At 62.7% G+C, this 55,939-nt stretch carries 55 protein-coding genes (1 of these 55 cut by a window edge); 29 read left to right on the forward strand and 26 right to left on the reverse strand.

The genetic code is table 11. The features are described 5' to 3' along the window. Nucleotides 1-180 precede the first annotated feature (180 nt). Nucleotides 181-822: an orotate phosphoribosyltransferase gene (pyrE, locus tag L6D80_RS20275; RefSeq protein WP_054901311.1), complete on the reverse strand. Its 642-nt coding sequence runs from the start codon at nt 820-822 to the stop codon at nt 181-183. Nucleotides 823-902: 80 nt separating this feature from the next. On the opposite strand from pyrE, the gene L6D80_RS20280 reads away from it, so the two are divergent. Next, nucleotides 903-1,682 carry an exodeoxyribonuclease III gene (locus L6D80_RS20280; RefSeq protein ID WP_008091582.1) on the forward strand — a complete coding sequence of 260 codons (780 nt, stop codon included), beginning with the start codon at nt 903-905 and terminating at the stop codon, nt 1,680-1,682. 40 nt (nt 1,683-1,722) lie between these two features. Here L6D80_RS20280 and rph read toward each other — a convergent pair whose 3' ends face one another. Then, a complete protein-coding gene (gene rph / locus L6D80_RS20285) occupies nt 1,723-2,445 on the reverse strand; it encodes a ribonuclease PH (RefSeq protein ID WP_046613695.1) in 723 nt (240 codons plus the stop codon). A 228-nt stretch (nt 2,446-2,673) separates the two neighbouring features. Between rph and L6D80_RS20290 the strand changes: the two genes are divergently transcribed. Together L6D80_RS20290 and gmk are read left to right on the forward strand one after the other, a co-directional pair. Beyond that, on the forward strand, nt 2,674-3,537 hold the full coding sequence (locus L6D80_RS20290; RefSeq protein ID WP_054901310.1) for a YicC/YloC family endoribonuclease: 864 nt from the start codon (nt 2,674-2,676) through the stop codon (nt 3,535-3,537). A 13-nt stretch (nt 3,538-3,550) separates the two neighbouring features. Further along, the gene (gmk, locus tag L6D80_RS20295; protein ID WP_054901309.1) at nt 3,551-4,171 is read left to right on the forward strand and encodes a guanylate kinase; all 621 of its coding nucleotides are present in this window, start codon (nt 3,551-3,553) and stop codon (nt 4,169-4,171) included. A gap of 106 nt (nt 4,172-4,277) precedes the next feature. Here the strand turns inward: gmk and L6D80_RS20300 are convergent, their stop codons facing one another. The 3 genes from L6D80_RS20300 to L6D80_RS20310 form a co-directional block, all read right to left on the reverse strand. Beyond that, complete coding sequence (locus tag L6D80_RS20300; RefSeq protein WP_054901308.1) at nt 4,278-5,816, reverse strand: APC family permease; 1,539 nt, start codon at nt 5,814-5,816, stop codon at nt 4,278-4,280. Nucleotides 5,817-5,929: 113 nt separating this feature from the next. Then, a complete protein-coding gene (locus L6D80_RS20305; RefSeq protein WP_176515843.1) occupies nt 5,930-6,703 on the reverse strand; it encodes a gamma-glutamyl-gamma-aminobutyrate hydrolase family protein in 774 nt (257 codons plus the stop codon). A gap of 4 nt (nt 6,704-6,707) precedes the next feature. Then, nucleotides 6,708-8,051 (reverse strand): glutamine synthetase family protein, encoded by a 1,344-nt coding sequence (locus tag L6D80_RS20310; protein ID WP_371263304.1) that lies wholly within the window; start codon nt 8,049-8,051, stop codon nt 6,708-6,710. 244 nt (nt 8,052-8,295) lie between these two features. Here L6D80_RS20310 and L6D80_RS20315 point away from each other — a divergent pair, with 244 nt between their 5' ends. From L6D80_RS20315 to L6D80_RS20335, 5 genes are all read left to right on the forward strand, one after another. Continuing rightward, complete coding sequence (locus L6D80_RS20315; RefSeq protein WP_054901305.1) at nt 8,296-9,168, forward strand: LysR family transcriptional regulator; 873 nt, start codon at nt 8,296-8,298, stop codon at nt 9,166-9,168. Between the two features lie 249 nt (nt 9,169-9,417). Then, nucleotides 9,418-9,681 (forward strand): DNA-directed RNA polymerase subunit omega, encoded by a 264-nt coding sequence (gene rpoZ, locus L6D80_RS20320; protein WP_016394025.1) that lies wholly within the window; start codon nt 9,418-9,420, stop codon nt 9,679-9,681. A gap of 59 nt (nt 9,682-9,740) precedes the next feature. Beyond that, nucleotides 9,741-11,849: a bifunctional GTP diphosphokinase/guanosine-3',5'-bis pyrophosphate 3'-pyrophosphohydrolase gene (gene spoT / locus L6D80_RS20325; protein WP_054901304.1), complete on the forward strand. Its 2,109-nt coding sequence runs from the start codon at nt 9,741-9,743 to the stop codon at nt 11,847-11,849. Nucleotides 11,850-11,872: 23 nt separating this feature from the next. Beyond that, nucleotides 11,873-12,253 (forward strand): RidA family protein, encoded by a 381-nt coding sequence (locus L6D80_RS20330; protein ID WP_043199829.1) that lies wholly within the window; start codon nt 11,873-11,875, stop codon nt 12,251-12,253. 55 nt (nt 12,254-12,308) lie between these two features. After that, entirely contained in the window at nt 12,309-13,034 is a 726-nt protein-coding gene (locus L6D80_RS20335) for a hypothetical protein (protein WP_176515841.1), read from the forward strand. A gap of 78 nt (nt 13,035-13,112) precedes the next feature. Here L6D80_RS20335 and L6D80_RS20340 read toward each other — a convergent pair whose 3' ends face one another. Further along, nucleotides 13,113-13,970 (reverse strand): SDR family oxidoreductase, encoded by an 858-nt coding sequence (locus L6D80_RS20340; protein WP_054901302.1) that lies wholly within the window; start codon nt 13,968-13,970, stop codon nt 13,113-13,115. A gap of 191 nt (nt 13,971-14,161) precedes the next feature. Here L6D80_RS20340 and exbB point away from each other — a divergent pair, with 191 nt between their 5' ends. The 6 genes from exbB (at nt 14,162) to L6D80_RS20370 (ending at nt 20,881) form a co-directional block, all read left to right on the forward strand. After that, nucleotides 14,162-15,133 carry a tonB-system energizer ExbB gene (gene exbB, locus L6D80_RS20345; protein WP_054901301.1) on the forward strand — a complete coding sequence of 324 codons (972 nt, stop codon included), beginning with the start codon at nt 14,162-14,164 and terminating at the stop codon, nt 15,131-15,133. 3 nt (nt 15,134-15,136) lie between these two features. Next, nucleotides 15,137-15,565 carry a TonB system transport protein ExbD gene (exbD, locus tag L6D80_RS20350; RefSeq protein WP_054901300.1) on the forward strand — a complete coding sequence of 143 codons (429 nt, stop codon included), beginning with the start codon at nt 15,137-15,139 and terminating at the stop codon, nt 15,563-15,565. Beyond that, on the forward strand, nt 15,562-16,296 hold the full coding sequence (locus tag L6D80_RS20355) for an energy transducer TonB (protein WP_054901299.1): 735 nt from the start codon (nt 15,562-15,564) through the stop codon (nt 16,294-16,296). Before exbD ends, L6D80_RS20355 begins: the two co-directional genes overlap by 4 nt. Before the next feature lie 94 nt (nt 16,297-16,390). Further along, nucleotides 16,391-17,317, forward strand: a complete 927-nt coding sequence (locus L6D80_RS20360; RefSeq protein WP_054901298.1) for a hydrogen peroxide-inducible genes activator — start codon at nt 16,391-16,393, stop codon at nt 17,315-17,317. A gap of 3 nt (nt 17,318-17,320) precedes the next feature. Then, nucleotides 17,321-19,399: an ATP-dependent DNA helicase RecG gene (gene recG / locus L6D80_RS20365; RefSeq protein WP_054901297.1), complete on the forward strand. Its 2,079-nt coding sequence runs from the start codon at nt 17,321-17,323 to the stop codon at nt 19,397-19,399. A 78-nt stretch (nt 19,400-19,477) separates the two neighbouring features. Continuing rightward, nucleotides 19,478-20,881, forward strand: a complete 1,404-nt coding sequence (locus L6D80_RS20370; protein ID WP_054901296.1) for an aminoacyl-tRNA deacylase and HDOD domain-containing protein — start codon at nt 19,478-19,480, stop codon at nt 20,879-20,881. A gap of 102 nt (nt 20,882-20,983) precedes the next feature. Here L6D80_RS20370 and L6D80_RS20375 read toward each other — a convergent pair whose 3' ends face one another. The 4 genes from L6D80_RS20375 to L6D80_RS20390 form a co-directional block, all read right to left on the reverse strand. Beyond that, nucleotides 20,984-21,361, reverse strand: a complete 378-nt coding sequence (locus L6D80_RS20375) for a helicase (protein WP_176515839.1) — start codon at nt 21,359-21,361, stop codon at nt 20,984-20,986. A 149-nt stretch (nt 21,362-21,510) separates the two neighbouring features. Next, the gene (locus tag L6D80_RS20380) at nt 21,511-21,810 is read right to left on the reverse strand and encodes an HU family DNA-binding protein (protein ID WP_054901294.1); all 300 of its coding nucleotides are present in this window, start codon (nt 21,808-21,810) and stop codon (nt 21,511-21,513) included. 188 nt (nt 21,811-21,998) lie between these two features. Then, a complete protein-coding gene (locus tag L6D80_RS20385) occupies nt 21,999-23,144 on the reverse strand; it encodes an NAD(P)/FAD-dependent oxidoreductase (protein WP_054901293.1) in 1,146 nt (381 codons plus the stop codon). A 34-nt stretch (nt 23,145-23,178) separates the two neighbouring features. Continuing rightward, nucleotides 23,179-23,346, reverse strand: a complete 168-nt coding sequence (locus L6D80_RS20390) for a rubredoxin (protein WP_054901292.1) — start codon at nt 23,344-23,346, stop codon at nt 23,179-23,181. 131 nt (nt 23,347-23,477) lie between these two features. Here L6D80_RS20390 and L6D80_RS20395 point away from each other — a divergent pair, with 131 nt between their 5' ends. Together L6D80_RS20395 and ubiA are read left to right on the forward strand one after the other, a co-directional pair. Further along, a complete protein-coding gene (locus L6D80_RS20395) occupies nt 23,478-24,035 on the forward strand; it encodes a chorismate--pyruvate lyase family protein (protein ID WP_176515837.1) in 558 nt (185 codons plus the stop codon). Then, nucleotides 24,035-24,925, forward strand: coding sequence for a 4-hydroxybenzoate octaprenyltransferase (gene ubiA, locus L6D80_RS20400; protein WP_054901290.1), 891 nt, complete (start codon nt 24,035-24,037; stop codon nt 24,923-24,925). The genes L6D80_RS20395 and ubiA overlap by 1 nt, the downstream gene beginning before the upstream one ends. A gap of 84 nt (nt 24,926-25,009) precedes the next feature. Here ubiA and L6D80_RS20405 read toward each other — a convergent pair whose 3' ends face one another. Next, nucleotides 25,010-25,378 carry a COG4315 family predicted lipoprotein gene (locus tag L6D80_RS20405; protein ID WP_054901289.1) on the reverse strand — a complete coding sequence of 123 codons (369 nt, stop codon included), beginning with the start codon at nt 25,376-25,378 and terminating at the stop codon, nt 25,010-25,012. Between the two features lie 173 nt (nt 25,379-25,551). Between L6D80_RS20405 and phoB the strand changes: the two genes are divergently transcribed. From phoB to L6D80_RS20420, 3 genes are all read left to right on the forward strand, one after another. Continuing rightward, nucleotides 25,552-26,241, forward strand: a complete 690-nt coding sequence (phoB, locus tag L6D80_RS20410; protein WP_003253341.1) for a phosphate regulon transcriptional regulator PhoB — start codon at nt 25,552-25,554, stop codon at nt 26,239-26,241. Nucleotides 26,242-26,378: 137 nt separating this feature from the next. Continuing rightward, nucleotides 26,379-27,686, forward strand: coding sequence for a phosphate regulon sensor histidine kinase PhoR (phoR, locus tag L6D80_RS20415; protein ID WP_054901288.1), 1,308 nt, complete (start codon nt 26,379-26,381; stop codon nt 27,684-27,686). A 141-nt stretch (nt 27,687-27,827) separates the two neighbouring features. After that, nucleotides 27,828-29,168, forward strand: coding sequence for a hemolysin family protein (locus L6D80_RS20420; RefSeq protein ID WP_054901287.1), 1,341 nt, complete (start codon nt 27,828-27,830; stop codon nt 29,166-29,168). A 110-nt stretch (nt 29,169-29,278) separates the two neighbouring features. Here the strand turns inward: L6D80_RS20420 and L6D80_RS20425 are convergent, their stop codons facing one another. The 8 genes from L6D80_RS20425 to L6D80_RS20460 all read right to left on the reverse strand — a co-directional run bounded on the left by L6D80_RS20425 (nt 29,279) and on the right by L6D80_RS20460 (nt 39,762). Further along, nucleotides 29,279-30,181 carry a M23 family metallopeptidase gene (locus L6D80_RS20425; RefSeq protein WP_176515835.1) on the reverse strand — a complete coding sequence of 301 codons (903 nt, stop codon included), beginning with the start codon at nt 30,179-30,181 and terminating at the stop codon, nt 29,279-29,281. Nucleotides 30,182-30,313: 132 nt separating this feature from the next. Next, complete coding sequence (locus L6D80_RS20430) at nt 30,314-31,216, reverse strand: response regulator (RefSeq protein ID WP_176515833.1); 903 nt, start codon at nt 31,214-31,216, stop codon at nt 30,314-30,316. A gap of 165 nt (nt 31,217-31,381) precedes the next feature. Next, nucleotides 31,382-32,152, reverse strand: coding sequence for a phosphate signaling complex protein PhoU (gene phoU, locus L6D80_RS20435; RefSeq protein ID WP_054901284.1), 771 nt, complete (start codon nt 32,150-32,152; stop codon nt 31,382-31,384). 78 nt (nt 32,153-32,230) lie between these two features. Then, nucleotides 32,231-33,064 (reverse strand): phosphate ABC transporter ATP-binding protein PstB, encoded by an 834-nt coding sequence (gene pstB, locus L6D80_RS20440; protein ID WP_054901283.1) that lies wholly within the window; start codon nt 33,062-33,064, stop codon nt 32,231-32,233. Between the two features lie 103 nt (nt 33,065-33,167). Then, on the reverse strand, nt 33,168-34,838 hold the full coding sequence (gene pstA / locus L6D80_RS20445) for a phosphate ABC transporter permease PstA (RefSeq protein WP_054901282.1): 1,671 nt from the start codon (nt 34,836-34,838) through the stop codon (nt 33,168-33,170). A 17-nt stretch (nt 34,839-34,855) separates the two neighbouring features. After that, entirely contained in the window at nt 34,856-37,144 is a 2,289-nt protein-coding gene (locus tag L6D80_RS20450) for an ABC transporter permease subunit (RefSeq protein ID WP_054901281.1), read from the reverse strand. A 139-nt stretch (nt 37,145-37,283) separates the two neighbouring features. Further along, nucleotides 37,284-38,282, reverse strand: coding sequence for a phosphate ABC transporter substrate-binding protein PstS (locus L6D80_RS20455; protein ID WP_054901280.1), 999 nt, complete (start codon nt 38,280-38,282; stop codon nt 37,284-37,286). 190 nt (nt 38,283-38,472) lie between these two features. Continuing rightward, a complete protein-coding gene (locus L6D80_RS20460) occupies nt 38,473-39,762 on the reverse strand; it encodes an MFS transporter (RefSeq protein ID WP_176515831.1) in 1,290 nt (429 codons plus the stop codon). Between the two features lie 358 nt (nt 39,763-40,120). On the opposite strand from L6D80_RS20460, the gene L6D80_RS20465 reads away from it, so the two are divergent. After that, nucleotides 40,121-40,519 carry an acyl-CoA thioesterase gene (locus tag L6D80_RS20465; RefSeq protein WP_012274860.1) on the forward strand — a complete coding sequence of 133 codons (399 nt, stop codon included), beginning with the start codon at nt 40,121-40,123 and terminating at the stop codon, nt 40,517-40,519. Between the two features lie 71 nt (nt 40,520-40,590). After that, nucleotides 40,591-41,487, forward strand: coding sequence for a D-hexose-6-phosphate mutarotase (locus tag L6D80_RS20470; protein ID WP_176515829.1), 897 nt, complete (start codon nt 40,591-40,593; stop codon nt 41,485-41,487). A 41-nt stretch (nt 41,488-41,528) separates the two neighbouring features. Here the strand turns inward: L6D80_RS20470 and L6D80_RS20475 are convergent, their stop codons facing one another. From L6D80_RS20475 to purE, 4 genes are all read right to left on the reverse strand, one after another. After that, nucleotides 41,529-42,062 (reverse strand): DUF3299 domain-containing protein, encoded by a 534-nt coding sequence (locus L6D80_RS20475; RefSeq protein WP_176515827.1) that lies wholly within the window; start codon nt 42,060-42,062, stop codon nt 41,529-41,531. A gap of 46 nt (nt 42,063-42,108) precedes the next feature. Then, entirely contained in the window at nt 42,109-42,354 is a 246-nt protein-coding gene (locus tag L6D80_RS20480; protein ID WP_010955824.1) for a GlsB/YeaQ/YmgE family stress response membrane protein, read from the reverse strand. A 97-nt stretch (nt 42,355-42,451) separates the two neighbouring features. Next, complete coding sequence (locus L6D80_RS20485) at nt 42,452-43,534, reverse strand: 5-(carboxyamino)imidazole ribonucleotide synthase (RefSeq protein WP_054901276.1); 1,083 nt, start codon at nt 43,532-43,534, stop codon at nt 42,452-42,454. A gap of 10 nt (nt 43,535-43,544) precedes the next feature. After that, the gene (gene purE / locus L6D80_RS20490; protein WP_003253304.1) at nt 43,545-44,036 is read right to left on the reverse strand and encodes a 5-(carboxyamino)imidazole ribonucleotide mutase; all 492 of its coding nucleotides are present in this window, start codon (nt 44,034-44,036) and stop codon (nt 43,545-43,547) included. Between purE and L6D80_RS20495 the strand changes: the two genes are divergently transcribed. After that, nucleotides 44,011-44,934: a hypothetical protein gene (locus tag L6D80_RS20495; protein ID WP_223849199.1), complete on the forward strand. Its 924-nt coding sequence runs from the start codon at nt 44,011-44,013 to the stop codon at nt 44,932-44,934. The two genes, purE and L6D80_RS20495, sit on opposite strands and share 26 nt — an antisense overlap. On the opposite strand, the gene L6D80_RS20500 is transcribed toward L6D80_RS20495, so the two are convergent. Beyond that, entirely contained in the window at nt 44,926-45,843 is a 918-nt protein-coding gene (locus tag L6D80_RS20500; protein WP_054901274.1) for a LysR substrate-binding domain-containing protein, read from the reverse strand. The two genes, L6D80_RS20495 and L6D80_RS20500, sit on opposite strands and share 9 nt — an antisense overlap. Nucleotides 45,844-46,024: 181 nt before the next feature. On the opposite strand from L6D80_RS20500, the gene aspA reads away from it, so the two are divergent. From aspA to L6D80_RS20520, 4 genes are all read left to right on the forward strand, one after another. Beyond that, nucleotides 46,025-47,449 carry an aspartate ammonia-lyase gene (gene aspA, locus L6D80_RS20505; protein ID WP_054901349.1) on the forward strand — a complete coding sequence of 475 codons (1,425 nt, stop codon included), beginning with the start codon at nt 46,025-46,027 and terminating at the stop codon, nt 47,447-47,449. 181 nt (nt 47,450-47,630) lie between these two features. Beyond that, entirely contained in the window at nt 47,631-48,623 is a 993-nt protein-coding gene (locus tag L6D80_RS20510; protein ID WP_176515825.1) for an AraC family transcriptional regulator, read from the forward strand. A gap of 103 nt (nt 48,624-48,726) precedes the next feature. Next, the gene (locus L6D80_RS20515; RefSeq protein WP_176515823.1) at nt 48,727-49,767 is read left to right on the forward strand and encodes a histone deacetylase family protein; all 1,041 of its coding nucleotides are present in this window, start codon (nt 48,727-48,729) and stop codon (nt 49,765-49,767) included. A gap of 2 nt (nt 49,768-49,769) precedes the next feature. Beyond that, nucleotides 49,770-50,873: a polyamine ABC transporter substrate-binding protein gene (locus L6D80_RS20520; RefSeq protein WP_176515822.1), complete on the forward strand. Its 1,104-nt coding sequence runs from the start codon at nt 49,770-49,772 to the stop codon at nt 50,871-50,873. Between the two features lie 28 nt (nt 50,874-50,901). On the opposite strand, the gene pdxR is transcribed toward L6D80_RS20520, so the two are convergent. Continuing rightward, on the reverse strand, nt 50,902-52,431 hold the full coding sequence (gene pdxR / locus L6D80_RS20525; protein ID WP_176515819.1) for a MocR-like pyridoxine biosynthesis transcription factor PdxR: 1,530 nt from the start codon (nt 52,429-52,431) through the stop codon (nt 50,902-50,904). 90 nt (nt 52,432-52,521) lie between these two features. Here pdxR and L6D80_RS20530 point away from each other — a divergent pair, with 90 nt between their 5' ends. From L6D80_RS20530 to L6D80_RS20540, 3 genes are read left to right on the forward strand one after another with little or no spacing between them, the layout of a single operon-like run. Beyond that, the gene (locus tag L6D80_RS20530; RefSeq protein ID WP_054901269.1) at nt 52,522-53,151 is read left to right on the forward strand and encodes an FMN-binding negative transcriptional regulator; all 630 of its coding nucleotides are present in this window, start codon (nt 52,522-52,524) and stop codon (nt 53,149-53,151) included. A gap of 11 nt (nt 53,152-53,162) precedes the next feature. Beyond that, nucleotides 53,163-53,609 carry a GNAT family N-acetyltransferase gene (locus L6D80_RS20535; RefSeq protein ID WP_054901268.1) on the forward strand — a complete coding sequence of 149 codons (447 nt, stop codon included), beginning with the start codon at nt 53,163-53,165 and terminating at the stop codon, nt 53,607-53,609. Nucleotides 53,610-53,616: 7 nt separating this feature from the next. Then, entirely contained in the window at nt 53,617-54,288 is a 672-nt protein-coding gene (locus L6D80_RS20540) for a GNAT family N-acetyltransferase (RefSeq protein ID WP_176515817.1), read from the forward strand. Between the two features lie 193 nt (nt 54,289-54,481). On the opposite strand, the gene oadA is transcribed toward L6D80_RS20540, so the two are convergent. After that, nucleotides 54,482-55,939: the 3' portion of a sodium-extruding oxaloacetate decarboxylase subunit alpha gene (gene oadA / locus L6D80_RS20545; RefSeq protein ID WP_054901266.1), read on the reverse strand. Its footprint extends 351 nt past the window's final position; only the last 1,458 of its 1,809 coding nucleotides appear in the window; the start codon falls outside the window, past its right edge; the stop codon is at nt 54,482-54,484.

Below are 55,939 nucleotides of genomic sequence, written 5' to 3' on the forward strand. Positions count from 1 at the left end.
CAATCTGATCAACCACCGCCAATTTAAAAGACAGTGAGTAATCTCGCTGTGTGCGCTTTACACCTTGCTCCATCTGACTCTCCGGAAATTCGGGATGGGAGGTGTAAACCTTATTCAGGACGGGACAGCACAAACAAAAAGGCGACCCGCAAAGGTCGCCTTTTTGTTACCGCGCAGGCATCAGATCCCGTATTGCGCTCGGTACGCCTCTACCGCCGGCAGATGCTGTTTGAGCTGCGGGTCATCCGCCAGGAACTCCAGCACCTGGGTCAGCGAAACGATGCTGACCACCGGAATACCGAAGTCACGCTCCACTTCCTGGATCGCCGACAGCTCACCATTGCCGCGCTCTTCGCGGTTCAGCGCGATCAGCACGCCTGCGGCCTTGGCCTGCTGGGCATTGATGATCTGCATGACCTCGCGGATAGCAGTGCCGGCGGTAATCACGTCGTCGATGATCAGCACCTCACCGGCCAGCGGCGCGCCGACCAGGCTGCCGCCTTCGCCATGATCCTTGGCTTCTTTGCGGTTGAAGCACCACGGCACGTCGAGTTGATGCTGCTCGGCCAGGGCCACTGCGGTGGCCGCTGCCAGGGGGATACCCTTGTAGGCGGGGCCGAACAGGACGTCGAACGGGATCTTGCTGTCGACGATGGCCGCCGCGTAGCAACGCCCCAGCTGAGCCAGGGCAGAACCTGTGTTGAACAGGCCCGCATTGAAGAAGTACGGGCTGGTACGCCCCGATTTCAGGGTGAACTCACCGAAGCGCAGAACCCCGCGATCGATGGCAAAACGAATGAAGTCGCGCTGATACGGCTGCATGGAAAGTCCCGGACACCACGGATTTAGCTAAATGAGTTGAGCTCGGGTATCATACACGCACGAGATTTTTGGGGCCATTTATGCGGATCATCAGTGTGAACGTGAATGGCATTCAGGCTGCGGCCGAGCGTGGATTGCTCAGCTGGCTGCAAGCCCAGAATGCCGACGTCATCTGCCTTCAGGATACCCGCGCCTCGGCCTTTGAACTCGACGACCCAGCTTTCCAGCTCGATGGCTATTTCCTTTATGCCTGCGATGCGGAGGTACCCGCCCAAGGTGGCGTGGCACTTTACTCGCGCATGCAGCCCAAGGCAGTCATCACCGGCCTGGGCTTCGAGACAGCCGACCGCTACGGGCGTTATCTGCAAGCAGATTTCGACAAAGTCAGTATTGCCAGCCTGCTGCTGCCTTCGGGCATGAACGGCGACGAAGACTTGAACCAGAAGTTCAAGTTGATGGACGACTTCGCCAAATACCTGGACAAGCAGCGCCGCAAGCGCCGCGAGTACATCTATTGCGGCTCGTTCTACGTGGCGCAGCAGAAGCTCGACATCAAAAACTGGCGTGACAGCCAGCAGTCGCCTGGCTTCCTGCCGCCGGAGCGTGCGTGGATGGATGCGATCACCGGCGATATGGGTTACGTGGACGCCTTGCGCGAGGTCAGCCGTGAGGGCGACCAGTACAGCTGGTGGCCGGACAACGAGCAGGCCGAAATGCTCAACCTGGGCTACCGGTTCGACTACCAGATCCTCACCCCGGGTTTGCGCCGCTTTGTGCGTAACGCTCGCCTGCCGCGTCAGCCGCGCTTCTCGCAGCATGCGCCGCTGATCGTCGACTACGACTGGACGTTGACCATCTAAAAAACAATCGGGGCCGCAAAGCGGCCCCAATGGTTATTGCTCAGTCAGCCAGTGCGGCCTGCTGCAGCTCGAAGATCTCGTTCATGCCTTTTTGCGCCAGCGCCAGCATGGCGTTGAAGTCTTCAGGCTGGAACGGCGCACCCTCGGCGGTGCCCTGCACTTCGATGAACCCACCCGCGCTGGTCATGACCACGTTCAGGTCGGTCTCGGCGGCGGAGTCTTCCAGGTAATCCAGGTCCAGGACCGCTTCACCCTGGTACATACCAACCGATACCGCGGCGATCATGTGCTTGAGCGGGTTGCCTGCCTTGAGGCCGCCACGCTTCTTGATCACTGCCAGGGCGTCGCACAGGGCAACCATGGCACCGGTGATCGATGCGGTGCGGGTGCCGCCATCGGCCTGGATCACGTCGCAGTCGACGTACAGGGTGATGTCACCGAGCTTGCTCATGTCCAGTGCGGCACGCAGCGAGCGGCCGATCAGGCGCTGGATTTCCAGGGTGCGGCCACCCTGCTTGCCACGGCTGGCTTCGCGCTGGTTACGCTCGCCCGTGGAGCGCGGCAGCATGCCGTATTCGGCCGTCAGCCAGCCTTGGCCCTGGCCTTTGAGGAAGCGCGGCACGCCGTTCTCGACGCTGACCGTGCAGATGACCTTGGTGTCACCGAACTCGACCAGTACCGACCCTTCGGCGTGCTTGGTGTAGTTGCGGGTAATGCGGATCGAGCGGAGCTGATCGGCGGCGCGACCACTTGGACGTTTCATCTGGGATACCTGTACTGGGACTTTGAATCTGCCCAGCATTATAGAGCCCGCCGCCCGGCGAGGACATGCTTATTGTCGCGTCGCGGACAGCCTGTCGCCTTTTCCCGCCGCCATTAACCGCGCTCGGTAACATGGACGGATTGGGCTGCAAGGTCGCACTGCGCTACAATCCTGCGCCTTGCAGCCGAAAGGTTGCCCTGTTCAACTTATCAACGCGAGGTACTCTCCATGGTGCACAGCATGACCGCTTTTGCTCGTGTCGAGCGCGCAGGCAGCCAAGGCACCCTGGTCTGGGAACTGCGCTCGGTCAACCACCGTTATCTCGAGCCCCACCTGCGCCTGCCCGACGCCCTGCGCGACCTGGAAGGCGCGGTGCGCGAGGGCCTGCGCCAGGGCCTGTCACGCGGCAAGGTCGAATGCACCTTGCGCCTGCACGAAGACAACAGCGGCAAGCCACTGAACGTCGACCGCGAGCGCGCCGCGCAACTGGTCGCCGCCGCCGAAGAGGTGGCAGGCCTGATCAAGCAGCCAGCGCCGCTCAACCCGCTCGAGGTGCTGTCCTGGCCGGGCGTGCTGGTGGCCGACGCCAGCGACCCGCAGGCACTGAATGCCGAAGCCGTGGCGCTGTTCGACGACGCCCTGGCCGAACTCAAGGCCGGCCGCCTGCGCGAAGGCCAGGAACTGGCGCGCTTGATCAACGAGCGGCTCGACAGCATGGGCGCCGAGGTCACTACCCTGCGCGCCCTGGTACCACAGATGCTGGCCGCCCAACGGCAGAAGATCATCGACCGCTTCGGCGACCTCAAGGCCGAACTCGACCCACAGCGCCTGGAGCAGGAGATGGTGCTGCTGGCGCAAAAGAGCGACGTTGCCGAGGAACTGGACCGCCTCAGCACCCATGTCAATGAAGTACGCCGGGTGCTCAAGTCCGGCGGTGCCGCCGGCCGGCGTCTGGACTTCCTGATGCAGGAGCTCAACCGCGAAGCCAATACCCTGGGCTCCAAGGCCTTCGACCCGCGTAGCACGCAAGCGGCGGTCAACCTGAAGGTACTGATCGAACAGATGCGTGAACAAGTACAGAACATCGAGTAAGGCCACCCCGACCATGAACCACAGCAGCGGCACCCTTTATATCGTTTCGGCCCCGTCCGGTGCCGGCAAGACCAGCCTGGTCAACGCCCTGATCAAAGACGACAAACGCGTCAGCGTGTCTGTCTCGCACACTACCCGCGGCAAACGCCCGGGCGAGGAGCACGGCGTCAACTATCACTTCGTCAGCCATGAAGCGTTCAAGGCACTGATCGACAAGAACGATTTCCTTGAACACGCTGAAGTGTTCGGCAACTTCTACGGCACCTCGCGCAGCACGTTGCAGCAAGTGCTGGACCGGGGCGATGACCTGATTCTGGAAATCGACTGGCAAGGCGCCCGCCAGGTGCGCGAGCTGATGCCCGAAGCGCGTTCGATCTTCATCCTGCCGCCGAGCCTGGAGGCCCTGCGCCATCGTCTGGACGGCCGGGGCCAGGACAGCGATGAGATCATTGCCGGGCGCATGAAAGAAGCGGTCAGCGAGATGGTGCACTACGACGAGTATGAGTACGTCATCATCAATGACAACTTCGACGCGGCACTGGAAGAGTTGAAGGCGGTGTTCCGCTCGAACCGTTTGCTGTTGCAGAAGCAGCAGGCACGGCACGAGACGCTGCTAAAGCAACTGATCGGCTGAAGATTCACGGGTAACCCCGCCCCAGAGGCCCTGCGCCGTTGCCATGAACGACGTTGTACCCCTGGGGTGGGGTTACCCGCGAAGGGCTGCGAGGCAGCCCATTGTTTTACTCTTGCAGCTGCAGGGTCGCCTGCTGGCGCAGGGTAGCCCCCAGGAAATACGCCGGCGCTCGCATCCGCGACAGCATCATCAGCACAATCCCGAGTGCCGAGATGATCGCCGCAATCACGAACACCAGCCCCAGCCCACCCACGTGCGAGCCACTGCCAAAGTCTGGCGAGGCGCTGTCGATCGCGGTACGTACGAAAATCACCGACAGAATCACACCCCCTACCAGCGGGCACAGGCCACGCATGAAGAAGTGACGCAGGCTGTCGAACAGGCTGTGGCGGAAGTACCAGACGCAGGCAAATGCGGTCAGCGAATAGTAGAAGCAGATCATCATGCCCAGGGCGGTGATGGTGTCTGCCAGCACGTTCTCGCTCAAGGTACGCATGGTCACGTAGAACAGGCCCGCGGCAATACCCGCGCAGATGGTCGCATAACGCGGCGTTTGCGAGCGCGGGCAGACACTGGCAAAGCGCTGCGGTACGGCGCCGTAATACCCCATGGCGAGCAAAGTGCGCGCTGGCGAAACAAAAGTGGACTGCAACGACGCCGCCGTGCTGGCCAGTACGGCAATGGACATCAGGATCGCCAGCGGCCCCATGACCGGGCCGGCCAGGTGGGCGAAGACGTTCTCCTGAATACGTGGGTTGTTCAGGCCGAGGCCGACATCGCTGATACCGGCAAACTGCAGGGTGGCAATGGCGGTCAGCAGGTACAGACCAAGGATCAGCAGCACCGTCCAGGTGGCCGCCTTGCCAGGCACCTCGTCACTGCCAACCGACTCCTCGCTGACAGTCAGGCACACGTCCCAACCCCAGAAGATGAAGATCGACAGCGACAGCCCCGCAGCAAACGCCGAGAACGACTCGACGCCAAACGGGTTGAACCAGGCGAAGTCGAATTCCAGAGGTGGCGGCGCCGTGGTACCGCCGAATGCTGCAAAGGCAAAGCCGATCAGCACCATCAGTTGCAGGGCCACCAGGCCATACTGCACCGTCATGGTGGTGGCCATGCCACGGCAACAGATCCACACCGCCAAGGCGATAAACACGCAACAGGTGGTGATGTTGATCAAAAGGTTATCTGCCAACGCAGCCAAGGCATGGTGGCCGGTGATCTGCCCAAGGAACAGGTAGAAGAAGTCCACTGCAACGCCTGCCAGGTTCGACAGCACGATGGTCGTGGCAACCACCAGCCCCCAGCCACCAATCCAGCCAATCATCGGGCCGAAGGCACGCGCAGACCAGGTAAACGAGGTGCCGCTGTCCGGTTCCGCCGAGTTCAGCTCGCGATAGCCGAGGGCGACCAGCAGCATGGGGAGGAAACCAACGATGAACACGGCGGGAAGGTGAGCGCCGACCTCACGTACGGTCGGGCCGAGGGCGCCGGTCAGGGTGTAGACCGGGGCAATGGTAGAAATGCCCAGCACCACGCTGGCCAACAGGCCAAGACGGCCCTTGGCCAGGCCTTTGCTGCGCTGAGTGCTGCCCGAGTCGGCCGCATCGGGTGGGCGGCCGGCTTCTGTGTAATTGCTCATGAGTATTTGCCGTCGATATTGGTATTGTTTTCACAGGCCATGCGAACACGGCCTGCTTTCACTCATTGAAAGCGTGCAGCGAAAGGTGCGTCATCCAAGACTTTCGGCTGACATCAGCCGGCCTTGCGGCGAGATACCTCCCGTGCAGCATGGGCAATGCAGGCTTCGCGGAACGCCTGGAAAAGGCGCCGGGAAACCGGGTTGTCGGCGAAACGCCATTCCGGGTGCCACTGCACGCCGAGCACGAAGCCCGGCGCGTCAGGCATGGACACCGCTTCGATCAGGCCATCCGGGGCCCGTGCTTCGACACGCAGCCCAGGGGCCAGGCGGTCGATGCCCTGGCTGTGCAGCGAGTTGACCTCGAACTGCGCAGCCAGGCCCAGGCGCTCGAACATCCCACCCGGCTCGATGCCGACGGGGTGACGAGGGCCGTATTGCACCTCAAGGGGTGCGTCCTCAGGTTCACGGTGGTCCAGGTAACCAGGCAGTTCCTGCACCCGCTGGTGCAAGCTCCCACCCAGGGCCACATTCAGCTCCTGGAAACCACGACAGATGCAGAACACCGGTACACCGGCGGCAATGGCCGCCTGCAGCAGCGGCAAGGTCAGGCGGTCACGTGCAAGATCGTGCCGGGTTCCTTCCGCGCTGGGGGCGCCATTGTAATGATGCGGCTCGACATTTGAAGGCGAACCGGTAAAAAGAATGCCATCGAGTTGGGCCAGCAGCGCCTGCGTGTCGCTGCCCCCGTCGCGCGCTGGCAGAATCAGCGGAAGTCCGGCAAAGCCGGCCGCCTCGACATACTTGTCGCCCACCGTGTGCGACGAGTTCTTCCCCACCTGCTGGCGGCAGGCGCTGACACCGATCAAGGGGACCGCATTTGCGCTCATGGGCTTACACCGTGTGCAGGTACCAGTTGTACTCGAGGTCGGAGATCGACACTTCGAATTCGGCCAGCTCGCTTTCCTTGCAGGCCACGAAGATATCGATGTAGTCCGGGCTGATGTATTGGTTCAGGACCTCGCTGTCATCCAGTGCACGCAGGGCGTCGCGCAGGTTGTTCGGCAGGCTCTGCTCCAGCTGCTCGTACGAATTGCCTTCGATCGGTGCGCCCGGTTCGACCTTGCTGGTCAGCCCGTGGTGGATACCGGCGAGGATCGCGGCGAGCATCAGGTACGGGTTGGCGTCGGCGCCGGCCACACGGTGCTCGATGCGCACGTTGTCGCTGCTGTCGGTTGGCACGCGAACCGCTACGGTGCGGTTATCCAAGCCCCAGCTCGGTGCGTTGGGCACATAGAACTGTGCGCCAAAACGACGGTACGAGTTGATGTTCGGGCAGAGGAAGGCCATCGATGCAGGCATGGTTTCCAGCACGCCACCGATGGCGTGGCGCAGCGTGTCGCTTTGCAGCGGGTCATCGCTGGCGAAAATGTTCTTGCCGGTCTTCTTGTCCAGCAGCGAGATGTGCACATGCAGGCCATTGCCCGCCTGGCCCGGATAGGGCTTGGCCATGAAGGTGGTGTCCATTTCATGGTCGTAGGCGACGTTCTTGATCAGGCGCTTGAGCAGGATCGCGTAGTCGCAGGCCTTGAGCGGGTCGGCAACGTGGTGCAGGTTGACCTCGAACTGCGCAGGGGCGCTTTCCTTGACGATCGCGTCGGCCGGAAGTCCCTGCTCCTTGGCGGCTTCGAGCATGTCCTGCAGACAGTCGGCGTACTCGTCGAGGTCGTCGATCAGGTAGACCTGGGTCGACTGCGGGCGCTTGCCAGAGATGGGCGAGCGTGGCGGCTGCGGGCGACCGTTGAGGTTGTCCTGGTCGATCAGGTAGAACTCCAGCTCGAACGCGGCGCAGATAGCCAGGCCCATGGCGTCGAACTTGCTCACCACCTGGCGCAGCACTTCACGCGGGTCGGCAAAGAACGGCTCGCCTTCGAGCTCGTGCATGGTCATCAACAACTGGGCGGTGGGGCGCTTCTGCCAGGGCTCGTTGCAGAGCGTGCCAGGGATGGGGAAGCAAATACGGTCGGCATCGCCAATGTCCAGCCCAAGGCCCGTGCTTTCAACGGTCGAGCCGTTGATATCGAGGGCGAACAGCGACGCTGGCAGGTTGATCCCCTTCTCGTACACCTTGTGCAGGCTGGCCCGCTCGATGCGCTTGCCACGTACCACGCCATTCATGTCGGAGATCAGCAGATCGACGTACTGCGTGTCCGGATGGGCCTGGAGGAAGTCTTTCATCTCGCTGGAAGAACTGGCGCACGGGGTGACCGACGTCATGGTGTACATCCTTTGATGTGCTGCGGCGATGTGGGGGTACGGCTGGCGCCTCACGGGCGACGATGGTTGCAGCTGTTGTTTTTTTCACTTTCCCATCGTGGGGATTGGTTGCCCGACCGGGCGCATTGATTCCCAGGGGCGGTTCCACTATAAAATGGCCTCAATGCAACAGACATTGGCAATTCGGCAAGCAGAGCGTGCACCAATGCAATATCAGATTACCCATGCCGACCTTTCCCTGGTCCTGGCGCTGGAACGCGGTCGCTCGCTGGCCAAGGCCGCCGAACTGCTCAAGGTCGACGTTTCCACCGTATTCCGCTCGATCCGCCGGCTGGAATCGGCGCTCGGTACCGCGCTGTTCGTCAAGAGCCGCAAAGGCTACCTGCCAACCGACACTGCCCAGGCCCTGGCTGAACAGGCCGAACGGGCTGAGCAGGCACTGGAGGCGGCGCGCATCGCCATGACCAGTGGCGAACAGGTGGTCAGTGGCACCGTTCGCCTGACCTGCACCGAAGCGGTGATGCACAGCTTGCTGCTGCCCGCGCTGGCAGCCTTCATGCCCAACTACCCGGCGCTGTCATTGGAAATGGGCACCTCCAACACCTTCGCCAACCTCAGCCGCCGCGACGCCGACATCGCCTTGCGGCTGACCAATACGCCGCCGGAACACCTGGTGGGGCGCTGCCTGGGCTCCACGTCCTACGTGATCTGTGGCCAGCCACAGTGGCGCGAGCGCCTGGCCGAGTCGCACAACAGCGTGCCCTGGATAGCCCCCGACGATTCGATGCAGGATCACCCTACCGTGGTCTGGCGCAATCAGCACAACCCAGGGCTGAGCCCGCGCTACCAGTGCAGCAGCATGTCGACCATCGCGCAGCTGGTAAGCACCGGCCTTGGCGTCGCAGCGCTGCCCGACTACATGGTGGATGCCCTGCCCGGTGTCGATGCCCTGAGCGGGCCGCTGCCGGGCTGTGATACCCAGCTATGGCTGCTGACCCGACCGGATTGCCGGGCGCTGCGATCGGTGCAGACCTTGTTCGAGGAGCTGACCCCGCGGTTGCGTGACGCGATGCTCTGAGGTTATCGTCAGGCTCACGGGTGAGGGTGTCTGTTGCGGCACTTTCGCGGGCAAGCCCGCGCCTGGTAAGTGAGCGGTGCGGGTGAGAAAAGTACAGATCCGGTGGGAACGGGCTTGCCCGCGAAGAAGTCTGCACAGTGCCGTCCGGCAAAACAGCGCTTCCCTATTGGCTGGTGAATTTTTATACTATCGAGTCCGCCTGCCCACTATTGGGCTGCACGCCCATCGCATTTGCTACTGAGGAAGACCATGGCCCGCGTAACTGTTGAAGACTGCCTGGAACACGTGGATAACCGTTTTGAGCTGGTCATGCTCTCGACCAAGCGCGCCCGTCAGCTGGCTACCGGCGGCAAAGAGCCGCGCGTAGCATGGGAAAACGACAAACCGACCGTGGTCGCCCTGCGCGAAATCGCCGAAGGTATCGTCACCCCTGAGTTCATCGCCGCCGAAGAGATCGTCACCGAGGATCCGGTCTTCGCCGCGTTCGAGGACGAGTCCAACGAGGCTGTCTGATCCATGCCTGGTCGACGTCGCGCGGCACAAGGCCCTCTTCCTCGGCAAGAGGTGAAACCATGCCGGGCATAGAAGCCTTAGCCGAACGGCTGTCGACCTACCTGGGCCCCGAACAGGTCAACCTGGTTCGCCGGGCCTACTTCTACGCCGAACAGGCGCACGATGGGCAACGCCGCCGCAGCGGCGAACCCTACGTGACCCATCCGCTGGCCGTGGCCAGCATCCTCGCCGACATGCACATGGACCATCAGAGCCTGATGGCGGCCATGCTGCACGACGTGATCGAAGATACCGGCATCGCCAAGGAAGCCCTCAGCCAGCAATTTGGCGAGACGGTTGCCGAGCTGGTCGACGGGGTCAGCAAACTGACCCAGATGAACTTCGAGACCAAGGCCGAGGCGCAGGCCGAGAACTTCCAGAAGATGGCCATGGCCATGGCGCGCGACATCCGCGTGATCCTGGTCAAACTGGCCGACCGCCTGCACAACATGCGTACCCTGGAAGTGCTGTCCGGCGAGAAACGCCGGCGTATCGCCAAGGAAACCCTGGAAATCTACGCCCCCATCGCCAACCGGCTGGGCATGCACACCGTGCGCGTGGAATTCGAGGACCTCGGCTTCAAGGCCATGCACCCGATGCGTTCGTCGCTGATCCACCGGGCAGTCAAGAGCGCACGCGGCAACCGCAAGGAGATCGTCGCCAAGATCGAGCAATCGCTGGCCAACTGCCTTGCTGCCGACGGTATCCAGGGCGAGGTCAGCGGCCGGCAGAAACACCTCTATGGCATCTACAAGAAGATGCGCGGCAAACGCCGCGCCTTCAACGAGATCATGGACGTGTATGCCTTCCGCATCATCGTCGACAAGGTCGACACCTGCTACCGCGTGCTCGGTGCCGTGCACAACCTGTACAAGCCGCTGCCCGGGCGCTTCAAGGATTACATCGCGATTCCCAAGGCCAACGGCTATCAGTCGTTGCACACCACGCTGTTCGGCATGCACGGCGTGCCCATCGAAATCCAGATCCGCACCCGCGAGATGGAAGAGATGGCCAACAACGGCATCGCCGCGCACTGGCTGTACAAGTCCAACGACGACGAGCAGCCCAAGGGCAGCCACGCCCGCGCACGCCAATGGGTCAAGGGCATCCTCGAGCTGCAGCAGCGCGCAGGCAACTCGCTGGAATTCATCGAGAGCGTGAAGATCGACCTGTTCCCGGACGAGGTCTACGTCTTTACCCCCAAAGGCCGGATCATGGAGCTGCCAAAAGGCTCCACCGCCGTCGACTTCGCCTATGCGGTGCACACCGACGTGGGCAACAGTTGCATCGCCTGCCGCATCAACCGACGCCTGGCGCCGCTGTCCGAACCGCTGCAAAGCGGCTCGACGGTAGAAATCGTCAGTGCCCCAGGTGCCCGGCCCAACCCGGCCTGGCTCAACTTCGTGGTCACCGGCAAGGCCCGCACGCACATCCGCCACGCCCTCAAGCAGCAACGCCGCTCCGAGTCGATCAACCTGGGCGAGCGCCTGTTGAACAAGGTGCTGACCGGCTTCGACAGCAGCCTGGACAAGATCCCCCAGGAGCGCATCAATGCGATTCTGGCCGAATACCGCCTGGAGCTGATCGAAGACCTGCTCGAAGACATCGGCCTGGGCAACCGCATGGCCTATGTGGTCGCCCGTCGCCTGCTGTCGGCCGAGGGCGAGCCGTTGCCCGCACCAGAAGGCCCGCTGGCGATCCGCGGCACCGAAGGCCTGGTGCTGAGCTACGCCAAATGCTGTACGCCGATCCCGGGTGACCCGATCGTCGGCCACCTCTCGGCGGGCAAGGGCATGGTCGTGCACCTGGAAAACTGCCGCAACATCAGTGAAATCCGGCATAACCCAGAGAAGTGCGTGCAGCTTTCCTGGGCCAAGGACATCACCGGCGAATTCAACGTCGAATTGCGTGTCGAGCTCGAACACCAGCGCGGCCTGATCGCCCTGCTGGCCAGCAGCGTCAACGCCGCCGACGGCAACATCGAGAAGATCAGCATGGACGAACGCGACGGCCGTATCAGCGTTGTCCAACTGGTGGTCAGCGTGCACGACCGCGTGCACCTGGCTCGTGTGATCAAGAAGCTGCGTACGCTGACAGGTGTGGTTCGCATCACCCGCATGCGTACGTAGTCCGCCAACCGCAAGGAGTCATCATGAGCAAGACCGTCATCAACAGCGACAAGGCACCTGCCGCTATCGGCACCTACTCGCAAGCGATCAAGGCCGGCAATACCGTGTACATGTCGGGCCAGATCCCGCTGGACCCGAAGACCATGGAACTGGTTGAAGGCTTCGAAGCCCAGACCGTGCAGGTCTTCGAGAACCTCAAGTCGGTGGCCGAAGCCGCTGGCGGCTCGTTCAAGGACATCGTCAAGCTGAACATCTTCCTCACTGACCTGAGCCATTTCGCCAAGGTCAACGAGGTGATGGGTCGCTACTTCGAGCAGCCTTACCCAGCCCGCGCCGCCATTGGCGTTGCCGCGCTGCCTAAAGGCGCCCAGGTCGAAATGGACGCTATCCTGGTCATCGAGTGATGCCACCGGTGACGGGCGCCCTGCCCGTCACCATCCAGCTCAAGGTTATTCCATCATGCGTCAAGCACTGCCTCTCGCGCTGGCAGCCCTGCTTCTGAGCGGCTGCGCCAGCCACAAACCTGAAGATTTCAACGGCACCTGGGTCAACCAGGACGCCATCAAAGCCGCCGTAAAAGGTGGCAGCCTGCGCCAAGCCCTGAACGAACACGGCCCGGTCTTCGAGTGGAAGCTCGACGTGGCCAATCAACAGGCCAGCTACAGCAATGGTTTCGAAGCCGCTGACGGCCAGCTGACCGCCAACGAGAAGCAATGGCAGGCCAGTTTCGAAGGTGGCCAGGTCGAGCAATTGGCACTGGACGGCGACGAGCTCAAGAGCACCGATCAGTCCGGTGCCCAGCAGACCTTCGTGCGCGCCAAGCAGCCTGGCAATGCACCGTTGGGTGGTAGCTTCGAGAAAGCGCTGTACCAGTCCTACCTGGGCGGTGACTGGAAGATCGTCGAAGGCCAGGGCCAAGGCGGCGTGGTGCGTTTTGCCGACAATGGCAGCGTCACTGGCCTGCCCGGCCCGGACCGTTACGCCCTGTGCCTGGCAGGCGATTGCGCCAGCATGGGCGGGAGCAACGACAGCCTGTGGCTGGAGCGCAACCAGCGCGGTGCGCCGTTCATCTTCAAGCGCGATGGCGACAAGCTGGAGATTTTCCAGGCGGTAAACCGTGCGCAGCCGGATGAAATGCCTGAGTTGGCGGCGGGGAATCGCCAGTGGGTGCTGGAGAAGGATTGAGCCCTCCTACACCGGACCTTTCGCGGGTGCCCCACTGACTGCTCATTCAGCGGAGTACCCGGGAAAGGACCAGACACCTCACCCCTTCTCCTTCAGAATGGCCGCATACCCTTCTTTATAGCTCGGATACGCCGGCACCCAACCCAAGGCCCGCGCTCGCGCATTGCTGCAGCGCTTGCTGCCAGTGCGCCGTACCCGCTGCTCATCGGACCACTCGGTAACGCCCATGTACGCGCGCAACCAGGCCACCACATCGGCCAGCGGTGCCGGGTCGTCGTCCACTCCTATATAACATGCGTCCAGTGCCACACCCTCGGCATCGGCTTGCAGCAGGAACGCCAGCAGGCTGGCCGCATCCTCCGCATGAATACGGTTGCCATACAGCGGTGGTGCCTCGGCTACACGATAGCCCTGACGTACTTGGCTTAGCAGCCACTCACGGCCCGGCCCATAGATCCCAGTCAGTCGCACGATGCTTGCCGGGATACCACTGGCCAACGCCAACTGTTCGGCTTCCAGCATCACACGCCCCGAATAACCTTCCGGCTCGGTGGCGGCCGTTTCATCGATCCACTCACCCTCCTTTTGCGCAAACACACTGCTGCTGGACACGAACAGCAGGCGCCGCGGGCGCTGGCCTTTCTCGGCCAACCACGCCAGCACATGGCGCAGACCCTCGACGTAAGCCGCCTGGTATCCCGCCTCGTCGTGCTGGCTGGCCGCCACGCAATACACCAGGTAGTCCGGCGAACGCTGTGGCCAAGCCTGGGGCAGGCTCGGCTCGCACAGGTCGGCGGCAACCGGGGCGACCCCTTGCGGAAGGCGCTCGACCGAGCGCCGCAAGCCGCTCACCTGCCACCCACGGGCCAGCAGTTGACGGGCCAGACGGCTGCCTACATCACCACAACCTACGATCAATGCTGATAGGTCTGACATCACTAAACTCCCTAGACCAAAGGATCAGGCTAGCCGGATTACACGATAGGCGGCTAGACCATGGGCGAAAAAAGCAACAAGATTACTTTTGTTAACAAGAATTACTTGCAATAATGGCACCCCTATCTGTTCTCGGCCTATCTCGAGGCCTTGGAGAACGCTCACTTTTTTCTTCATCAGGTCCGGCCAGCATGACACGTACTCAACCTTCCGCTTCGCCAACCCCGTCGCGCGCATGGCGTGCCATCGCCGCGCTGATGTTCAGCCTGGTGCTGGCCCCGGTGGCAATGGCCGATGAGCCAGCCGCCAATGCCAGTACGCCAGCCGCCGCCACCGCGCCGGCTACCCCGGCGACCGAAGGCCAGGTGCCTGCGGGTGCTGCCCAGGCAGCCACCCCGGTCGACGCCCCGGCGGCAGCCGACCCAAGCGTCGAAGCGCTGGTCGAGGACACCTCCCTGGGCATGGCCCACGACCTGTCGCCGTGGGGCATGTACAAGAACGCCGACATCGTGGTGAAGGCAGTCATGATTGGCCTGGCGATCGCCTCGATCATCACCTGGACCATCTGGATCGCCAAAGGCTTCGAGCTGATGGGCGCCAAGCGTCGCCTGCGCGGTGAGATCGCCCAGCTGAAGAAGTCCGCCAGCCTCAAGGAAGCCAGCGAAGTCTCCAACAAGGAAGGCACCCTGGCCCACACCCTGGTCCACGACGCCCTCGAAGAAATGCGCCTGTCGGCCAATGCCCGCGAGAAAGAAGGCATCAAGGAACGCGTCAGCTTCCGCCTGGAGCGCCTGGTGGCCGCAAGCGGCCGTACCATGAGCAGCGGCACCGGCGTGCTCGCCACCATCGGTTCCACCGCGCCATTCGTCGGCTTGTTCGGTACGGTATGGGGCATCATGAACAGCTTCATCGGCATCGCCAAGACCCAGACCACCAACCTCGCGGTCGTGGCGCCAGGTATTGCCGAAGCCCTGCTGGCCACTGCCTTGGGCCTGGTCGCAGCAATCCCGGCGGTGGTCATCTACAACGTCTTCGCCCGCTCCATTGCCGGCTACAAGGCTCAGGTGTCCGACGCTTCGGCGCAGGTCCTGCTGCTGGTCAGCCGTGACCTCGACCACCAGGGTGGCGAGCGCGCCGCCCCGCACATGGTGAAAGTGGGGTAAGCCATGGGCCTGCATCTCAACGAAGGTGGCGACGACCTCGCCGAAAACCACGAAATCAACGTCACGCCGTTCATCGACGTGATGCTGGTACTGCTGATCATCTTCATGGTGGCCGCGCCCCTGGCCACGGTCGACATCAAGGTCGATCTGCCTGCCTCGACCGCCAAGCCGGCGCCGAGGCCCGAGAAGCCCGTGTTCGTCAGCGTCAAGGCCGACCAGAAGCTGTACGTCGGCGACGATCAGGTACCTGCCCCTGACCAGCTTGGCCGGATGCTCGACGCCAAGACCAAGGGTGACAAGGAAACCACCATCTTCTTCCAGGCCGACAAAGGCGTGGATTACGGTGACCTGATGGAAGTGATGAACAACATGCGCGCGGCCGGCTACCTCAAAGTCGGTCTGGTAGGTCTCGAGACGGCAGCCAAGAAATGACGAAGACGCGGCACAATCTGGCGCGTTACAGCGGCAGCCTGGCCCTTGTGCTGGGTGTCCATGCCGTCGCTGTGCTGCTCACGCTCAACTGGTCGGTGCCCCAGGCCATCGAGCTGCCCCCGGCAGCCATGATGGTCGAGCTGGCACCGCTGCCCGAGCCCGCACCGCCACCACCACCCAAGGCCGCTCCACAACCGCCGGCACCGGTAGAAGAACCACCGCTGCCCAAGGTAGCCGAGGCGCCGAAACCGAAGATCGCCATCGCCAAGCCGCCCAAGCCCAAACCCAAGCCTCAACCTCCGAAGCCTGAGAAGAAGCCTGAGCCGCCGCGGGATGAACCACCCACCAAGGAACACGTAGCGGACACGCCGCCCAGCAACACGCCACCGCAGAAGTCGGCGGCACCGGCGCCGAGCATTGCCTCCAACAGCCAAGCGTTGCCAACCTGGCAGAGCGACCTGCTGCGCCACCTGGCGAAGTACAAGCGCTACCCGGAAGACGCACGCCGCCGTGGCCTGCAAGGCATCAACCGCCTGCGTTTCGTGGTCGACGCCGAAGGCAAGGTGGTGTCGTACTCGATGGCCGGTGGTTCGGGCAGCGCGGCACTGGACCGGGCAACCCTGGAGATGATCCGCCGGGCCGGCACTGTACCCAAGCCGCCACCGGAGTTGCTGAACAATGGCACGATCGAAGTCGTGGCGCCGTTCGTCTACTCGCTGGACCGTCGCTGATACTTTTGTTTCTGTCACACATCGGCAAGTCTGATAACGTGCGTCTATCGATTGCAGCCGCTATGCTGGGCTCGCAACTTCATGGACGCACGTTATGACCCTCACAGAACTTCGCTACATCGTCACCCTCGCCCAGGAGCAGCACTTCGGCCACGCCGCCGAGCGTTGCCATGTCAGCCAGCCCACCTTGTCGGTCGGTGTGAAAAAGCTTGAGGACGAGCTTGGCGTGCTGATCTTCGAACGCAGCAAGAGCGCGGTGCGCCTGACCCCGGTCGGCGAAAGCATTGTCGCCCAGGCGCAGAAGGTGCTGGAGCAGGCCCAGGGTATCCGCGAACTGGCCCAGGCGGGCAAGAACCAGCTGACCGCCCCGCTGAAGGTCGGTGCCATCTACACCGTCGGCCCCTATCTGTTCCCCCACCTGATCCCGCAGCTGCACCGTGTGGCACCCCAGATGCCGCTGTACATCGAAGAGAACTTCACCCACGTGCTGCGCGAAAAACTGCGCAATGGCGAACTGGACGCGGTGATCATTGCCCTGCCGTTCAATGAAGCCGACGTGCTGACGCTGCCGCTGTACGATGAACCATTCTGCGCGCTGATGCCGGCCGACCATCCCTGGACGGCAAAAAAGACCATCGACACCGCCATGCTCAACGACAAGAGCCTGCTGCTGCTCGGTGAGGGCCACTGCTTCCGCGATCAGGTTCTGGAAGCGTGCCCGACGCTGAACAAAGGTGGCGAAGGCGCCAAGCACACCACCGTTGAGTCCAGCTCGCTGGAAACCATCCGCCACATGGTCGCTTCCGGCCTGGGCGTGTCGATCCTGCCGCTGTCGGCGGTGCATAGCCACCACTACGCGCCTGGGGTCATCGAAGTGCGCCCGCTCACCGCGCCTGCGCCGTTCCGCACCGTGGCCATCGCCTGGCGCGCCAGCTTCCCGCGGCCGAAGGCGATCGAGATCCTTGCCGACTCGATCCGTCTCTGTTCGGTGGCCAAACCGCCTGTGGAACAGCCGGCCTGAGTCATGACTGAGCTGTCGAAGGTCTCGGTCACAGCGCTCAAGGGCGTAGGCGAAGCCATGGCGGAAAAGCTCGCCAAGGTAGGCCTGGAAAACCTGCAGGACATGCTGTTCCACCTGCCGCTGCGCTATCAGGATCGCACCCGTGTCGTGCCCATCGGCGCACTGCGCCCTGGCCAGGATGCCGTGATCGAGGGCGTGGTCAGCGGCGCCGACGTGACCATGGGCAAGCGCCGCAGCCTGGTGGTGCGCCTGGGCGATGGCACCGGTGTGCTGAGCCTGCGCTTCTACCACTTCAGCAATGCGCAAAAGGAAGGCCTCAAGCGTGGCACCCACCTGCGTTGCTATGGCGAAGCGCGCCCCGGCGCCTCGGGCCTGGAGATCTACCACCCGGAGTACCGCGCACTCAACGGCGACGAGCCACCGCCTCCGGTCGAGCAGACCCTGACGCCGATCTACCCGACCACCGAAGGCCTCACCCAGCAGCGGCTGCGCCTGCTCTGCCAGCAGAGCCTGGGCATGCTCGGCCCGCGCAGCCTGCCAGACTGGCTGCCCGACGAGCTGGCCCGCGACTACCACCTGGCACCGCTGGACGATGCCATTCGCTACTTGCACAACCCCCCAGCCGAGGCCGACCTCGACGAGCTCGCCGAGGGCCAGCATTGGGCCCAGCACCGCCTGGCCTTCGAGGAACTGCTGACCCATCAGCTGTCGCAGCAACGCCTGCGCGAAAGCCTGCGCAGCCTGCGTGCGCCACTGCTGCCCAAGGCCAACCGCCTGCAGGCGCAGTACCTGGCCAACCTGGGTTTCAAGCCGACTGGCGCCCAGCAGCGCGTAGCCAACGAAATCGCCTACGACCTGAGCCAGACTGAACCGATGATGCGACTGGTTCAGGGCGATGTGGGTGCCGGCAAGACCGTGGTCGCTGCACTCGCCGCGCTGCAGGCCCTTGAAGCGGGCTATCAGGTGGCGCTGATGGCGCCCACCGAGATTCTCGCCGAACAGCACTACATCACCTTCAAGCGCTGGCTCGAACCGCTGGGGATCGAAGTCGCCTGGCTGGCCGGCAAGCTCAAGGGCAAGGCCCGCGCCAGCGCCCTGGAGCAGATCGCCAACGGCGCGCCGATGGTTGTCGGCACCCATGCATTGTTCCAGGAAGAGGTACAGTTCAAGCACCTGGCCCTGGCGATCATCGACGAGCAGCACCGTTTTGGCGTGCAGCAACGCCTGGCGCTGCGCAAGAAGGGTGTGGCCGGCGAGCTGTGCCCCCATCAGCTGATCATGACCGCCACACCGATCCCGCGGACCCTGGCCATGAGCGCCTACGCCGACCTCGACACCTCGGTGCTCGACGAGCTGCCGCCGGGGCGCACGCCGGTCAATACCGTGCTGGTCGCCGACAGCCGCCGCTTCGAGGTGGTCGAGCGGGTACGCGCCGCTTGCGCCGAGGGACGCCAGGCGTACTGGGTATGCACCCTGATCGAGGAATCCGAAGAGCTCACCTGCCAAGCCGCGCAGAGCACCTACGAGGAACTTGGCAGCGCCTTGGGCGAGCTGCGTGTGGGCCTGATCCACGGGCGCATGAAACCTGCGGAAAAGGCCGCGGTGATGGCCGATTTCAAGCAAGGCAACCTGCAACTGCTGGTGGCCACCACCGTCATCGAGGTTGGCGTGGACGTGCCCAACGCCAGTCTGATGATCATCGAGAACCCTGAACGCCTCGGCCTGGCCCAGTTGCACCAGCTGCGCGGCCGGGTAGGCCGAGGCAGTGCGGTGAGTCACTGCGTGCTGCTCTATCACCCGCCGCTGTCGCAGATTGGCCGCGAACGCCTGGGGATCATGCGCGAAACCAACGATGGCTTCGTCATTGCTGAAAAAGACCTTGAGCTGCGCGGCCCTGGCGAAATGCTCGGTACCCGCCAGACAGGCTTGCTGCAGTTCAAGGTCGCCGACCTGATGCGCGATGCCGACCTGTTGCCAGCGGTGCGTGATGCCGCCCAGGCATTGATCGCACGCTGGCCTGAACATGTCAGCCCATTACTCGACCGCTGGCTGCGCCACGGCCAGCAATATGGCCAGGTGTGACGCTAGTCCCAGAATGGATCCAGCTTTGCGACCAGACTGGTTATACTTCGCCTTCAAAAGAATCAGTGGAAACGGACCATGACCGAAGTTGCCCTGGACACCGCAACCCCACATGCACCGTCTGTCATTCGGCTGTTGCTCGAAAAACTGGGCGTGGCCTATCGCGAGGTGCCAGAGCACCCGCACCTGTCAGCCGCCTCACGCGTGCAGGCGATCCTGCTCGACGACGAGATCGGCGCATTGATGGTGCTGTTCCCGCAGAGCAAGCTACTCGACCTCAGCCGCCTGGAAGAGTTGACGGGTCGCAAGCTCAAGGCCGTACCGGTGAACCGCCTCAAGCAGATGCTCGACAAGCACCAGCTCAAGGCCTTGCCGGCGATCCCGGCCCTGACCAGCTCACCGTGCCTGTACGAGAGCGATTTGCTCAACGCCGAGCACCTGCTGATCCAGTCGGGCGAGGCTGGCCTGTTGCTGGACATCAAGCGTGACGACTTCAAGGGCATGCTGAGCAAGGCCAGCGCTGGCAACTTCGGCCAACCGGTGGGGGACATCCGCCCTAACCTAGACCGGCCGCTTGACGATTCCAGGGAGATCAGCCAAGCCGTTCAGGCCTTTACCGCCCGACGCATCCAGAAGCGCCTGGAAGAAACCATCGAGATACCGCCGCTGGCCGATACCGCGCAGAAGATCATCAAGCTGCGGGTCGACCCCAACGCCAGCATCGACGATATCACTGGCGTGGTCGAAACCGACCCGGCACTGGCCGCCCAGGTGGTCAGCTGGGCCGCATCGCCCTACTACGCCTCGCCTGGCAAGATCCGTTCGGTGGAAGATGCCATCGTGCGCGTGCTGGGTTTTGATCTGGTGATCAACCTGGCGTTGGGCTTGGCCCTGGGCAAAACCCTGAGCCTGCCCAAGGATCAACCGCAACAGGCAACGCCCTACTGGCAGCAGTCGATCTACACCGCTGCCATCATCGAAGGCCTGACCCGGGCCATGCCGCGCGCAGAGCGCCCGGAAGCCGGCCTGACCTACCTGGCCGGGTTGCTGCATAATTTTGGGTACCTGTTGCTGGCGCACGTGTTCCCGCCACACTTCTCGCTGATCTGCCGTCATCTGGAGGTCAACCCGCACCTGTCCCACACCTATGTGGAGCAGCATCTGCTGGGGATCAGCCGCGAACAGATCGGTGCCTGGCTGATGAAGTTGTGGGACATGCCAGACGAACTCTCGACCGCGCTGCGCTTCCAGCACGACCCTTCGTACGATGGCGAATACTCGGCGTACCCCAACCTGGTGTGCCTGGCGACCCGCTTGCTGCGCTCGCGCGGGATCGGGTCGGGACCTGAGGAAGCGATACCTGACGAGTTGCTGGAGCGTTTGGGGGTTACGCGGGACAAGGCCGAGGACGTGGTGAACAAAGTGCTTGAGGCTGAGAGCCTGTTGCGCGAGCTGGCTTCGCAGTTCCACGCACCGCATTGATACCCGTGGGGCCGCCTTGCGGCCCTGTCGCCCGCAAGCCCCACAGCCACAGCGGCGCTTCTTTGAAGACACGCAATGGGCTGCACAGCAGCCCCCGCATTTTCAGCCTTTCTTCTTTTTCGGTTTCAGGTATTTCATCAAGCCCTGGAACCACATCACCAGCGCCGGGTTGCCCTTGATCTGGATGCTCTTGTCCTGAATGCCCTGCATGAACGCCAACTGCTTGTTGCTGGCTTGCATCGTGGCGAAGCCATAGGCAGCATCCTTGAAGGCAATGGCAAAGGCCGGTTGCGGGTGGCTGCCACCCTTGCTGCTGATGCGTTCGCCGCTGACGATGAAGTGCCTTGCAACCTTGCCGTCCAGCGTCTGCATCTGGAACACCAGGTCCTTGTCCTTGAGTTGCTGCTGGAACGCCGGATTGGTGCGGCTGGCACTGGCCATCAGCAGACCCATGGCCCAGAGAAGAAAGCGAAACTTCATCGACGCGCCTCGAATGAAATATGACTAAGGCGCGCAGTTTATCCTTTTCCTGAACTACTTATGCAAGTTCGTTGCGCAACGCCTTCAGAAAGCACAACGGGCGCCCGTAGGCGCCCGCTTGGACAGAGGCTGAGTGTGTCAGGCGCCGGTCACTTGCCTTTCTTGGTCGGCTTGGCTGGAACGTTGACGCTCTCTTTCAGGTTCTTGCCAGGTTTGAAGGCTACCGTATTGCTGGCCTTGATCTTCACCGGTTCACCGGTCTGGGGGTTTTTGCCAGTGCGGGCACCACGATGGCGTTTTTCAAAGGTGCCAAAACCAACCAAGGTGACGGTGTCCTTGTCCAGGGCACCCGTGATGCTGTCGAGAATCGCGTTCAGCACCTGATTGGCCTTTTCCTTGGTCAGATCAGCCTTTTCGGCGATGACGGCGGCGAGTTCTGGTTTACGCATAGTGAAGCCTCTTTGACGGGATTTCTTGTTGTTATTGCCGTGCTGCCATGAAAGCAGCGTTCAAGGCACCGCAGGCTCTAATCTGCGGCAGACGGAAGTGAGAATGGCACGCCCACCGAGGCCGCGCCAGTATCTGGGCGGCCATTGTGCGGGCAATAACAGGATAAATCCGACAGAACGCCTGCTATTTACGCCATCAAGGCAGGTAGCTGCCGATTCAGCGCGAGCTTTTCCATGACCGCGCTGCCCGTCAGGGCATAGCCCAGCAGCTGGCCGTCAGCGCCGTGGCAGAGCACCTTGAGGTCACTGCCCTGCCCTTCAACCTGCCAATTGCCGTCTTGCCCGAGCGGAGGTGGCGAAACCACCAACGGGCACGCCGGCGTTTTCACGGTGATCGGCATCGGCCCGTAGCTGACCTGGGTCGGGTTGCCTGCCAGGGTCTGGGCCAAAGCGCGCGCGCAGGCCATCAAGGGCATTACATACAACAGGTTGATGCCTTCGACCTCGGCACAATCGCCCAACGCGAAGATATTGCCATGGGAGGTACGCAGGTGCCGGTCCACCACCACGCCACGGTTGGTCTGCAGCCCAGCTGCAGCGGCCAGGTCGGTGCGGGGGCGCAGGCCAATGGCCGAGACAACCAGGTCACAGGCAATCACGCTGCCGTCGGACAAGTGTGCTTCAAGGCCTTCGTCGGCCTGCGCCAGCCGGGTCAGAACCGGCCCCAGATGGAAGCGCACGCCCAGGCCCTGCAGGCCCGCCTGCACGGCAGCAGCGGCGGCCGGGTGCAGCAGGGTTGGCATGACCTGTTCGCACGGCGCCACCACGTCGACCTGGAAACCGCCCAGGCTCATGTCGTTGGCGAACTCACAACCGATCAGGCCAGCCCCCAGGATCAATACACGTTGCTTGCCAGCAGCTGCGGCACGAAAACGCGCGTAATCTTCCAGATCGTTGATCGGGAACACACGGTCGGCGCCATCCCCTTCCAGCGGCACTTGCACTGTCTGCGCGCCCCAGGCCAGCACCAGGTCGCGATAGCACACAGCCTCTTCACCGATCCACAGGCGCTTGTGACCTGGGTCGATGCCGCTGATACGCGTGTGGGTACGGATCTCGGCCTTGAGTTGCTCGGCCATCGCGCCCGGCTCGGCCATACACAGGCCATCGGCGTCCTTGTGCTTGGCAAAGCCGGTGGACAGCATCGGCTTGGAATAGGAACGTCCGTCATCGGCGGTAATCAGCAACAGCGGCGTATCCGCGTCGAGCTTGCGAAATTCGCGGGCCAGGTTGTAGCCGGCAAGGCCGGTACCGATGATTACCACAGGGGACATGTGCTGCGTTCCTCTCATTCGAACAGTGTTGAAATCAGCCGATGGCGATCATTTCGAAGTCACTCTTGCCCACACCGCAGTCGGGGCACAGCCAGTCCTCGGGCACATCCTCCCAGCGTGTGCCAGGCAGGATACCGTCGTCCGGCCAGCCTTCGGCTTCGTCATAGATCAGGCCACAGACAATACATTGCCACTTCTTCATCGGTTCTGGTTCCTCGGTACAGACTCAGGCTTTATTGTGCGGGCTGAATGCCCTTTCGCGGGCATTATGCAAGCAGTCGGGGCAATCATGCTAAGCTCGCCGCCTCTTTGGCTGTAACAAAGCATACCGACGTGTCGTACGAATCCCCGCAAGCAGCCGCTCTCGCGTGGCTGCCGTATTCACTGCTGGCGAACGATATCGGCCAGCCTACTCTCGACTGGCTGTTCGACGAAGGCTCCCTGACTCGTCGCCTTACTCGTCTTTCCAACGATCATTTCAGTGTGACACCCCTGTTCGAGGGCTGGCAGCCGCTGCGCGATGACGAATGCCGGGCGCTGGGCATCGCGCCGGGCGCCGAGGGCTGGGTGCGTGAGGTGTACCTGCGCGGCCATGGCCAGCCGTGGGTATTTGCCCGCAGCGTTGCCAGCCGCAGCGCCCTGGAGCGGGGCGGCCTGGACCTGGAAACCCTGGGCAGCCGGTCGCTGGGCGAATTGCTGTTCTGCGACCAGGCGTTCATCCGCCATCCGATCGAGGTGTGCGCTTATCCACAGGCCTGGTTGCCTCGCGAAGCCGCGGACGCGGGTTTATGGGGGCGGCGTTCACGCTTTGAGCGCGACGGCCTCGACCTGCTGGTGGCCGAAGTGTTCCTGCCGGCACTATGGCAAGCGGCCAAGGAGGACAACCGCTGATGTACCTGCAACTGCTCAAGTCGCTCAACCGTGTGCACCCGCGCGCCTGGGACTTTGTTCAGCTAAGCCGCATGGACAGGCCAATCGGTATCTACCTGCTGCTGTGGCCGACCCTGTCGGCGGTATGGATCGCCGGACAAGGCTCGCCCACCCTGGCCAATGTGCTGATCTTCGGCCTCGGCGTGGTGCTGATGCGAGCTGCCGGGTGCTGTATCAACGACTTCGCTGATCGCAAGGTCGATGGCCACGTCAAACGCACCGCCGACCGCCCGCTGGCCAGCGGCCGTGTCAAACCGCGTGAGGCCCTGGCGCTGTTCGCCATCCTGGTGGGGGTGAGTTTCCTGCTGGTGCTGTGCACCAACAGCCGTACGGTCTGGCTGTCGTTTGGCGCAGTGGCTTTGGCGTTCTGCTACCCGTTCATGAAGCGGTACACCTACTACCCACAGGTGGTGCTGGGAGCGGCGTATTCCTGGGGCATCCCCATGGCCTTCACCGCTGCGGGCGGCGAGTTGCCGGCCAGTGCCTGGCTGCTGTACATCGCCAACCTGCTGTGGACGGTGGGCTACGACACCTACTACGCGATGGTCGATCGTGACGACGACCTGAAGATCGGCGTGAAATCGACCGCAATCCTGTTCGGCGAGGCCGACCGGGCGATCATCCTGACCCTGCAGATGCTGTCGCTGGGCTGCTTGCTGCTGGCGGGCAGCCGCTTTGATCTCGGCGGCTGGTTCCACCTGGGCCTGCTGGGTGCGGCGCTGTGCTTTGCCTGGGAATTCTGGTCCACACGCAAACTGGACCGGGATGCGTGCTTCAAGGCATTTCTGCACAACCACTGGGCGGGGTTGTTGATCTTCATGGGTGTGGTGCTGGATTACGCACTGCGTTGAACCCTTTGGGGCTGCTTCGTAGCTTTCTCCCGACAGGCCGCGCCTGCAGGCAACTGCGGTGCCGTTGCAGGAGCGGCCTGGAGCTCAAGGCTTGGCGACGTGCCAGACATCCTTCATGCCGTCACCGGTCATATCACCGGCCTTCTTGTCCTTGACGAAGGTGTACAGCGGCTTGCCGTCATATGCCCACTGCATGGAGCCGTCATCGCGCTTGATCTGAGTCCACTTGCCTTCGGCCTTTTCGCCTTTCTCGGCTTTGAGCGGCGGCCAGTTCTTCGCACAATCGCCATTGCACATCGACTTGCCGCCGGCGTCCTTGTCGAAGGTGTACAGCGTCATGCCGGCGTGGTCGACCCACATGCCGTCCTTCTCCATGGCGTGGTTGGCGGACGCCACCCCCGGGAGCGCAAGTGCAGCGAATAGGGCCATCCAGCTCAGCGTATGTCGTGTCATTGGAATCACCATTGATCGGGGTGGATTGCGGTCTGTTTACCGCAGGGAGCGGCTCTTTGAAGCCTAGTTCAGTCATGCAATGTCGCCAGAACGGCCAACACCCTGTCACACAGCTGCAATAATTCCGTTATCTAATGCGGGCCAGACACGATTTTTCGGGAGAGGTTTTGAGCATGGTTGGCAGGAACATTCTGATCGTCGACGACGAAGCGCCTATTCGCGAGATGATCGCCGTTGCATTGGAAATGGCCGGCTATGACTGCCTGGAGGCAGAAAATTCCCAGCAGGCCCACGCCATCATCGTCGACCGCAAGCCTGACCTGATTCTGCTCGACTGGATGCTGCCCGGCACCTCCGGGATCGAACTTGCCCGCCGCCTCAAGCGCGACGAGCTGACCGGGGACATCCCGATCATCATGCTCACCGCCAAAGGTGAAGAGGACAACAAGATCCAGGGCCTGGAGGTCGGCGCCGACGACTACATCACCAAGCCGTTCTCGCCACGCGAGCTGGTTGCCCGCCTGAAAGCCGTGCTGCGTCGCACCGGCCCAAGCGACAGCGAAGCGCCGATCGAAGTTGGCGGCCTGCTGCTCGACCCGATCAGCCACCGCGTGACCATCGACGGCAAACCGGCCGAAATGGGCCCTACCGAGTACCGTTTGCTGCAGTTCTTCATGACCCACCAGGAGCGCGCCTACACCCGTGGCCAGTTGCTCGACCAGGTCTGGGGCGGCAACGTCTACGTCGAAGAGCGCACCGTCGACGTGCACATCCGTCGCCTGCGCAAGGCACTGGGTGAAGCGTACGAAAATCTGGTACAAACCGTCCGGGGCACGGGTTACCGCTTCTCGACCAAAAGCTAGTTGCGAGCTTCCAGCCTAAAGCTGCACGTCAACGCGTGCAGCGCCCGGGCTCGAAAATGGACTATCAGCATCACCGATCCGCTTCTTCATGCAGCGTGTGGCTTGCAGCATGCGGCTGGATCCGAAGGATCTGTCAATTGAACCAGAACTGGCACGCGACCCTGATTCGCCACCTGCTGCTGCTGATCACCGTCTGCCTGATCGGCGGCCTGGTCAGCGGTTATTACGGCTGGAGCCTTGCCATCGGCCTGGCGCTGTACCTGGGGTGGACACTCAAGCAACTGCTGCGCCTGCATGACTGGCTGCGCAACCACCAGCCCGACGAAGCACCACCCGACGGCTACGGTCTGTGGGGTGAGGTGTTCGACAGCATCTATCACCTGCAGCGCCGTGACCAGCGTGTGCGCGGTCGCCTGCAGGCGGTGATCGACCGGGTGCAGGAGTCCACTGCCGCCCTGCGTGATGCGGTCATCATGCTCGACAGCGATGGCAACCTGGAATGGTGGAACCGCGCCGCGGAAACCCTGCTCGGTTTCAAGACCCCTCAGGATGGGGGGCAGCCGGTGACCAACCTGGTGCGTCACCCCCGCTTCAAGGAGTACTTCGAGTCGGAGAACTACGCCGAACCGTTGGAAATCCCGTCCCCGATCAACGACCGTCTGCGCGTCCAGCTGCACCTCACCCGCTACGGCAACAATGAGCACCTGATGCTGGTGCGCGACGTCACCCGTATCCATCAGCTGGAACAGATGCGCAAAGACTTCGTGGCCAACGTCTCGCACGAGCTGCGCACGCCGCTGACAGTGATCACCGGTTACCTGGAAACCTTGCTCGATAACGTCGAAGACGTGAACCCGCGCTGGGCCCGGGCGTTGCAGCAGATGAGCCAGCAAGGTTCGCGCATGCAGACCCTGCTCAACGACCTGCTGCTGCTGGCCAAGCTGGAAGCCACCGACTACCCATCGGACAACCAGCCAGTGGCGGTCGACACGTTGCTGGGCGCCATCAAGAACGATGCCCAGGCGCTGTCCGGGCCACGTAACCAGCGCATTACCCTGGAGGCCGCGCCAGGCCTGCGCCTGAAGGGCAGCGAATCGGAGCTGCGCAGCGCCTTTTCCAACCTGGTGTTCAACGCGGTCAAGTACACCCAGGACGAAGGCAACATCCGTATCCGCTGGTGGGCCGACGAACAGGGCGCGCACCTGTCGGTGCAGGATTCGGGGGTCGGCATCGATGCCAAGCACCTGCCGCGCCTGACTGAACGCTTCTACCGCGTCGATTCCAGCCGTGCCTCCAACACCGGCGGCACCGGGCTCGGCCTGGCGATCGTCAAGCACGTACTGATGCGCCACCGCGGGCGCCTGGAGATCAGCAGCGTGCCGGGGCATGGCAGTACCTTCACCTGCCACTTCAGCCCGGCACAGTTGGCCAGCGACAAAGGCTGAAAGGGCGCTGCCATGCAGCGCAATTAAGACCGCTACCCTTTGCTTTTACGGCTTCAACCGCTACATTGGAGCCCCTGTGCCAGCAAAAGCTGGCACTTTGTTTTCTACCTTTTCTAAGACGGACCCCGTAAAAACTCCATCATGGACCCTTCCCCTGGTATCAGCCTCACCTCGCTTTTCGCCGATTTCGGCATGATCCTCTTTGCCTTGTTCCTGGTGCTGCTCAACGGCTTCTTCGTTGCCGCCGAGTTCGCCATGGTCAAGCTGCGCTCCACGCGCGTCGAGTCCATCGCCGAGCTGCACGGCTGGCGCGGCAGCATTCTGCGCAAGGTACACAACCAGTTGGACGCCTACCTGTCTGCCTGCCAGCTGGGCATCACCCTCGCCTCCCTGGGCCTGGGCTGGGTCGGTGAACCTGCGTTCGCCCACCTGCTCGAACCGCTGCTGGCGTATCTGGGTGTGGACACCCCTGAGCTGATCAAGGCGGTTTCGTTCTTCGTCGCCTTCTTCGTGATCTCCTACCTGCACATCGTGGTCGGCGAGCTGGCGCCCAAATCCTGGGCAATCCGCAAGCCTGAGCTGCTGTCGCTGTGGACCGCCGTGCCGCTGTACCTGTTCTACTGGCTGATGTACCCGGCCATCTACCTGCTCAATGCCAGCGCCAACACCATCCTACGCATTGCCGGCCAGGGCGAACCCGGCCCGCACCACGAACACCACTACAGCCGTGAAGAGCTCAAGCTGATCCTGCACTCCAGCCGTGGCCAGGACCCAAGCGACCAAGGCATGCGCGTGCTGGCTTCGGCCGTGGAGATGGGCGAACTGGAAGTGGTCGACTGGGCCAACTCCCGTGAAGACATGGTCAGCATCGATGCCCATGCGCCGCTCAAGGAGATCCTGGCACTGGTACGCCGGCACAAGTTCAGCCGCTATCCGCTGTACGATGCCGAGCGCGAAGCGTTCACCGGCCTGTTGCACATCAAGGACCTGCTGCTGGAACTGGCCGAACTGGAACACCTGCCCGAAACCGTCGACCTCGAAGACCTCGCTCGCCCGCTGGAGCGCGTGTCGCGGCATATGCCCCTGGCGCAGCTGCTGGAGCAGTTCCGCAAGGGCGGTGCGCACTTTGTGCTGGTGGAGGAAGCCGACGGCAAGGTCATTGGCTACCTGACCATGGAAGACGTGCTGGAAGTGCTGGTTGGCGACATTCAGGACGAACACCGCAAGACCGAGCGCGGCATCCTCGCCTACCAGCCAGGCAAGCTGCTGGTGCGTGGCGACACGCCGCTGTTCAAGGTCGAGCGCCTGCTGGGTATCGACCTTGATCACATCGAAGCCGAAACCCTCGCCGGGTTGATCTACGAAACGCTCAAGCGCGTGCCTGAAGAAGAGGAAGTGCTGGAAGTAGAAGGCTTGCGCATCATCATCAAGAAGATGAAAGGGCCGAAGATCGTGCTGGCCAAGGTGCTCAAGCTCGATTGATCCGTCGGGGCCGCTAGGCGGCCCCTCGGGTGCCTCTGTTCAGCGCACAGGTTTGCCAGTAGAGGTGCTGCCGGGAAACACCTGCCTCATTCGCGATGGCAGGCCTTGTGTCACGGATTACCCGCCGTGAAGTCCGGCAGCCCACCGATAGGCCGGTCGAACTGGAAGGGTATTGATTCCAGGGCCAGCCCAACGTTGCGCTGCACCACGAAATGCAGGTGCGGGCCCGTGCTGTTGCCGGTATTACCCGATTTGGCCAGCGCCTGCCCCAACGCCACCTGCTGCCCCTCGGCCACCACCACCGAACCGCGCATCAGGTGCAGGTAGACACCCATGGTGCCGTCCGGGTGCAGAATGCGCACGAAGTTGCCTGAGGGATTGGTACCTCGCCCGCTCTGGCTGTTCTCGACTTTCACCACCATTCCACCACGCGCCGCGATGATCGGTGTGCCTTCTGGCATGGCGATGTCCATGGCGTAGCGGCCTTTGGGGCCGAAATGGCTGAAACGGCCGTTTGGCCCCTGGGTCAGGCGAAACGGCCCGCCTTTCCACGGAAAGGGGTAACGGTAGGCCTGCGAACGCTGGCCGGGGTCGCCCATGGCGTAATGGAAGTTGCTGGCGTACTTGAGTGGCCCTCCGGGGGCCGCCAGTACCGCGCTGAGCACTTTGGTCGAACGCGGGCCGACCACCGCCCGTACAAGCCGGGGGCCATTGCCACCGAAGGCATTGGCCAGCTGGTCGATACGCAGTTCCACCTGCATCGGCACGTACAGTTCGTTACGCACCAGGAAACGCACTCCACCAGGGAACGTCTCCGTCTGCAGGCGCACCTGCCCCTCCAGCCGCTCGAACATCGGCTCGCGCAGCTCGAAGGCCCTGGCGCCAGGGCCGGGGTGCTCGGAGTAGGACGCCACGCCGAAATTGTCGGTGGTCTTGTAGAGGGTCATGCCCAAGCTCGACGCCGAGGCCGAAAGCAAGGCACAGAACAACAGCAAGCGGGCGGCGGCGGGCATGATAGTGGCTTTTTGACAGTTGCGATCTGTCGAAGCCTAGCAGCGGGATCCAAGCGCGGTATGACAGTTGGTCGGAAGAGCACCGAGCATACCGTCCGGGAGCGGGCTCGAACCCGCTCCACAGCTGGCGGACTAGGCGCCGGGGGTGAAGTGTTTCTGCGCCGTGCCGTGGGCAATCAGCCGTGACAGGTAGTCAAGCTTCTGTGCATCCTGATCGACGAACTTGAAGGTCAACTGCAACCAATCGCTTTCTGGCTTCGGCTCCAGGGCTGCAACGGCATGCAGGTAACCGTTCAGGCGGGCCACCTCGGCGCTCTCGCCTTGCTCCAGGTCCAGCACCGCGCCTTCCAGTACCTGCGGCAGTGCGGCACTGCGGCGCACCACCAGCAGCGCCTCCTTGAGGCTCAGGGCCTTGATCACACACGGCTGGATACCGCTGGACAGGCGCAACTGGCCCTGGCCACGGCCGGACTGCGCCGCCGCGGCTGCGGTCTGCGGTTTCGGGGCATTGATCAAAGGCTTGGCCGGGGCAGCCGTAGCGGGCGTTGCCGCCTTGGCCGCTTCGGCCTTGTTGCCGGTAAGCGCGCTCAGCGAGTCATTGGCAAACGCCGAATTCAACCGCGCCGGCCCATTGCTCACCAGGCTGTCCAGCTTGCCGATCTTGGTCAGGGCCTTCTTCACCTTGGTCAGCAGCTGTTCATTGGTGAACGGCTTGCCAACGAAGTCGGAGACCCCGGCCTGGATGGCCTGGATCACGTTCTCCTTGTCCCCACGGCTGGTCACCATGATGAACTGCAGATGCTTCGTCTGCGGTTGCTGGCGGCACCAGGTCAGCAGTTCCAAGCCAGACATCTCGGGCATTTCCCAGTCGCACAGGACCAGGTCGAACGATTCCTTGGCCAGCATGGCCATGGCCTTGCGGCCGTTGACTGCGTCATCGATGACCATGCCTGGGAAGGCATTACGCAGGCACTTCCTTACCAGGTCACGGATGAACGGGGCATCATCTACAACCAGCACATTCACTTTACTCATCGATACTCCTCTTGAATCCCGACTAGCCTACCGCGCAATGGTGGCCACTTGCCAATCTCTGAGCCACGCCGGGACTTCTTTGCATCGTTCGCGGGTGCCTGCTGGCTGCTCTTGCACAAACGAAAACGCCCGGCCAAGGCCGGGCGTTGATGCTCGGGAGCAGTCTTATTTATCGTCCGGTTCAGCCGGAACATTAGCGATTTCACCCTCATCGCCAGCAGTGCCCTGGACTTCCGCCTTCATGCGCTTGAGGCCCAGGTGGCGCACATCGGTGCCGCGAACCAGGTAGATCACCAGTTCCGAGATGTTGCGCGCGTGGTCACCAATACGCTCCAGCGAACGCAGGGCCCAGATGACGCTCAGCACCCGCGAGATCGAACGCGGGTCTTCCATCATGTAGGTCACCAGCTCACGCAGGGCAGTCTTGTACTCACGGTCGATGGTCTTGTCGTACTGGGCCACCGACAGCGCCAGGTCCGCGTCGAAACGGGCGAACGCGTCGAGCGCGTCACGCACCATGTTGCGCACCTGGTCGCCAATGTGGCGAACCTCGACGTAACCACGCGGCGACTCGCCTTCTTCGCACAGTTGAATGGCGCGGCGGGCAATCTTGGTCGACTCGTCGCCAATGCGTTCCAGGTCGATCACCGACTTGGAGATGCTGATGATCAGGCGCAGGTCGGAGGCCGCCGGCTGACGACGGGCGAGGATGCGCACGCATTCCTCGTCGATGTTGCGCTCCATCTGGTTGATCTGCTCATCGACCTCGCGCACCTGCTGGGCCAGACCCGAGTCGGCCTCGATCAGCGCGGTGACCGCGTCGTTGACCTGCTTCTCGACCAGGCCGCCCATGGCCAGGAGGTGGCTGCGCACCTCTTCGAGCTCGGCGTTGAACTGCTGGGAAATGTGGTGCGTAAGGCTTTCTTTGTTGATCATCGTTTCGCTCCGCGAAGAAGCTGCAAGCTTCAAGTAGTTCGTGTCGTTCCCTGTGGGAGCGGGCAAACCCGCTTCTCACTAGCCGTAGCGACCGGTGATGTAGTCTTCGGTCTGCTTCTTCGCCGGGTTGGTGAACAGGGTGTCGGTGTCACCGAATTCGACCAGTTTGCCCATGTACATGAACGCGGTGTAGTCCGAAACCCGGGCGGCCTGCTGCATGTTGTGGGTCACGATGACGATGGTGTACTTGGATTTCAGCTCGTAGATCAGCTCTTCGACTTTCAACGTCGAGATCGGGTCCAGTGCCGAGCACGGTTCGTCGAGCAGCAGTACCTCAGGCTCGACGGCGATGGTACGGGCGATCACCAGACGCTGCTGCTGGCCGCCGGACAGGCCGAGTGCCGAGTCGTGCAGGCGATCCTTGACCTCGTCCCACAGGGCGGCGCCCTTGAGTGCCCACTCCACGGCCTCGTCGAGCACGCGCTTCTTGTTGATGCCCTGGATGCGCAGGCCGTAGACCACGTTTTCGTAGATGGTCTTGGGGAACGGGTTAGGCTTCTGGAACACCATGCCTACGCGGCGGCGCAGCTCGGCAACGTCTTCGCCTTTGCGGTAGATGTTGTTGCCGTACAGGTTGATGGCGCCTTCTACGCGGCAACCGTCCACCAGGTCGTTCATGCGGTTGAAGGTGCGCAGCAGGGTCGACTTGCCGCAGCCCGACGGGCCGATGAAGGCAGTGACGCGCTGCTTGGGGATATTCATGCTGACGTCGAACAGCGCTTGTTTGTCGCCGTAGAACAGGCTCAGGCCCGGCACTTCGATGGCCACGGTTTCTTCGGCCAGGCGCAGGCTCTGCTTGTCGCGGCCCAGGGCGGCCATGTCGATGCCGTGGGTGTGGGATTCTTGCTGCATGGTCTCACTCCGTTTGTAGCTGCAAGCTTGAAGCTGCTAGCTGCAAGTTAGGGCAAAGCGGCAATGCTCTTGGGGCTTGCCGCTTGTGGCTTAAAAGCTTCAATCAGCTGTCGAGGGCCTTGTACTTCTCGCGCAGGTGGTTACGGATCCACACCGCCGAGAGGTTGAGGGTGGCGATCACCAGCACCAGCAACAACGCAGTGGCGTATACCAGCGGCCGCGCGGCCTCGACGTTGGGGCTCTGGAAGCCGACATCGTAGATGTGGAAGCCCAGGTGCATGATCTTCTGGTCCAGGTGCAGGTACGGGTAGTTGCCGTCCAGCGGCAGCGACGGCGCCAGCTTCACGACACCCACCAGCATCAGCGGCGCCACTTCACCGGCGGCGCGTGCCACGGCGAGGATCATGCCGGTCATCATGGCCGGGCTGGCCATCGGCAGCACGATCTTCCACAGGGTTTCGGCCTTGGTCGCGCCCAGCGCCAGCGAGCCTTCACGCACGGTACGCGGAATGCGCGCCAGGCCTTCCTCGGTGGCCACGATCACCACCGGCACGGCCAGCAGCGCAAGGGTCAGCGACGCCCACAACAGGCCTGGCGTACCCAGGGTCGGTGCAGGCAGCGCTTCGGGGAAGAACAGGCGGTCGATCGAGCCACCCAGCACGTAAACGAAGAAGCCCAGGCCAAATACGCCATAGACGATTGCCGGCACGCCCGCCAGGTTGTTCACCGCAATGCGGATCAACCGGGTCACCGGGCCTTGCTTGGCGTATTCACGCAGGTAGACAGCCGCCAGTACACCGAACGGGGTAACGATCACTGCCATGATCAGCGTCATCATTACCGTACCGAAGATCGCCGGGAAAATACCGCCCTCGGTGTTCGCCTCACGCGGGTCGTCGCTGAGGAACTCCCAGACCTTGGCGAAGTAGGTGCCCATCTTGGTGAAGCCGGACATGCCGTTGGGCTGGATGGCGTGCACCACCTTGCTCAGGTTGATCTCGACCTCACGGCCATTGCCGTCGCGAGCGACAAGGCTGTCACGGGCAAAGGCCTGGTGCAGGCCGCTGAGGCGGTCTTCGATGGCCTTGTAACGGCTGTTCAGCTCGGCGCGCTCGGCGTCCATGTCGGCCTGGGCCGCGGCGTCCAGCTTGCCGGCCAGCTCCAGCTTGCGGCTATGCAGGCGCAGGCGCTCCAGGCCATGGTTGATGGCGCCGATGTCTTTCTTCTCCAGCTGCTGCAACTCGCTGTTGAGCTGATTGGCGCGCTTGAGACGTGCCTGGAGTTCATTCCAGGCGGCAGGGCCTTGGGCAACCACGCGGCCTTCTTCCTTGACGCTGACCAGGTAGCCGTAGAAGTTGCCCCATTCGCGGCGTTCCAGGGCCATCAGGTCGGCCGGGCGCTGCTCGTCGACCAACCAGTCGCCGACCACCCAGGTGAAGTCGCTGCCGTTAAGGTCGCGGTTACCCACCTTGATCAGCTCGCGGGTCATGAACTCCGGGCCTTCGTCCGGTACCGGCAGGCCGGCACCCTTGAGGCGGGCACGGGGCACTTCTTCTTTCTGCACCACCTCACCGATGATGATGTGGTCCGCCTGGCCCGGCACCTTGTAGGTGGCCTGGACCAGGTCGGCCGGCCAGAAGTGGCCGAGGCCACGCACGGCGATCACAGCCAGCAGGCCGACGGTCATGATCACCGCCATGGCGACCGCGCCACCGCTGATCCAGACGCCGGGGGCGCCGCTCTTGAACCAGCCTTTGAGGGAATCCTTTTTCACGGATCTCTACCTTTCTATCAAAGCGACGAGTATTTCTTGCGCAGACGCTGGCGAATCAGCTCGGCCAAGGTGTTCATGATGAAGGTGAACATCAGCAGCACGAGGGCAGCCAGGAACAGCACACGGTAGTGGCTGCCGCCGACTTCCGACTCGGGCATCTCCACCGCCACGTTGGCGGCCAGGGTGCGCATGCCTTCGAACAGGTTCATCTCCATCACCGGGGTGTTGCCGGTGGCCATGAGCACGATCATGGTCTCGCCCACCGCACGGCCCATGCCGATCATCAGCGCCGAGAAGATACCCGGGCTGGCGGTGAGGATGACCACACGGGTCAGGGTCTGCCAAGGCGTGGCACCCAGCGCCAGGGAGCCCAGGGTCAGGCTGCGCGGCACGCTGAACACGGCGTCTTCGGCAATCGAGTAGATGTTCGGGATGACCGCGAAGCCCATGGCGATACCCACCACCAGGGCGTTGCGCTGGTCATAGGTGATACCCAGGTCGTTGGTGATCCACAGGCGCATGTCGCCGCCGAAGAACCAGGTCTCAAGGTAGGGGCTCATGGTCAGGGCGAACCAGCCGGTGAACAGGATGACCGGGATCAGGATCGCAGCCTCCCAACCGTCCGGCACACGCAGGCGGACCGACTCCGGCAACCGGCTCCAAATGAAGCCCGCCAGCAGAATGCCGAACGGCATCAGCACGAACAGGCTGAACACACCCGGCAGGTGCCCTTCCAGGTATGGCGCCAGGAACAGGCCGGCGAAGAAGCCCAGGATCACCGTCGGCATCGCTTCCATCAGCTCGATCACCGGCTTGACCTTGCGGCGCATGCCAGGGGCCATGAAGTAGGCGGTGTAGATGGCGGCGGCAATGGCCAGCGGTGCTGCCAGGATCATCGCGTAGAACGCGGCCTTGAGGGTACCGAAGGTCAGTGGCGAAAGGCTCAGCTTAGGCTCGAAGTCGGTGTTCGAAGCCGTCGACTGCCAGACGTACTTGGGCTCGTCGTAGTTCTCGTACCAGACCTTGCCCCACAGCGCACTGAAGGACACTTCCGGGTGCGGGTTTTTCAGGCTCAGCGGCAGCAGCTTGCCGCCCTCTTCGATGAAGATGCGGTTGGCGCGTGGCGACAGGGCCAGGATGCCAGGGCCCTGGGCAGCAGGCTCGACCAGCAGGGTACGGTGCGCGGTGCTGTGGAACACGCCCAGCTTGCCGTCGCTGTCCAGGGCGATGAAGCCCTTGCGGCGTTCTTCGGCATCGATCTGCACGATCGGCGCTTTGCCCATCTGGAAGGTACGGATCTGCTTGAAGCGCGATTCGCCATCCGGATCGCGGGCCATGAACCACTGGGCCAGGCCGCCCTTGGAGTCACCGATGATCAGCGAGATGCCACCGACCAGCTGTGCGGTGGCGGTGACTTCGGTATCACCACTGTCGGACAGCTTGTAGCGGCCATTGAGGGTCTTGTCGCGCAGGCTGAAGACGTCGGCGGTGGCGCGGCCGTTGATCACGTACAACCACTGCTGACGCGGGTCGATGAAGATGTTCTTCACCGCTTCGGTCATTTGCGGCAGGGCGATACGGTTCTGCTCGGTGGTGACCTCGTCGGTCATCATGTTTTCGGTGCGGGTCAACTCGACGACCTGCAGGTGCGCGCCGGTGGAGCCGGCCAGCAACAGGGTGTCGCCATTGACGTTGACGCTCACATGCTCCAGCGCACGGCCCTGGTCATCGAGCACGAAGGGCTCCTGGCCATACGGGTAGTCGATGCCGGGGGTGATGGTCTTCTTGTTGTCCGGGTAGGTGATCTTGTAGGTGTGGTGGAACACCAGCGCCTTGCCATTGGACAAGCCCAGCACAATCAGCGGGCTGCCCGGCTGGTCGGTGCTGATCGAACTTACCTGGGTGCCGGCCGGCAACGGCAAGTCGACGCGATTGAGTTCGTTACCGGTCTTGGTATCGAAGAACAGTGCCTGACCCTTGTCCGAAACGCGCATGCCCACCAGGTTCTGCTCTTCAAGGGCAATCAGCAGTGGCTTGCCGGCATCCTGCTGCAGCCAGGTCGGCTCCAGGGCCTTCCTGCTGGTCAGTTCGGCGCCCTGGAACAACGGCAGCACCACATAGGCCAGGTAGAAGAAGATCAGGGTGATGGCTGCCAATACGGCAAGCCCGCCCACCAGTACATACCAGCGGGTCAGGCGGTCCTTGAGGGCGCGCATGCGGCGCTTGCGTTGCAACTCGGGCGTATTGAAATCAATCCGCACGGGAGGGGAATTTTGGGTCATTGTGGAGTTGGCCAGATCATTCATGCGCACACCCTAGCGGTCCCGTATGACAAAAACATGACAGTGCGTTGACGCAAAAAAGCCCGCCGCTCAGGAGCCCTGGCTTCGGACTGGGAAGTCGGGGAAGAGGCCGGGCATCGGCACCGGCCTCTTCCTCAGTTACTTACTTCTTTGCAACGTTACCGGCGTGGGACAGGCCCAGGTCAGCCAGGGTCTTGTCGACCACTTTGGCCGGCAGTGGGATGTAACCATCCTTCACCACGACCTGCTGGCCAGCCTGCGACAGGACCAGCTTGACGAACTCGGCTTCCAGCGGGGCCAGAGGCTTGTTCGGTGCCTTGTTGACGTAGACGTAGAGGAAGCGCGACAGCGGGTACGAACCGTTCAGAGCGTTGGTTTCGTTGTCCTCGATGAACTCGCCGCCTTCTTTCTTGGCCAGGGCTACGGTCTTGACGCTTGCGGTCTTGTAACCGATGCCCGAGTAGCCGATGCCGTTCAGCGAGGAGCTGATCGACTGCACGACCGAAGCCGAGCCAGGTTGTTCGTTGACGTTGGCCTTGAAGTCGCCTTTGCACAGGGCTTCTTCCTTGAAGTAGCCGTAGGTGCCCGATACCGAGTTACGGCCGAACAGCTGCACCGGCTTGTTGGCCAGGTCGCCGGTCACGCCCAGGTCGCCCCAGGTTTTGACGTCGGCTTTGCCACCGCACAGGCGGGTGGACGAGAAGATTGCATCGACCTGGGCCATGGTCAGGCCTTTGATCGGGTTGTCCTTGTGCACGAACACGGCCAGGGCGTCGACGGCGACCGGGATGGCAGTCGGCTTGTAGCCGTACTTCTGCTCGAACGCCTGCAGCTCGACGTCCTTCATCTTGCGGCTCATCGGGCCGAGGTTGGCGGTGCCTTCGGTCAGCGCGGGTGGCGCGGTGGAGGAACCGGCAGCCTGGATCTGGATGTTTACGTTCGGATATTCCTTCTTGTAGGCCTCAGCCCACAGGGTCATGAGGTTCGCGAGGGTGTCGGAACCGACGCTGGAGAGGTTGCCCGAAACACCGGTGGTCTTGGTGTAGGTCGGGATCGCAGGGTCGACGGCGGCTACCGCGTTGGCGGTTGCAACGCCAGCGGCGGCAAAGGTGAGGGCCGCCATCAAACGCTTCAGTTTCATGCCTTGCTCCTAGCAGGAATATTGGGGGTGTTGGATGGATCGGGCCCAAGTATCTGCAGGCCGCATGAACACGATATGACTCCAATGTGACAATTGGATGAAAGGCCATCACTGGGTGCTCAGGATGGCCTTTCAAAATGTTGCTGGCGCGGTAGGAGGCGTGCGCGAAAGGGCCGGCGCAGCCGGTTGATCAGCGTTTGTTGGCCAGCAGATAAACGCCCACGATCAGACCAACGGCGCACAACCCTGCGACGTAGTAGGCCGGCGCCATCGGGCTGACCTTCAGCAGCGCCGTGACCACCATCGGCGTCAAACCACCAAAGATGGCGTAAGCGACGTTGTAGGAGAACGACAGGCCACTGAACCGCACCACGGCCGGGAAGGCCTTGACCATTACATAGGGCACGGCACCGATCACGCCCACGCACAGCCCAGTGATGGCATACAGCGGGAACAGCAGCTGCGGGTGGGTCGGCAGGCTGTGGTAGAAGGTCCAGGACGACACCAGCAACAGCAGGCTACCGATCACGAACACGCGCCCGGCACCAAAGCGGTCAGCCAGGCTGCCAGCACCGATGCAGCCGAAGCTCAGCAGCACGATCGCCAGGCTGTTGGCCTTCAGCGAGTCGGTGGGGCTGATGTGGTAAATGCTTTGCAGCAGCGCAGGGGTCATGAGGATGACCACGACGATGCCCGCCGAGAGCATCCAGGTGAGCAGCATCGACAGAATGATCGGGCCGCGGTGATCGCGCAGCACCGCGCGCAGCGGCAATTCTTCAGCCAGCGCCTTGCGCTCCTGCATTTCGGCGAAGACCGGGGTTTCGTGCAGCCAGCGGCGCAGGTACACCGAGAACAGGCCGAACACACCCCCGAGCAGGAACGGGATACGCCAGGCGTAGTCGGCAACCTCTTCTACGCTGTACACGCTGTTGATCAGGGTCGCCACCAGCGAGCCGAGCAGAATGCCCGCCGTCAGGCCGGCGGTCAGGGTGCCACAGGCGTAGCCGGTGTTGCGCGCTGGCACATGTTCAGAGACGAACACCCAGGCCCCCGGCACTTCACCTCCGATTGCCGCCCCCTGGATCACCCGCATCAGCAGCAACAGGATAGGCGCCCACAGGCCGATCTGTGCATAGGTCGGCAGCAGGCCCATGATCAGCGTGGGCAGGGCCATCATGAAGATGCTCAGGGTGAACATCTTCTTGCGCCCCAGCAGGTCACCGAAATGCGCCATGACGATGCCGCCCAGCGGCCGTGCCAGGTAGCCAGCGGCAAAGATACCGAAGGTTTGCATCAGGCGTAGCCACTCGGGCATATCCGGCGGGAAGAACAGTTTGCCGACCACCGTGGCGAAAAACACGAAGATGATGAAGTCGTAGAACTCCAGGGCTCCGCCAAGGGCGGACAGTGAAAGGGTCTTGTAGTCACTGCGGGTCAGCGGCCGCGAGGGCTGCTCGATACTGCTCGGCACGGAGGTCATCGCTCATTCTTCTCTTGTAGGGCATGCAGGCCGCTTGGCACGCGGCTTCTGGATTGGGGACAGGCGAAGATAGCAAATTGCCGAGCCGTGCTGAAAGCGATACAAAATCCATACAGATATTCATGAATGCGCGGTCGTCGCTGGGCGTTTGGCTATATATACTGGCCGTTCGTAGGAAAAGGTTGCTCCCGACGTGGGATGTTGTGCGAAAACGCCGGTCTTTAAGTCAGACGGTTTCGCAGAGTTTCCCTATGGCCGTCCAGCGAAACGAAATTGGCGTAGTATGTTTCCAGCTGAATCGTTTACCCGGCCTTTGCGCCACACCAACGAAAGCGTCACGGGTCAGAGGCCCCACCGCATGATTGAGCTCGAACAAGAAGATCCTATCCCGCAAGGCGACCTGGCCTTGCAGATCACTGCATTGCCCCGCGAAACCAACGGTTTCGGCGACATCTTCGGCGGCTGGCTGGTCGCCCAGATGGACCTGGCCGGTACGGCCATGGCCAGCCGCGTCGCCGGTGGTCGCGTGGCCACGGTAGCCATCGACCGCATGGCCTTTCTGGTGCCGGTGGCCGTAGGCGCGCAACTGTCGTTCTACACCCAGACGCTGGAAATCGGCCGCAGCTCGATCCAGATGATGGTCGAGGTGTGGAGCGACGACCCGCTGTCCAGCGAATGGCGCAAGGTCACCGAAGCGGCGTTCGTCTTCGTCGCCATCGATGGCAGCGGCCGTACCCGCTCGGTGCCTCGTCGCTAAGCCACACGCACGGTAAACTCATTGCAGGCCGCCGGGTCGAAGGCCCACAGGCAAACAATGAGACGAGGGCAATGGCTACTTTCAAGGTCGAGACCGAGCTTCACGGCGAACTCAACTGCTGGCGCATCACCAGCGACCGTGCCGAACTACTGATTGCCCAGCAGGGTGCGCAGATCCTCAGCTACCAGCGTGTTGGCGAACCGCCACTGCTGTGGCTGAGCGACCAGGCCATCTTCACCAAGGGCAAGTCGGTGCGCGCGGGTGTGCCAGTGTGCTGGCCATGGTTTGGCAATCTGCAGCGTAACCCCGCAGCCGTCCAGGGCATGTACCGAGGCAAGCAGGCCCCCGCCCATGGGTTGGCCCGCACACGTGACTGGCAATTGCTGGGCATCGAGGAGGCCGGCAACACGCTGCGCATCGAGTTCGAGCTGCCAGAGGCCCAGGGCGAACTGCCAGACTGGCCGCATGACGTCGAACTGAAATTGTCGGCAGTGGTGGGTGACGCGCTTGAGCTGAGCCTGATAAGCCGCAACAGGGGCAACAGCCCGGTGACGATAAGCCAGGCCTTGCACAGTTACTTCGCCGTCAGCGATGTGCGCCAGGTGCGGGTCGAAGGCGTCGAAGGGCTGAATTACATCGAGACCTTGGCTGACTGGGAGCAGCGCCAACAGCAGGGCGCACTGACGTTCACCGCAGAGACGGATCGCATCTACCTGAACACGCCCGAACGGTTGAGCATCCTTGACCCGCACTGGAACCGGCGCATTACCCTGAGCAGCGGCGGTTCACGTTCGGCGGTGATCTGGAACCCATGGACCGACCGGGCCCGGGAGCTGCCCGACATGGCCGATGATGGCTGGCAGCGGATGCTGTGCATTGAAACGGCGAATGTCTGGAACGATGTGGTGGAGTTGCAGCCTGGGGCATGCAGCGTGCTCACGGTCAGCATTGGCAGTGGCGTGATCTGAAACCTTCCACGCCTTTGCCGGCGACAGAGCCGGCACAGGCCTTACAGGTCAGCATCCTCCACCACCCTCACCTTCCCGGCATCCAGCGCGTAGGCTGCATCGGCCAGATCGTTGCTGACCTTCTCCACCTTCAACGTCCCACTGACCCACAGCGGCGTGTAGATGTCGTCGATTTTCAGCCCCTTCGGATAGCGCACCAGCACCAGTTGGTTAGGTGGCGGTGGCGGCACGTGGATGCAGGCGCCTGGGTAGGGCACCAGGAAGAACAAGGTGCTGTTGCCTTTGGCGTCGCTCTCCAGCGGCACCGGGTAACCGCCCAGGCGGATCTGCTTGCCGTTCATGGCCGCCACGGTCTTGGTCGAATACATCACCGCTGGCAGGCCCTTGCTTTGTTTCAGCTCGCCCTTGGCGGTAAAGGTGCCCAACGCCTCCGGCGAGTTGTGATCGATTTCGGGCATCTGCTCGAGGGCCTTCTGGTCCGACTTGGGCATCAGTTCGAGCCAGTCGGTCTCAGGCAGTTCGGCATGGGCCAGGGTGCTGGCCAGCAGCAGGGGAAGAAGGAAAAAAGCACGCATGAAATGCTCGGCAACTCGGATGAATTGCCGGCATTCTAACCAGTATTCAGCGTTTCTTGATGAATCCGTAGATCACCAGCAGCACCACTGCACCCACCAGCGCGCCGAAGAAGCCCGCCGCTTGGCCAGCCTGGTAGATCCCCAGTGCCTGGCCGCCGTAAGTGGCGAGCAGGGAGCCGGCAATGCCCAGCAGGATGGTCATGATCCAGCCCATGCTGTCGTCGCCCGGTTTGATGAAGCGGGCCAGCAGGCCGACGATGAGGCCGATGAAGATGGTTCCGATGATACCCATGGCAATCCCTCTGCAGTGAAGATAGAGCAAGCCAAAGCCTAGACAGCGCTTTGGCTTGTTGCCATGTTCAGAGGGCCAGCCGCTGGCAGAAGTTCGATCAGTTGCTGATCAGCGCCTCTACTTCGGCAATTTTGCCACGCAGGGTAGCCATGTCCTGGCACCGCAGGGTGGCATGGCCGACCTTGCGCCCGGCCTTGAAAGCCTTGCCATAGTGGTGCAGGTGGCAGTCGTCGATAGCCACGACCTTGTCCACCGCAGGCACTTGGCCGATGAAGTTGAGCATGGCGCTCTCACCGACCTTGGCCGTCGAGCCCAGCGGCAGGCCGGCGATGGCCCGCAGGTGGTTCTCGAACTGGCTGCACTCGGCACCTTCGATGGTCCAGTGCCCGGAGTTGTGCACACGCGGAGCGATTTCGTTGGCCTTCAGGCCACCGTCGACTTCGAAGAACTCGAAGGCCATCACACCGACATAGTCGAGTTGCTTGAGCACACGGCCAACATAGTCCTCGGCCAGTGCTTGCAGCGGGTGCGCATCGCTGGCGACCGACAGGCGCAGGATGCCGCTCTCGTGGGTGTTGTGCACCAGCGGGTAGAAGCGCGTCTCGCCGTTGCGAGCACGCACGGCCACCAACGACACCTCGCCGGTGAACGGCACAAAGCCTTCCAGCAGGCACGGCACGCTGCCGAGTTCGGCAAAGGTGCCTGCCACGTCTTCGGCCGTGCGCAGAACCTTCTGGCCCTTGCCGTCGTAACCCAGGGTGCGGGTCTTGAGCACGGCCGGCAGGCCGATGCTGGCCACCGCGGCATCGAGACCTTCCTGGGAAAGGATATCGGCGAAGGCTGGGGTCGGGATGCCCAGGTCGCGGAACATGCTCTTCTCGAACAGACGATCGCGCGCGATACGCAGCGCCTCGGCGCTCGGGTAGACCGGGACGAACTGCGAGAGGAAGGCCACGGTCTCGGCCGGGACGCTTTCGAATTCGAAGGTCACCAGGTCGACCTGGTCGGCCAGTTGGCGCAGGTGCTCCTGGTCACCGTAGTCGGCACGCAGGTGTTCGCCCAAGGGGGATGCGCAGGCGTCCGGGGCCGGGTCGAGGAAAGCGAAGTTCATGCCCAGCGGGGTGCCCGCCAGAGCCAGCATGCGGCCCAGCTGGCCGCCACCGATTACACCGATCTTCATGGGGTCAGCCTCAAGCCTGGCGTGGGTCAGGGTTATCCAGCACGGTGTCGGTCTGTTCCGTGCGGAACTGCTTGAGCGCGGCATGGTACTGCGGGTACTTGGCGCCCAGAATGCTTGCCGACAGCAGTGCGGCATTGACCGCGCCAGCGCGGCCGATGGCCAGCGTGGCAACCGGTACGCCGGCTGGCATCTGCACGATCGACAGCAGCGAGTCGACACCCGACAGCATCGACGACTGCACTGGCACGCCCAGCACCGGCAGGTGGGTCTTGGCGGCACACATGCCTGGCAGGTGGGCAGCGCCACCGGCGCCGGCGATGATCACCTCGATACCACGCCCTTCGGCCTCTTCAGCGTACTGGAACAGCAGATCCGGGGTGCGGTGGGCGGACACCACCTTCACTTCATAGGGAATGCCGAGTTTTTCCAGCATATCGGCGGTGTGGCTAAGGGTGGACCAATCGGACTTGGAGCCCATGATCACGCCAACCAGTGCACTCATCGTCGAGCCTCTCCTGCAAGCGCCTTCTGGCGCGCTAAAAGCAACAAGCCACGCAGGTGGACCGGCGTGGCTTGTCATACGGATTCTGAATCGACCGGGTCGGCCGAAGGCGCGGGATTGTAGCGTATTTCAAGGCAGCCCGCCCACCCCCATAAGCACATGTCGGATCAAAGGGCAAGCTGTCTCGCGGGACAACTTTTTCCAACTGCTCAAGCAGCGTCACAACCGTGACGATCGCGCCTTCATCTTCCGCTGCTTCTGGACCTTCGCCATGCTTAGACCTGTGCGCCTTGCACTACTTTTCAGCCTCTTGTTCAGCCTGCAACTGCCCAATGCGCTGGCGGCCAGATCACTTGTGGTGACGATTTATCTTCACGACGACCTGGCCGATATGCGCGAGGAACAACTGCACACGGATTACGTCCAGCACTGGCTCGATGAAATGCGCAACTTTACCCATCATCCGATCGAGGTGGTCATGCGGCGCAACGTGCAGGGAATCACCGATATCGATTACCAAAGCATGCCCTCCGGCCAGATACTCGACACCTTCACCCAGGAGATCGCCTACCTGGCCTCCAACCAGATGTTCTCTTTCCTGAACAAACACCTGCTGATGACGCGAAACCCCTACGACAAAAGCGGCCTGAACTACCTCGCAGGCCTGGCCCACTTCAAGCACAACACCGCCATCGCGTCGCTGAGCAGCTACAGCAGCGTCGCCCATGAAATAGGCCACATGCTTTCCGCCACACACGAAGACGCCGAACTCAAGTTCAATGGCTGGGTATGCGAAACCTACACCCATCCGCGTGTTCCGGCGCGCTCCCATTGCTACCGCTACAGCGACAGGAACCGAGCGAACATCAGTGATTACCTGAAATACAACTCAAACTGACACGTCGCCCTGTGTCGCGGCCGTTTCCAGCTTGCGCCACAACAAACGGACATTGGCCTTGCGCACCAGCGCACAGCGATACAGGCGGATCTCAAGTGGCACATGCCACTGGCTCGGGCCACAAATCACCAGCTCGCCGCGCTCCAGCTCACCCCGCATCGACAAGCGCGGCACCCACGCCACCCCCATCCCTTCGAGCGCCATGCTCTTGAGGCTGTCGGCCATGGCCGTCTCGTAGACCGTGGTGTAGCGCAGGTTGCGCTGGCGCAGCAGCAGGCTTACCGAGCGGCCGAGGAAGGCCCCTGCGCTATAGGCCAGCAACGGCACGCTGGCATCGCCCTCTAGGTCGAACATGGGCTTGCCATCGGCGCCCACGGCACATACCGGCAGCATTTCGGTGGTGCCCATGTGCAGTGACGGGAAGATCTCGGCGTCCATCTGCAAAGCGGCATCCGGGTCATAGAAGGCCAGCATCAGATCGCAACCGCCCTCGCGCAGGGCATGCACCGCATCGCCTACGTTGGTGGCGACCAGGCGCGTGGCGATGTTCAGGCCATCGTTGCGCAATTGGGCAACCCAGCGCGGGAAGAAGCCCGATGCCAACGAGTGTGCTGCGGCGACCTGAATCACCTCACCCTGCCCACCCTCAAGATGGTGCAAATGGCGCAGAACTTCGCTCAACTGGTCGACAACCGTGCGCGCAGTGACGAGAAACAGCTGCCCCGCCGCCGTCAGTTCGACTGGCGTGCGGGAACGATTCACCAACGTCAGGCCCAAGGCGGCTTCCAAGCTGCGGATGCGTCGACTGAAGGCGGGCTGCGTCACGAAACGCCGCTCCGCCGCCTGGGAAAAGCTGCGCGTGGCGGCCAGCGCGCTGAAGTCTTCAAGCCATTTGCTTTCAAGGTTCATGCACTACTCCAAAAGCGCGCACCAAAATGGAACGCGCTCGAATGTCAATTGGCGTCACATCAAACACTATGCCGTTTGTGCATAGGTTAGCGTGCAACAGCATTGGCCGCAAAATCCTCTTCGGGCCTAGGATTAGCGCCATTCCGGCATGTGCCGGGTCAAAATCGAGATGATATCCATCATGTCCTCCGCTGCATCGTTCCGCGTCGAAAAAGATCTGCTTGGTACCCTTGAAGTCCCTGCCGATGCCTACTACGGCATCCAGACCCTGCGCGCTGCCAACAACTTCCACCTCTCCGGTGTTCCGCTGTCGCACTACCCGAAACTGGTAGTCGGCCTGGCGATGGTCAAGCAGGCAGCTGCTGACGCCAACCGCGAGCTGGGGCACCTGAGCGATGCCAAGCATGCCGCCATCAGCGCAGCGTGCGGACGACTGATCAAAGGCGACTTCCACGAGCAGTTCGTGGTGGACATGATCCAGGGCGGTGCTGGTACTTCTACCAACATGAACGCCAACGAAGTCATCGCCAACATCGCGCTGGAGGCCATGGGCCACCAGAAGGGTGAGTACCAGTACCTGCACCCGAACAACGACGTGAACATGGCGCAGTCGACCAACGACGCCTACCCGACTGCCATCCGCCTGGGCCTGCTGCTGGGCCACGACGCCCTGCTGGCCAGCCTCGACAGCCTGATTCAGGCCTTCGCAGCCAAGGGCAAGGAATTCGACCACGTACTGAAGATGGGCCGTACCCAGCTGCAGGACGCCGTGCCGATGACCCTGGGTCAGGAATTCCGCGCCTTCGCCACCACCATGACCGAAGACCTGCAGCGCCTGCGCTCGCTGGCACCGGAACTGCTGACCGAAATCAACCTGGGCGGCACCGCCATCGGTACCGGCATCAACGCCGACCCGGGCTACCAGGCCCTGGCCGTACAGCGTCTGGCCACCATCAGCGGCCAGCCGCTGGTCGCCGCTGCCGACCTGATCGAAGCCACCTCCGACATGGGCGCCTTCGTGCTGTTCTCTGGCATGCTCAAGCGTACCGCCGTCAAGCTGTCGAAGATCTGCAACGACCTGCGCCTGTTGTCCAGCGGCCCACGCACCGGCATCAACGAAATCAACCTGCCAGCGCGCCAGCCCGGCAGCTCGATCATGCCAGGCAAGGTCAACCCGGTTATCCCGGAAGCCGTCAACCAAGTGGCCTTCGCCATCATGGGCAACGACCTGGCACTGACCGTCGCCGCCGAAGGTGGCCAGCTGCAGCTGAACGTGATGGAGCCGCTGATCGCCTACAAGATCTTCGACTCGATCCGCCTGCTCCAGCGCGCCATGGACATGCTGCGCGAGCACTGCATCGTCGGTATCACAGCCAACGAACAGCGCTGCCGTGAACTGGTCGAGCACTCGATCGGCCTGGTCACCGCCCTGAACCCGTACATCGGCTACGAAAACGCCACCCGTATCGCCCGCGTCGCTCTGGAAACCGGCCGCGGCGTGCTGGAACTGGTGCGCGAGGAACAGCTGCTGGACGAAGCGATGCTCAATGACATCCTGCGTCCGGAAAACATGATCGCTCCACGCCTGGTTCCGCTGAAGGCGTAACCCGGCCGCTGCAAACAGTCTCACCAGGTCGAGGGACTAGACACCTCTCAACCTTTCAAGGGCCCGAGCGCACGCTCCGGGCCCTTTTTTTACGCGCGTTTTTTGCCGCAGGCCCTTGGCTGCACGCTCCCGGCACACAACTTGCTCCATAATGCCTCCCAGCCCCACGGGATGACCGAGCATGCTGCATAGCCACCTGACCACCCTCAACGCGGTTTCGCTGATCCTCAACCTCTTCCAGGAAGACGGTTGCGAGGCCACCTCGTTGCTGGCCGGCAGCGGTATAGGCCCGGCAGACCTGGGGCATGCCGATGCGCGCATCACCACCCAGCAAGAGCTGCAGGTGTGCGCCAACGCCGTGGCGCGGCGCGAGGACATCGGCCTGGAACTGGGCCAGCGCATGCATGTGTCGTGCTACGGCATGCTTGGTTACGCCCTGCTCTCCAGTGCCACTTTGGGTGACGCCCTGCGTTTGGCACTGCAGTATCCGGCACTGCTGGGAACAGTCTTCCAACTGCGCCTGGTCGACGATGGCGAGCGTGTCTGGTTCAGCGCCAGCGAATACCACGACAGCCCCGCACTGGCAGCTTTCAATGCCGAGTTCTGCCTGGTTTCGCTGAAAGTCATCTGCGACGATTTGCTGGGCAGGCCCTTGCCGCTGCTGGGCGCCCGTTTCGAACATGCCCGGCCCGATTATCACGCGCGCTATAGCGGTGCATTTCAGTGCCCACTTGGCTTCGGGGCTGTCGACAACGCATTCGCCTTCGAGCGGCGCTGGCTGAGCACCCCGCTGCCGCTGGCCGACCCGATTACCCACAAGGCCATGAGCGAACGCTGCCGGCGCCTGAACCTGGAATTTACCGGCCGCCAGGCCTGGCTTGGGCGCATCCGCCAACTTCTGTTGCAGCAACTGGATGCCGCCCCGGGGCTCGAAGGCCTGGCCCGGCAGATGAACTGCTCCTCGCGTACGCTACGCCGGCACTTGCAGGCATTGGGTAGCAGCTATCAGCAACTGCTCGATGAACTGCGTTTCGAGCGGGCCAAGCAGTTGTTGGCCGATGAGCAGATGCCGATCTACCGCATCGCCGAGACACTGGGGTTTAGTGAGACGGCGAGCTTTCGCCATGCGTTCCAGCGTTGGAGCGGCGTGGCGCCCAGCCATTTCCGCGGCTGAGCTGTACTGGCCACATCGATCCCCTTTTGGCCGTTTGCGTCGTTCTCCACCTACGCGTAGCCCGTGAAAATGAGGCCACGCCAGTACCACCGGAGAACAACAAATGCTGACGATCTATTCCGATGATCACCGCCTGCACCACGGCCGCTGCGAGCTGATCGACGGCAAGCTGATGCCATGCTTCGAAATGCCCTCGCGCGCCGACCATGTGCTCGAGCAAGTGAAAAAACGCAACCTCGGCGAGGTCCGGGCCCCGACCGACTTCGGCCGAGCGCCGCTGCAGCGCATCCACAGCGCCGACTACCTCGACTTCTTCCAGGGCGCCTGGGAGCGCTGGGCCGCCCTGGGCCATGAGGGCGACCTGCTGCCCTTCACCTGGCCCGCCCGTACCCTGCGCCAGGTCAAGCCGACCGGCCTGCACGGCGAGCTGGGCTATTACAGCTTCGATGCCGGCGCCCCGATCACGGCAGGCACCTGGCAGGCTGCCTACAGTGCCGCGCAGGTCGCCCTCACGGCCCAGACTGCAATCCAGCAAGGCGCCCATTCGGCCTTCGCCCTGTGCCGCCCACCAGGGCACCATGCCGCCGCCGAAGTCATGGGTGGCTATTGCTACCTGAACAATGCCGCCATCGCCGCCCAGGCCTTCCTCGACCAGGGCCATGGCAAGGTCGCCATCCTCGATGTCGACTACCACCACGGTAACGGCACCCAGGACATCTTCTACCAGCGCAACGACGTGTTCTTCGCTTCGATCCACGGCGACCCACAGGCCGAATTCCCGTTCTTCCTCGGGTACGCCGACGAGACCGGTGAAGGGGCAGGCGAAGGCTGCAACATCAACTATCCGCTGCCAGCCGGCAGTGACTGGGCAGCCTGGAGCGCGGCTCTGGAAGACGCCTGCCAGCGCATCGCCGGCTACGATGCCGACGTGCTGGTGATCTCCCTGGGCGTGGACACCTTCAAGGACGACCCGATCTCGCAGTTCAAGCTGGACAGCCCGGACTACCTGGAAATGGGCAAGCGCATCGCCCAGCTGGGCAAGCCGACCTTGTTCGTGATGGAAGGCGGCTACGCTGTGGAAGAAATCGGTATCAACGCGGTCAACGTGCTGGAAGGCTTCCAGCGCGCCCAGCCAGGAGCCTGATCATGGTCCGACTCAAGCGTCTGCTCGCCCCGCTCATCGCTGCCACGCTGTTCACCGGTGCCCTCCACGCCCAGGCTGAACAGCGCACCCTGCGAGTGTACAACTGGTTCGACTACATCACCCCGCAGACCTTGACGGACTTTCAGAAGGACAGCGGCGTCAAGCTGATCTACGACATCTTCGACACCAACGAAGCGTTGGAGGCCAAGCTGCTCACCGGCAACTCCGGCTATGACGTGGTGGTGCCGTCCAACGTGTTCCTGGCCAAGCAGATCGAGGCCGGGGTGTTCCAACCGCTGGACCGCAGCAAGCTGCCGAACTGGCAGCACCTGGACCCGGCGCTGATGAAGCTGATCGAAGCCAACGACCCGGGCAACAAGTTCGCCGTGCCTTACATGTACGGCACCGTGCTGATCGGCTTCAACCCGGACAAGGTCAAGGCGGTGCTCGGCGACAGCGCGCCTGTGGACAGCTGGGACCTGATCTTCAAGGAAGAGAACATCGCCAAGCTCAAGCAGTGCGGCGTGGCGCTACTCGACTCGCCGTCGGAGATCCTACCGCTGGCTCTGAAGTACCTGGGCCTGGACCCTAACAGCGACAAGCCGGAGGACTACAAGAAAGCCGAAGCCCTGCTGCTGAAAATTCGCCCTTACATCACCTACTTCCATTCCTCCAAGTACATGGCAGACATCGCCAATGGCGACATCTGCGTGGCGGTGGGTTACAGCGGCAGCTTCTCGCAGGCCGCCAACCGCGCACGCGACGCCAAGAATGGGGTGGTGGTGGACATGCGCCTGCCCAAGGAGGGTGCGCCGATCTGGTTCGACATGCTGGCGATTCCAAAAAACGCGGCCAATCCCCAGGATGCCCATGCCTTCATCAACTACCTGCTGCGCCCTGAGGTGATTGCGCCCATCAGCGACTTCGTCGGCTATCCGAACCCGAACAAGGATGCGACCGAGAAGGTGAACCCGGCGATTCGCAACAACCCGAATCTGTACCCGACGGCCGAAGCGATGGCCACGCTGTACACCCTCAAGCCGCTGCCACGGGACGCCGAACGGGCGCGGACACGGGCGTGGACCCGAATCAAATCCGGGACCTGAACTGAACCCTGGGGCTGCTCTGCAGCCCCTACTTTCTCCAGGCCTTGCGCAAGCGCATCAACGCTTCGGCAATCGCGCCCTCCGGCACCGCCGCAAACCCCAACACCAGCCCTGCCCGCTTATCCACAGGCACTTCGCTGTCCTCCAGCCAGTAACTGCTCAACGGGTTGACCTCGACCCCGACCGCCTCCGCCGCCGCCACCAGCGCCTGCTCCCGTGCAAAGTTATCCACATCCACTTTCACATGCAGCCCGGCTGCCACCTCCGGCATCGCCCCTAGCCCTGGAACCTCCGTCGGCCACCCCGCCTTGAGCACATTGCGCCGGCTCAGCGCCGCCTTGCGCATGCGGCGTATATGCCGCTGGAAGTGCCCCTGCGCCATGAATTGCGCCATCACGCACTGCGTGGCGACTTCCGAATGCCTCACCGCCAGTGCACGCCCCTGACTGAAGGCTTGCACCAACCGCGGTGGCAGCACCAGATAGCCCAGGCGCAGGGCTGGGAAGGCGACCTTGCCGAAGGTGCCCACATACAACACCCGTCCCTGCTGGTCGAGCGCCGCCAACGGTGCCAAGGGCGCACCGCTGTAGCGGTACTCGCCATCGTAATCGTCCTCGATGATCCAGCCCTCGTTGCGCTCGGCCCACGCCAGCAACGCAAGGCGCCGGGCCAGGCTCATGGTGACCCCGGTAGGGTATTGGTGGGCAGGCGTGACATAGGCCAGCCGACAATCCGCCACCTGCTCTAGGCGCTGGCAATCCATGCCCTCCTCGTCCACCGCTACCCCCGTGACCTTGCCGCCTGCCACGGCAAAGGTGTGCCCGGCAGCGCGGTAACCTGGGTTTTCCACAGCCACAGCGTCACCAGGCTGCAGCAGCAGCTGTGCACAAAGGCTAATGGCCTGCTGTGCACCACTGGTGATCACAATTTGTTCAGCGGTACACGAAAGGCCGCGTGAGCGGCGCAGGTAGGCGGCGATCAGCTCGCGTAACCCCTGCTCCCCTGCAGGGTCGCCGTAGCCGAGTTGCGCAGGGTCTGGTTTGCGCCAGAAACCCGCCTGCAGCTTGGCCCAGACATCAAACGGGAACAGATCGAAGGCCGGAATTCCGACTCGAAAAGCCCGCGGTGCGCCACTTTTTGGCGGCGGCAGGTGGTTACTTTTCAGGCGTTCGAGCGGCTCGCTGGAGCGCGCCGGGGTGGATAAATCCTCAGTATATTTTGATGAAAATGTGGATAACCCTGTTGATAAGCCTAGGGATAACCCTGTGGATAGTTGTGTGGACAGTTTTGGCAGGCGACTCACATAGGTGCCATCGCCCACCCGGCTTTCGATGTAGCCCTCGGCGTACAGCTGATCGTACGCACGCACCACGCTGTTGCGGGACAACGCCAGTACCTTGGCCAAATCGCGGGTGGCCGGCAGGCGCGTGCCACTGCTCAGGCGCCCGTCCAACACCCGCGCACGCAAGGCTTGGTAGAGCTGCTGGCTGAGCCCCCTGCGACGGTCGAGCACAAGCCCGGCAGGATCGAATGGCAGTACAAGGGGACGTTCGCTCATGAAATTGGACCTGTAAAAACAGCCGATAATGGCTCTTACCCAGAACCAATAGCCTGCCTAGGATGGAGCCATTGGACAAGGAACCCCCGTATGTACAACAGCAAACCCCACCAGGAACACGACCTCGGGCGCTTGCACCAGCACATGCTTGAAACCCGCCTGGCCATGCTGGTCAGCCAAGGCGAGAACGGCCTGCTGGCTACGCACCTGCCGGTGCTGGTCGACCCAGAGGAAGGCGAATTCGGTACCGTCTATGCCCATCTGGCACGCGCCAATCGCCAATGGCAAGACCTGGAGCGTGGCGGCGAAGCGCTGCTGGTCTTTCCAGGCGCCGATGCTTATGTCAGCCCCAGCTACTACCCCAGCAAGGCCGACAACCCCAAGGTGGTGCCCACCTGGAATTACCTGGCGGTGCACGCCTACGGCCCCGTCGAAGTGATCCATGAAGCCGCCCCGCTGCTGGACATTGTCAGCCGCCTGACCGACCGGCATGAACAGGGCCGCAGCACGCCCTGGAAAGTCGCCGATGCCCCCCGCGACTACCTCGACGGCATGCTGCGCGCCATCGTCGGTATCCGCATGCCCATCGCCCGTCTGCAAGGCGCGCGCAAGCTCAGCCAGAACCGCTCGGCACAAGACATCGCCGGGGTGCGCGAGGGCCTGAGCAATAGCTCCGATTACCTGGACAACCAACTCGCGGCGCAGATGCGCCAACTGTGAAGGACAAGCCCATGCCCAGCGTTACCCTGCGCCCCGTTGGCGCCAACGACCATGCTGCCTGGCTCGCCCTGTGGCAAGCCTATCTGCGGTTCTACCAAACCGAGTTGCCCGATGCCGTCAGCGCCAGCACCTGGCAGCGCCTGCTCGACCCGAGCGAACCCACCTTTTCCGCCCTGGCCTGGGTCGAGGGCCAGGCAGTGGGCATGGTCAACTGGATCTATCATCGCTCCAACTGGAGCATCGAGAACTCCTGCTACCTGCAGGACCTGTATGTGGATAGCGCCCAGCGTGGCCTGGGCATCGGCCGCCAGCTGATCGAGCACGTGTATGCGACCGCCAAGGCTGCCGGGTGCATCAAGGTGCACTGGCTCACCCACGAGACCAACGCCACCGCCATCAGCCTGTATGAACAGGTTGCCGAGCGGCCAGGCTTCATTCAATTCCGCAAAGGGTTGTAGGCCGATCATGACTGACGCATTGCACTGGGAACCTGCCAGAACGCCCGAGGCCACCCCCCTCGATGGCCGCTTCATTCGCCTGGAAAAGCTCGACCCTGCGCGCCATGGCAACGACCTCTGGGAGGTGTTGCAAGGCCCGGACTCCGATCCGGTGCTGTGGGACTACCTGCCCTACGGCCCGTTCACTGAGCGCGCGGCCTTCGACCGCTGGCTGGAGGGGAATGCCGCCGGCCACGACCCGCTGTACTACACGGTAATCGACCGCGCCAGCAACCAGGCGCAAGGCATCCTCACGTTGATGTCGATCGTGCCCGACCACGGCCGCATCGAGATCGGCCACATCGCCTTTGGCGCAGCCATGCAGCGCACCCCCAAAAGCACCGAGGCGGTCTACCTGCTGGGCAAGCTCGCCTTCGAGCTGGGCAACCGCCGCCTGGAATGGAAGTGCAACAACGCCAATGCCCGGTCCAAGCGCGCGGCCGAGCGGTTCGGCTTTCAGTTCGAGGGTGTGTTTCGCAAGCACCTGGTGGTCAAGGACCACAACCGGGATACGGCGTGGTATTCGATTACCGATGATGAATGGCCACAGGTGGCAGCGGGCTTCGAGCGCTGGTTGAGCGAAGAGAATCAGCAGCCAGGGGGGCAGGTGCAGACGCTCGAGGCGTGCCGTAACGCCTGAGCGCAGACTTGCCCCGCGAAAGCGGCATCGCAGTGGTAAGTAACGGCTTGGCTGGTGTTCGCGGGGCAAGCCCACTCCCACAAGCACGGCCTCAACGCCAGGAAGTTCACGAGGGCGACCGTGTCGTCAATCCGCATAAAAAAAGGGGAGCATCCGCTCCCCAGAGGTTAACCGCTTGGAGACGAGGGCTCTGTCAGCCCTCGATCTCGATCAGGATCTCACCCGGCGTCACACGATCGCCCTTGGCCACGTGGATGGCCACGACCTTGCCGGCGATGGCCGCCTGCACCTCGGTTTCCATCTTCATCGCTTCAGTGATCAGCACGGCCTGGCCGGCTTTGACCATGTCGCCTTCCTTGACCAGCACATCGACGATGTTGCCTGGCATGGTGGTGCTGACGTGGCCTGGGGCGCTGGCCTGCTTGCGCTTGCTGCTGCCACCCCCGACAAACTCGTTGAGCGGCTCGAACACGACCTCTTCCGGCATGCCGTCGATCGACAGATAGAAGTGACGCTTGCCTTCGGCCTTGACGCCCACGCCGGTGATGTCGACACGGTAGGTTTCACCGTGTACGTCGATGACGAACTCGGTCGGCACGCCTTCACCGCCCGGGGCAGCCACGGCGCCAGCTTCCGGGATCGGCAGCAGGGCCTCGGGGGCCAGCGTGCCGGCTTCACGCTCCTCGAGGAACTTGCGGCCGATGTCCGGGAACATGGCGAAGGTCAGCACATCCTCCTCAGAATGCGCCAGGGCACCGATGTCGGCACGCAGCTTGGCCATCTCCGGCTTGAGCAAGTCGGCGGGACGCACGTCGATCACGTCTTCACTGCCGATCGCCTGACGGCGTAGTTGCTCATTGACCACGCCAGGGGCCTTGCCGTAACCGCCCTGCAGGTACAGCTTCACCTCGTTGGTGATGGTCTTGTAGCGCTCGCCGGCCAGCACGTTGAAGAATGCCTGGGTGCCGACGATCTGCGAGGTCGGCGTAACCAGCGGCGGGAAGCCAAGGTCTTCACGCACACGGGGGATCTCCGCCAGCACTTCGTTCATACGGTTGAGGGCGCCCTGCTCCTTGAGCTGGTTGGCCAGGTTGGAAATCATGCCGCCTGGCACCTGGTTGACCTGCACGCGGGTGTCCACCGCGGTGAACTCGCTTTCGAACTGGTGATATTTCTTGCGCACGGCATAGAAGTACAGGCCGATTTCCTGCAAAAGCTCCAGGTCCAGGCCGGTATCGAACTCGCTGCCCTTGAGCGCAGCGACCATCGATTCGGTGCCCGGGTGGCTGGTGCCCCAGGCGAAGCTGGAAATCGCGGTGTCGATATGGTCGGCGCCATTTTCCACGGCCTTGAGCTGGCACATGGCAGCCAGGCCGGCGGTGTCATGGGAGTGGATGAACACTGGCAGCGACTGCTCGGCTTTCAGCGCCTTGACCAGCTCGCCCGTGGCGTAAGGGGTCAGCAGGCCGGCCATGTCCTTGATCGCCACCGAGTCGCAACCCATGGCTTCCATCTGCTTGGCCTGCTTCACGAAGGCTTCGATGGTATGCACCGGGCTGGTGGTGTAGGCGATGGTGCCCTGGGCATGCTTGCCTGCAGCCTTCACGGCCTCGATGGCAACACGCAGGTTACGCACGTCGTTCATGGCATC

The organism is Pseudomonas ceruminis, from assembly GCF_021602025.1.
GTDB lineage: Bacteria > Pseudomonadota > Gammaproteobacteria > Pseudomonadales > Pseudomonadaceae > Aquipseudomonas > Aquipseudomonas ceruminis.

Coding starts and splice junctions, on each gene's coding strand:
- pyrE (WP_054901311.1), bottom strand. CDS start 822: ATGCAGCCGTATCAGCGCGACTTCATTCGTTTTGCCATCGATCGCGGG.
- L6D80_RS20280 (WP_008091582.1), top strand. CDS start 903: ATGCGGATCATCAGTGTGAACGTGAATGGCATTCAGGCTGCGGCCGAG.
- rph (WP_046613695.1), bottom strand. CDS start 2,445: ATGAAACGTCCAAGTGGTCGCGCCGCCGATCAGCTCCGCTCGATCCGC.
- L6D80_RS20290 (WP_054901310.1), top strand. CDS start 2,674: ATGGTGCACAGCATGACCGCTTTTGCTCGTGTCGAGCGCGCAGGCAGC.
- gmk (WP_054901309.1), top strand. CDS start 3,551: ATGAACCACAGCAGCGGCACCCTTTATATCGTTTCGGCCCCGTCCGGT.
- L6D80_RS20300 (WP_054901308.1), bottom strand. CDS start 5,816: ATGAGCAATTACACAGAAGCCGGCCGCCCACCCGATGCGGCCGACTCG.
- L6D80_RS20305 (WP_176515843.1), bottom strand. CDS start 6,703: ATGAGCGCAAATGCGGTCCCCTTGATCGGTGTCAGCGCCTGCCGCCAG.
- L6D80_RS20310 (WP_371263304.1), bottom strand. CDS start 8,051: ATGAAAGACTTCCTCCAGGCCCATCCGGACACGCAGTACGTCGATCTG.
- L6D80_RS20315 (WP_054901305.1), top strand. CDS start 8,296: ATGCAATATCAGATTACCCATGCCGACCTTTCCCTGGTCCTGGCGCTG.
- rpoZ (WP_016394025.1), top strand. CDS start 9,418: ATGGCCCGCGTAACTGTTGAAGACTGCCTGGAACACGTGGATAACCGT.
- spoT (WP_054901304.1), top strand. CDS start 9,741: ATGCCGGGCATAGAAGCCTTAGCCGAACGGCTGTCGACCTACCTGGGC.
- L6D80_RS20330 (WP_043199829.1), top strand. CDS start 11,873: ATGAGCAAGACCGTCATCAACAGCGACAAGGCACCTGCCGCTATCGGC.
- L6D80_RS20335 (WP_176515841.1), top strand. CDS start 12,309: ATGCGTCAAGCACTGCCTCTCGCGCTGGCAGCCCTGCTTCTGAGCGGC.
- L6D80_RS20340 (WP_054901302.1), bottom strand. CDS start 13,970: ATGTCAGACCTATCAGCATTGATCGTAGGTTGTGGTGATGTAGGCAGC.
- exbB (WP_054901301.1), top strand. CDS start 14,162: ATGACACGTACTCAACCTTCCGCTTCGCCAACCCCGTCGCGCGCATGG.
- exbD (WP_054901300.1), top strand. CDS start 15,137: ATGGGCCTGCATCTCAACGAAGGTGGCGACGACCTCGCCGAAAACCAC.
- L6D80_RS20355 (WP_054901299.1), top strand. CDS start 15,562: ATGACGAAGACGCGGCACAATCTGGCGCGTTACAGCGGCAGCCTGGCC.
- L6D80_RS20360 (WP_054901298.1), top strand. CDS start 16,391: ATGACCCTCACAGAACTTCGCTACATCGTCACCCTCGCCCAGGAGCAG.
- recG (WP_054901297.1), top strand. CDS start 17,321: ATGACTGAGCTGTCGAAGGTCTCGGTCACAGCGCTCAAGGGCGTAGGC.
- L6D80_RS20370 (WP_054901296.1), top strand. CDS start 19,478: ATGACCGAAGTTGCCCTGGACACCGCAACCCCACATGCACCGTCTGTC.
- L6D80_RS20375 (WP_176515839.1), bottom strand. CDS start 21,361: ATGAAGTTTCGCTTTCTTCTCTGGGCCATGGGTCTGCTGATGGCCAGT.
- L6D80_RS20380 (WP_054901294.1), bottom strand. CDS start 21,810: ATGCGTAAACCAGAACTCGCCGCCGTCATCGCCGAAAAGGCTGATCTG.
- L6D80_RS20385 (WP_054901293.1), bottom strand. CDS start 23,144: ATGTCCCCTGTGGTAATCATCGGTACCGGCCTTGCCGGCTACAACCTG.
- L6D80_RS20390 (WP_054901292.1), bottom strand. CDS start 23,346: ATGAAGAAGTGGCAATGTATTGTCTGTGGCCTGATCTATGACGAAGCC.
- ubiA (WP_054901290.1), top strand. CDS start 24,035: ATGTACCTGCAACTGCTCAAGTCGCTCAACCGTGTGCACCCGCGCGCC.
- L6D80_RS20405 (WP_054901289.1), bottom strand. CDS start 25,378: ATGACACGACATACGCTGAGCTGGATGGCCCTATTCGCTGCACTTGCG.
- phoB (WP_003253341.1), top strand. CDS start 25,552: ATGGTTGGCAGGAACATTCTGATCGTCGACGACGAAGCGCCTATTCGC.
- L6D80_RS20420 (WP_054901287.1), top strand. CDS start 27,828: ATGGACCCTTCCCCTGGTATCAGCCTCACCTCGCTTTTCGCCGATTTC.
- L6D80_RS20425 (WP_176515835.1), bottom strand. CDS start 30,181: ATGCCCGCCGCCGCCCGCTTGCTGTTGTTCTGTGCCTTGCTTTCGGCC.
- L6D80_RS20430 (WP_176515833.1), bottom strand. CDS start 31,216: ATGAGTAAAGTGAATGTGCTGGTTGTAGATGATGCCCCGTTCATCCGT.
- phoU (WP_054901284.1), bottom strand. CDS start 32,152: ATGATCAACAAAGAAAGCCTTACGCACCACATTTCCCAGCAGTTCAAC.
- pstB (WP_054901283.1), bottom strand. CDS start 33,064: ATGCAGCAAGAATCCCACACCCACGGCATCGACATGGCCGCCCTGGGC.
- L6D80_RS20450 (WP_054901281.1), bottom strand. CDS start 37,144: ATGAATGATCTGGCCAACTCCACAATGACCCAAAATTCCCCTCCCGTG.
- L6D80_RS20455 (WP_054901280.1), bottom strand. CDS start 38,282: ATGAAACTGAAGCGTTTGATGGCGGCCCTCACCTTTGCCGCCGCTGGC.
- L6D80_RS20460 (WP_176515831.1), bottom strand. CDS start 39,762: ATGACCTCCGTGCCGAGCAGTATCGAGCAGCCCTCGCGGCCGCTGACC.
- L6D80_RS20465 (WP_012274860.1), top strand. CDS start 40,121: ATGATTGAGCTCGAACAAGAAGATCCTATCCCGCAAGGCGACCTGGCC.
- L6D80_RS20470 (WP_176515829.1), top strand. CDS start 40,591: ATGGCTACTTTCAAGGTCGAGACCGAGCTTCACGGCGAACTCAACTGC.
- L6D80_RS20475 (WP_176515827.1), bottom strand. CDS start 42,062: ATGCGTGCTTTTTTCCTTCTTCCCCTGCTGCTGGCCAGCACCCTGGCC.
- L6D80_RS20480 (WP_010955824.1), bottom strand. CDS start 42,354: ATGGGTATCATCGGAACCATCTTCATCGGCCTCATCGTCGGCCTGCTG.
- L6D80_RS20485 (WP_054901276.1), bottom strand. CDS start 43,534: ATGAAGATCGGTGTAATCGGTGGCGGCCAGCTGGGCCGCATGCTGGCT.
- L6D80_RS20495 (WP_223849199.1), top strand. CDS start 44,011: ATGATCACGCCAACCAGTGCACTCATCGTCGAGCCTCTCCTGCAAGCG.
- purE (WP_003253304.1), bottom strand. CDS start 44,036: ATGAGTGCACTGGTTGGCGTGATCATGGGCTCCAAGTCCGATTGGTCC.
- L6D80_RS20500 (WP_054901274.1), bottom strand. CDS start 45,843: ATGAACCTTGAAAGCAAATGGCTTGAAGACTTCAGCGCGCTGGCCGCC.
- aspA (WP_054901349.1), top strand. CDS start 46,025: ATGTCCTCCGCTGCATCGTTCCGCGTCGAAAAAGATCTGCTTGGTACC.
- L6D80_RS20510 (WP_176515825.1), top strand. CDS start 47,631: ATGCTGCATAGCCACCTGACCACCCTCAACGCGGTTTCGCTGATCCTC.
- L6D80_RS20515 (WP_176515823.1), top strand. CDS start 48,727: ATGCTGACGATCTATTCCGATGATCACCGCCTGCACCACGGCCGCTGC.
- L6D80_RS20520 (WP_176515822.1), top strand. CDS start 49,770: ATGGTCCGACTCAAGCGTCTGCTCGCCCCGCTCATCGCTGCCACGCTG.
- pdxR (WP_176515819.1), bottom strand. CDS start 52,431: ATGAGCGAACGTCCCCTTGTACTGCCATTCGATCCTGCCGGGCTTGTG.
- L6D80_RS20530 (WP_054901269.1), top strand. CDS start 52,522: ATGTACAACAGCAAACCCCACCAGGAACACGACCTCGGGCGCTTGCAC.
- L6D80_RS20535 (WP_054901268.1), top strand. CDS start 53,163: ATGCCCAGCGTTACCCTGCGCCCCGTTGGCGCCAACGACCATGCTGCC.
- L6D80_RS20540 (WP_176515817.1), top strand. CDS start 53,617: ATGACTGACGCATTGCACTGGGAACCTGCCAGAACGCCCGAGGCCACC.